At 71.3% G+C, this 56,504-nt stretch carries 50 protein-coding genes, 1 tRNA gene and 1 pseudogene (3 of these 52 only partly in view); 24 read left to right on the forward strand and 28 right to left on the reverse strand.

The window, feature by feature from the left end; all coding sequences use genetic code 11:
- On the reverse strand, positions 1-572 hold the start of the coding sequence (locus ABD366_RS09605; RefSeq protein WP_324768718.1) for an FGGY family carbohydrate kinase. Its footprint begins 868 nt before the window's first position; only the first 572 of its 1,440 coding nucleotides appear in the window; its start codon is at positions 570-572; its stop codon lies beyond the left edge, outside the window.
- 166 nt (positions 573-738) lie between these two features.
- Here ABD366_RS09605 and ABD366_RS09610 point away from each other — a divergent pair, with 166 nt between their 5' ends.
- Positions 739-2,247 (forward strand): amino acid permease, encoded by a 1,509-nt coding sequence (locus ABD366_RS09610; RefSeq protein ID WP_324768713.1) that lies wholly within the window; start codon positions 739-741, stop codon positions 2,245-2,247.
- Here the strand turns inward: ABD366_RS09610 and ABD366_RS09615 are convergent.
- On the reverse strand, positions 2,197-3,057 hold the full coding sequence (locus ABD366_RS09615) for a GNAT family N-acetyltransferase (protein ID WP_324768714.1): 861 nt from the start codon (positions 3,055-3,057) through the stop codon (positions 2,197-2,199). The genes ABD366_RS09610 and ABD366_RS09615 overlap by 51 nt on opposite strands.
- Before the next feature lie 154 nt (positions 3,058-3,211).
- Between ABD366_RS09615 and ABD366_RS09620 the strand changes: the two genes are divergently transcribed.
- Together ABD366_RS09620 and ABD366_RS09625 are read left to right on the forward strand one after the other, a co-directional pair.
- Complete coding sequence (locus tag ABD366_RS09620; protein WP_324768715.1) at positions 3,212-4,021, forward strand: SAM-dependent methyltransferase; 810 nt, start codon at positions 3,212-3,214, stop codon at positions 4,019-4,021.
- Positions 4,022-4,112: 91 nt separating this feature from the next.
- Entirely contained in the window at positions 4,113-4,289 is a 177-nt protein-coding gene (locus ABD366_RS09625; protein WP_324768717.1) for a hypothetical protein, read from the forward strand.
- Between the two features lie 5 nt (positions 4,290-4,294).
- Here ABD366_RS09625 and ABD366_RS43730 read toward each other — a convergent pair whose 3' ends face one another.
- From ABD366_RS43730 to ABD366_RS09635, 3 genes are all read right to left on the reverse strand, one after another.
- On the reverse strand, positions 4,295-4,441 hold the full coding sequence (locus ABD366_RS43730; protein WP_486388815.1) for a hypothetical protein: 147 nt from the start codon (positions 4,439-4,441) through the stop codon (positions 4,295-4,297).
- A 67-nt stretch (positions 4,442-4,508) separates the two neighbouring features.
- Positions 4,509-5,084 carry a putative immunity protein gene (locus ABD366_RS09630; protein ID WP_344441479.1) on the reverse strand — a complete coding sequence of 192 codons (576 nt, stop codon included), beginning with the start codon at positions 5,082-5,084 and terminating at the stop codon, positions 4,509-4,511.
- Positions 5,085-5,128: 44 nt separating this feature from the next.
- Complete coding sequence (locus ABD366_RS09635) at positions 5,129-6,040, reverse strand: YceI family protein (RefSeq protein WP_324766579.1); 912 nt, start codon at positions 6,038-6,040, stop codon at positions 5,129-5,131.
- A 293-nt stretch (positions 6,041-6,333) separates the two neighbouring features.
- Here ABD366_RS09635 and ABD366_RS09640 point away from each other — a divergent pair, with 293 nt between their 5' ends.
- The 3 genes from ABD366_RS09640 to ABD366_RS09650 all read left to right on the forward strand — a co-directional run bounded on the left by ABD366_RS09640 (position 6,334) and on the right by ABD366_RS09650 (position 10,172).
- Complete coding sequence (locus ABD366_RS09640) at positions 6,334-7,545, forward strand: L,D-transpeptidase (RefSeq protein WP_324766580.1); 1,212 nt, start codon at positions 6,334-6,336, stop codon at positions 7,543-7,545.
- Positions 7,546-7,782: 237 nt separating this feature from the next.
- Positions 7,783-8,985: a hypothetical protein gene (locus ABD366_RS09645; RefSeq protein WP_324766581.1), complete on the forward strand. Its 1,203-nt coding sequence runs from the start codon at positions 7,783-7,785 to the stop codon at positions 8,983-8,985.
- Entirely contained in the window at positions 8,982-10,172 is a 1,191-nt protein-coding gene (locus ABD366_RS09650) for a hypothetical protein (RefSeq protein ID WP_324766582.1), read from the forward strand. Before ABD366_RS09645 ends, ABD366_RS09650 begins: the two co-directional genes overlap by 4 nt.
- A 44-nt stretch (positions 10,173-10,216) precedes the next feature.
- On the opposite strand, the gene ABD366_RS09655 is transcribed toward ABD366_RS09650, so the two are convergent.
- Positions 10,217-11,680, reverse strand: coding sequence for an NAD-dependent succinate-semialdehyde dehydrogenase (locus ABD366_RS09655; RefSeq protein ID WP_411293628.1), 1,464 nt, complete (start codon positions 11,678-11,680; stop codon positions 10,217-10,219).
- A gap of 226 nt (positions 11,681-11,906) precedes the next feature.
- Positions 11,907-13,160 carry an aspartate aminotransferase family protein gene (locus tag ABD366_RS09660; RefSeq protein WP_324766583.1) on the reverse strand — a complete coding sequence of 418 codons (1,254 nt, stop codon included), beginning with the start codon at positions 13,158-13,160 and terminating at the stop codon, positions 11,907-11,909.
- Between the two features lie 208 nt (positions 13,161-13,368).
- On the opposite strand from ABD366_RS09660, the gene ABD366_RS09665 reads away from it, so the two are divergent.
- The 7 genes from ABD366_RS09665 (at position 13,369) to ABD366_RS09695 (ending at position 21,004) form a co-directional block, all read left to right on the forward strand.
- Positions 13,369-14,523 carry an ROK family transcriptional regulator gene (locus tag ABD366_RS09665; protein WP_324766584.1) on the forward strand — a complete coding sequence of 385 codons (1,155 nt, stop codon included), beginning with the start codon at positions 13,369-13,371 and terminating at the stop codon, positions 14,521-14,523.
- 36 nt (positions 14,524-14,559) lie between these two features.
- Complete coding sequence (locus ABD366_RS09670; RefSeq protein ID WP_324766585.1) at positions 14,560-15,825, forward strand: ABC transporter substrate-binding protein; 1,266 nt, start codon at positions 14,560-14,562, stop codon at positions 15,823-15,825.
- The gene (locus ABD366_RS09675) at positions 15,825-16,793 is read left to right on the forward strand and encodes a carbohydrate ABC transporter permease (protein ID WP_324766586.1); all 969 of its coding nucleotides are present in this window, start codon (positions 15,825-15,827) and stop codon (positions 16,791-16,793) included. Before ABD366_RS09670 ends, ABD366_RS09675 begins: the two co-directional genes overlap by 1 nt.
- Entirely contained in the window at positions 16,786-17,622 is an 837-nt protein-coding gene (locus ABD366_RS09680; protein ID WP_324766587.1) for a carbohydrate ABC transporter permease, read from the forward strand. Before ABD366_RS09675 ends, ABD366_RS09680 begins: the two co-directional genes overlap by 8 nt.
- A 46-nt stretch (positions 17,623-17,668) precedes the next feature.
- Positions 17,669-18,685, forward strand: coding sequence for a Gfo/Idh/MocA family protein (locus ABD366_RS09685; RefSeq protein WP_324766588.1), 1,017 nt, complete (start codon positions 17,669-17,671; stop codon positions 18,683-18,685).
- 5 nt (positions 18,686-18,690) lie between these two features.
- A complete protein-coding gene (locus tag ABD366_RS09690; protein WP_324766600.1) occupies positions 18,691-19,710 on the forward strand; it encodes a Gfo/Idh/MocA family protein in 1,020 nt (339 codons plus the stop codon).
- A gap of 193 nt (positions 19,711-19,903) precedes the next feature.
- Entirely contained in the window at positions 19,904-21,004 is a 1,101-nt protein-coding gene (locus ABD366_RS09695) for a mechanosensitive ion channel family protein (protein ID WP_324766589.1), read from the forward strand.
- On the opposite strand, the gene ABD366_RS09700 is transcribed toward ABD366_RS09695, so the two are convergent.
- The 3 genes from ABD366_RS09700 to ABD366_RS09710 all read right to left on the reverse strand — a co-directional run bounded on the left by ABD366_RS09700 (position 21,001) and on the right by ABD366_RS09710 (position 23,760).
- Positions 21,001-21,936: an aminoglycoside phosphotransferase family protein gene (locus ABD366_RS09700; RefSeq protein WP_324766590.1), complete on the reverse strand. Its 936-nt coding sequence runs from the start codon at positions 21,934-21,936 to the stop codon at positions 21,001-21,003. The two genes, ABD366_RS09695 and ABD366_RS09700, sit on opposite strands and share 4 nt — an antisense overlap.
- A 64-nt stretch (positions 21,937-22,000) precedes the next feature.
- Positions 22,001-23,410, reverse strand: a complete 1,410-nt coding sequence (locus tag ABD366_RS09705; RefSeq protein WP_324766591.1) for an MFS transporter — start codon at positions 23,408-23,410, stop codon at positions 22,001-22,003.
- Positions 23,411-23,686: 276 nt separating this feature from the next.
- Positions 23,687-23,760 (reverse strand) — tRNA-Pro (locus tag ABD366_RS09710).
- A 119-nt stretch (positions 23,761-23,879) separates the two neighbouring features.
- Here ABD366_RS09710 and ABD366_RS09715 point away from each other — a divergent pair.
- On the forward strand, positions 23,880-24,374 hold the full coding sequence (locus ABD366_RS09715; RefSeq protein ID WP_324766592.1) for a DUF309 domain-containing protein: 495 nt from the start codon (positions 23,880-23,882) through the stop codon (positions 24,372-24,374).
- Between the two features lie 136 nt (positions 24,375-24,510).
- The gene (locus tag ABD366_RS09720; protein WP_324766593.1) at positions 24,511-26,577 is read left to right on the forward strand and encodes an MDR family MFS transporter; all 2,067 of its coding nucleotides are present in this window, start codon (positions 24,511-24,513) and stop codon (positions 26,575-26,577) included.
- Positions 26,578-26,586: 9 nt separating this feature from the next.
- On the opposite strand, the gene ABD366_RS09725 is transcribed toward ABD366_RS09720, so the two are convergent.
- The 5 genes from ABD366_RS09725 to ABD366_RS09745 form a co-directional block, all read right to left on the reverse strand.
- Positions 26,587-27,351 (reverse strand): sulfite exporter TauE/SafE family protein, encoded by a 765-nt coding sequence (locus tag ABD366_RS09725; protein ID WP_324766594.1) that lies wholly within the window; start codon positions 27,349-27,351, stop codon positions 26,587-26,589.
- A gap of 73 nt (positions 27,352-27,424) precedes the next feature.
- A complete protein-coding gene (locus ABD366_RS09730; RefSeq protein ID WP_324766595.1) occupies positions 27,425-28,942 on the reverse strand; it encodes a long-chain-fatty-acid--CoA ligase in 1,518 nt (505 codons plus the stop codon).
- 28 nt (positions 28,943-28,970) lie between these two features.
- Entirely contained in the window at positions 28,971-30,158 is a 1,188-nt protein-coding gene (locus ABD366_RS09735) for a thiolase family protein (protein ID WP_324766596.1), read from the reverse strand.
- A gap of 331 nt (positions 30,159-30,489) precedes the next feature.
- On the reverse strand, positions 30,490-31,134 hold the full coding sequence (locus ABD366_RS09740) for a response regulator transcription factor (protein ID WP_324766597.1): 645 nt from the start codon (positions 31,132-31,134) through the stop codon (positions 30,490-30,492).
- On the reverse strand, positions 31,125-32,879 hold the full coding sequence (locus ABD366_RS09745) for a sensor histidine kinase (protein ID WP_344441486.1): 1,755 nt from the start codon (positions 32,877-32,879) through the stop codon (positions 31,125-31,127). Before ABD366_RS09745 ends, ABD366_RS09740 begins: the two co-directional genes overlap by 10 nt.
- A 104-nt stretch (positions 32,880-32,983) precedes the next feature.
- Between ABD366_RS09745 and ABD366_RS09750 the strand changes: the two genes are divergently transcribed.
- Positions 32,984-36,058 (forward strand): NACHT domain-containing protein, encoded by a 3,075-nt coding sequence (locus tag ABD366_RS09750; RefSeq protein WP_324775670.1) that lies wholly within the window; start codon positions 32,984-32,986, stop codon positions 36,056-36,058.
- Here ABD366_RS09750 and ABD366_RS09755 read toward each other — a convergent pair.
- From ABD366_RS09755 to ABD366_RS09770, 4 genes are read right to left on the reverse strand one after another with little or no spacing between them, the layout of a single operon-like run.
- Complete coding sequence (locus ABD366_RS09755; protein WP_324775672.1) at positions 36,034-36,831, reverse strand: ABC transporter ATP-binding protein; 798 nt, start codon at positions 36,829-36,831, stop codon at positions 36,034-36,036. The genes ABD366_RS09750 and ABD366_RS09755 overlap by 25 nt on opposite strands.
- Positions 36,824-37,615 (reverse strand): ABC transporter permease, encoded by a 792-nt coding sequence (locus ABD366_RS09760; protein WP_324775674.1) that lies wholly within the window; start codon positions 37,613-37,615, stop codon positions 36,824-36,826. Before ABD366_RS09760 ends, ABD366_RS09755 begins: the two co-directional genes overlap by 8 nt.
- Entirely contained in the window at positions 37,612-38,367 is a 756-nt protein-coding gene (locus ABD366_RS09765; RefSeq protein ID WP_324775717.1) for an ABC transporter permease, read from the reverse strand. Before ABD366_RS09765 ends, ABD366_RS09760 begins: the two co-directional genes overlap by 4 nt.
- Positions 38,367-39,353 (reverse strand): ABC transporter substrate-binding protein, encoded by a 987-nt coding sequence (locus tag ABD366_RS09770; RefSeq protein WP_324775676.1) that lies wholly within the window; start codon positions 39,351-39,353, stop codon positions 38,367-38,369. Before ABD366_RS09770 ends, ABD366_RS09765 begins: the two co-directional genes overlap by 1 nt.
- A gap of 264 nt (positions 39,354-39,617) precedes the next feature.
- Here ABD366_RS09770 and ABD366_RS09775 point away from each other — a divergent pair, with 264 nt between their 5' ends.
- The 4 genes from ABD366_RS09775 to ABD366_RS09790 all read left to right on the forward strand — a co-directional run bounded on the left by ABD366_RS09775 (position 39,618) and on the right by ABD366_RS09790 (position 42,928).
- Positions 39,618-40,472, forward strand: a complete 855-nt coding sequence (locus ABD366_RS09775) for a TetR/AcrR family transcriptional regulator (protein ID WP_324775678.1) — start codon at positions 39,618-39,620, stop codon at positions 40,470-40,472.
- A 106-nt stretch (positions 40,473-40,578) separates the two neighbouring features.
- Complete coding sequence (locus ABD366_RS09780) at positions 40,579-41,481, forward strand: beta-keto acid cleavage family enzyme (protein WP_324775680.1); 903 nt, start codon at positions 40,579-40,581, stop codon at positions 41,479-41,481.
- The gene (locus tag ABD366_RS09785) at positions 41,481-42,443 is read left to right on the forward strand and encodes a 3-hydroxyacyl-CoA dehydrogenase NAD-binding domain-containing protein (RefSeq protein ID WP_324775682.1); all 963 of its coding nucleotides are present in this window, start codon (positions 41,481-41,483) and stop codon (positions 42,441-42,443) included. Before ABD366_RS09780 ends, ABD366_RS09785 begins: the two co-directional genes overlap by 1 nt.
- Positions 42,440-42,928: a thioesterase family protein gene (locus tag ABD366_RS09790; protein ID WP_324775684.1), complete on the forward strand. Its 489-nt coding sequence runs from the start codon at positions 42,440-42,442 to the stop codon at positions 42,926-42,928. The genes ABD366_RS09785 and ABD366_RS09790 overlap by 4 nt, the downstream gene beginning before the upstream one ends.
- A 23-nt stretch (positions 42,929-42,951) precedes the next feature.
- On the opposite strand, the gene ABD366_RS09795 is transcribed toward ABD366_RS09790, so the two are convergent.
- The 4 genes from ABD366_RS09795 to ABD366_RS09810 all read right to left on the reverse strand — a co-directional run bounded on the left by ABD366_RS09795 (position 42,952) and on the right by ABD366_RS09810 (position 47,545).
- Positions 42,952-43,920 (reverse strand): TauD/TfdA dioxygenase family protein, encoded by a 969-nt coding sequence (locus ABD366_RS09795; RefSeq protein WP_324775686.1) that lies wholly within the window; start codon positions 43,918-43,920, stop codon positions 42,952-42,954.
- A gap of 318 nt (positions 43,921-44,238) precedes the next feature.
- The gene (locus ABD366_RS09800; protein ID WP_324775688.1) at positions 44,239-45,690 is read right to left on the reverse strand and encodes a glyceraldehyde-3-phosphate dehydrogenase; all 1,452 of its coding nucleotides are present in this window, start codon (positions 45,688-45,690) and stop codon (positions 44,239-44,241) included.
- Between the two features lie 72 nt (positions 45,691-45,762).
- On the reverse strand, positions 45,763-46,941 hold the full coding sequence (locus tag ABD366_RS09805; RefSeq protein ID WP_324775690.1) for a GDSL-type esterase/lipase family protein: 1,179 nt from the start codon (positions 46,939-46,941) through the stop codon (positions 45,763-45,765).
- A 13-nt stretch (positions 46,942-46,954) separates the two neighbouring features.
- Positions 46,955-47,545: a TetR/AcrR family transcriptional regulator gene (locus ABD366_RS09810; RefSeq protein ID WP_324775692.1), complete on the reverse strand. Its 591-nt coding sequence runs from the start codon at positions 47,543-47,545 to the stop codon at positions 46,955-46,957.
- A gap of 76 nt (positions 47,546-47,621) precedes the next feature.
- Here ABD366_RS09810 and ABD366_RS09815 point away from each other — a divergent pair, with 76 nt between their 5' ends.
- Positions 47,622-48,113 (forward strand): FBP domain-containing protein, encoded by a 492-nt coding sequence (locus ABD366_RS09815; RefSeq protein ID WP_324775694.1) that lies wholly within the window; start codon positions 47,622-47,624, stop codon positions 48,111-48,113.
- Between the two features lie 137 nt (positions 48,114-48,250).
- Positions 48,251-49,366 (forward strand): annotated as a pseudogene (locus ABD366_RS09820) (pectate lyase family protein); the annotation flags it as partial.
- Between the two features lie 13 nt (positions 49,367-49,379).
- Here the strand turns inward: ABD366_RS09820 and ABD366_RS09825 are convergent.
- The 3 genes from ABD366_RS09825 to ABD366_RS09835 all read right to left on the reverse strand — a co-directional run bounded on the left by ABD366_RS09825 (position 49,380) and on the right by ABD366_RS09835 (position 53,029).
- Positions 49,380-50,171 carry a DeoR/GlpR family DNA-binding transcription regulator gene (locus tag ABD366_RS09825; protein WP_324775696.1) on the reverse strand — a complete coding sequence of 264 codons (792 nt, stop codon included), beginning with the start codon at positions 50,169-50,171 and terminating at the stop codon, positions 49,380-49,382.
- Positions 50,172-50,282: 111 nt separating this feature from the next.
- Complete coding sequence (locus tag ABD366_RS09830) at positions 50,283-51,641, reverse strand: GntT/GntP/DsdX family permease (protein ID WP_324775698.1); 1,359 nt, start codon at positions 51,639-51,641, stop codon at positions 50,283-50,285.
- Positions 51,638-53,029, reverse strand: coding sequence for a homoserine dehydrogenase (locus ABD366_RS09835; RefSeq protein ID WP_324775700.1), 1,392 nt, complete (start codon positions 53,027-53,029; stop codon positions 51,638-51,640). Before ABD366_RS09835 ends, ABD366_RS09830 begins: the two co-directional genes overlap by 4 nt.
- Positions 53,030-53,200: 171 nt before the next feature.
- Between ABD366_RS09835 and otnK the strand changes: the two genes are divergently transcribed.
- Together otnK and ABD366_RS09845 are read left to right on the forward strand one after the other, a co-directional pair.
- A complete protein-coding gene (gene otnK / locus ABD366_RS09840; RefSeq protein WP_324775702.1) occupies positions 53,201-54,487 on the forward strand; it encodes a 3-oxo-tetronate kinase in 1,287 nt (428 codons plus the stop codon).
- The gene (locus ABD366_RS09845) at positions 54,484-55,137 is read left to right on the forward strand and encodes a class II aldolase/adducin family protein (protein WP_324775704.1); all 654 of its coding nucleotides are present in this window, start codon (positions 54,484-54,486) and stop codon (positions 55,135-55,137) included. Before otnK ends, ABD366_RS09845 begins: the two co-directional genes overlap by 4 nt.
- Positions 55,138-55,192: 55 nt before the next feature.
- Here the strand turns inward: ABD366_RS09845 and ABD366_RS09850 are convergent, their stop codons facing one another.
- Positions 55,193-56,504, reverse strand: partial view of a M1 family metallopeptidase gene (locus tag ABD366_RS09850; RefSeq protein WP_324775706.1) — the 3' portion only. Its footprint extends 5 nt past the window's final position; the window shows 1,312 of its 1,317 coding nt (coding positions 6-1,317); its start codon lies beyond the right edge, outside the window — the gene reads right to left on this strand; its stop codon occupies positions 55,193-55,195.
- On the reverse strand, positions 56,472-56,504 hold the final stretch of the coding sequence (locus ABD366_RS09855; protein WP_324775707.1) for a Pls/PosA family non-ribosomal peptide synthetase. It continues 3,927 nt past the right edge of the window; only the last 33 of its 3,960 coding nucleotides appear in the window; its start codon lies beyond the right edge, outside the window — the gene reads right to left on this strand; it ends in the stop codon at positions 56,472-56,474. Before ABD366_RS09855 ends, ABD366_RS09850 begins: the two co-directional genes overlap by 38 nt.

Genomic DNA, 56,504 nt, shown 5'->3' on the forward strand with positions numbered 1-56,504 from the left:
TACAGTCCGACGGCCCGGGGCGACCAGTCGGCGGTGTCGAGGTCGAGCAGCTGGGTGCGGCTCGCGGTGGCGGCGTCGGTGACGAACGCGCCGGTCAGCCGGTGAATTAGCCAGGCGTCGCTGGTGGTGACCACGCCGTCGCGGGTGAGGTGACGGCGGATCCAGGCCATCTTCGGGGCGGCGAAGTACGGGTCGAGCGGCAGCCCGGTCAGCGACGACAACTCTGCACCGTGGGCGTCCAGTTCGCGACAGATCGTCTCCGCGCGCCGGTCCTGCCAGACGATCGCGTCCGTGAGCGGGTCGCCCGTCGCCGGGTCCCAGGCGAGGACGGTCTCGCCCTGGTTGGCGAGGCCCGCGGCGACGACCGGTTCACCGGCCTCGGCGAGCGCGCGGGCCCCGGCGTCGAGGACCGAGCCGAGCAGTTCCGCCGGGTCCACCTCCACGCGGCCGCCGGGCAGATACCGGGGCCGCACGGGCGCTGTCGCGGCCCCGAGCACACCACGCTCCGGGCAGACGACGAGCGCCTTGGTACCGGAAGTGCCCTGGTCGACGGCGAGTACGGGACCGCTCACCATGCCGTCCCCTCCCCCCGGTCCGCCTCTTGATCGCCGTCGGCCAGCCTGCGGTACGGCCACGATCCGCGTCAAGGACACCAACTTCGCTGCGCCCTCTGGCCGTTGCGGCACTGCGCATGGATCATGGGCGGCCGCACCCCCGCCCCCCACCAAAGGAGACACCGTGTCGAGCGCCCCGCCCGACGAGGAGCAGCGCCTGCGTGCCCTCGGCTACCGGCCCGTCCTGGCCCGCCGTATGAACGGCTTCGGCAACTTCGCCATCAGTTTCTCCGTGATCTCCGTCCTGTCCGGCTGTATGACCCTGTACGGCTTCGGGCTCGGCACCGGTGGGCCCGCCGTCATGCTGTGGGGCTGGGCGGGCGTCGGCCTGTTCGTGCTGTTCGTGGGCCTCGCGCTGGCGGAGGTGACGAGCGCCTACCCCACGTCGGGCGCTCTCTACTACATGGCGGACCGGCTCGGCGGGCGCCGCTGGGGCTGGTACACGGGCTGGCTGAATCTGCTCGGTCTGCTGGGCGCGATCGCCGGGATCGACTACGGCGCGGCCCTGTTCACGGGCGCGTTCCTGAACCTCCAGTGGGGTTTCACCCCGACGCCGGGCAAGACGATGCTGATCTTCGTGGTGATCCTGCTTCTGCATGCCGTCCTGAACCTCTTCGGCGTACGCCTCGTCAGCATCCTCAACTCCATCAGCGTGTGGTGGCATCTGGCGGGCGTCGGAGCCATCGTCGGCGCGCTCGCGTTCGTGCCGGACCACCATCAGTCGCCGTCGTTCGTCTTCACGCACTTCGTCAACGACACCGGCTGGCACAACCCGATCTACGTCGCCGCGATCGGGCTGCTGCTCGCGCAGTACACGTTCAGCGGCTATGACGCCTCCGCCCACCTTTCCGAGGAGACGTCCGGGGCGTCGGTGGCGGCGGCGCGCGGCATCGTGCGGGCGATCTGGGCGTCGTGGATCGCCGGGTTCGCGCTGCTCGCGGGGCTGACCTTCGCCATCCAGGACTACGCGGGGACGCGGGAGAGCGGGACGGGGGTGCCGCCCGCGCAGATCCTCCTCGACGCGCTCGGCTCGGGCGGCGCCACCGCGCTGCTGCTCGTGGTGATCGTGGCCCAGCTCTTCTGCGGCAACGCGGAGGTCGCCGCGGCGAGCCGGATGGTGTTCGCGTTCAGCCGGGACGGGGCGCTGCCGGGTTCGCGGCTGTGGCGCCGGGTGAGCACCCGTACCCGTACGCCGGTCGCGGCGGTGTGGCTGTCCGTGGGGGCCGCATGCGTGCTGGCGCTGCCGTCGCTGTGGTCGGCGACCGCGTACGGCGCGGTGACCGCGATCAACGTCATCGGCATCACGCCCGCGTACGCGATCCCCGTGCTGCTGCGGCTGCGCGCGGGCGACCGGTTCGAGCGCGGCCCGTGGCATCTGGGCCGCTGGAGCCGGCCGATCGGCTGGGTCGCGGTGGTGTGGGTGGCGTGCGTGACCGTGCTGTTCTGTCTGCCGCAGGCCTCGCCGGTCACCGTGAGCTCGATGAACTACGCGGTCGTGGCGCTCGCGGTGGTGCTCCTGCTCGCGACGGCGTGGTGGTACGCGGCGAAGGACAGCTACGCCACGCCGCAACGCCCGGCCGAGTCAGCCGAGTTCGAGCGTCGTCACTCCGAAGACGCGGTCCTGGGCGAATGACCGGACGGGACCGGTGTACATCCGGGCCGTCTCGAACCCGGCCGTCAGGCCGCGCGATCCGACGAGCGCGACGGCCTCGGCGTTCGTCTCCGGTACGTCGATGCCGACCGGGCCGCTGCCGGGTGCGAGGGCGTCGAACAGGGCGCGCGCGTCGTCGGCGCTGTCCGCGAAGAGCGGCCCGATCCGCCGCGCGTCCTGCGCGGGGCGCACCACGCCGTACCCGGTGACACGGCCGCCGACGAAGCGGGCGAGCGCCGTGTGGCCGTCCGTCGTGAGCCAGGACGTCAGGAAGCGGGGCCGGTCGGCGGGGTAGCAGGCGCTGTCGTAGGCGAGGACGGGCGCGAGGTCGTCACCGATCGGCACGATCCCGTCGGCGGCCATGGCCGCCGCGTCCGGGGCCTCGGTCGGGACGGTCCCGGTGAAGCGGACGGTGCGGTGGGCCGGTGCGAAGCCGGACTTCCGGTAGTTGTGCTGCTGGGCGACGACGCCGTCGAGGCCGATGGTGCGCCGCCCCGCGTGCGTGAGGCCGGCTCGCCAGGTGGCGAGGCCGTGGCCCAGGCCGCGCAGGTCGGGTCGGACGAGGTAACAGCCCAGGAAGGCGTACGCGGGCCCGTAGTTGACGACGGAGACCGCCGAGACGGGTTCCCCGTCGAGCCGCCCGAGGAAGAACCCCTCGGGGTCCTGCGCGAAGAAGCTGTCTCCGTCCAGGAGCCCGGGGTTCCATCCTTCGTCGGCGGCCCAGCCGCGGATCACCGGCCAGTCGGCGAGAGCGGCCCGGGAGATGTCGAGCCGCTGGGGGACGTCACTCATGCGTACCGCTCCTGTTCGCGTACGGCTCCCTCGGCCGCCCGGCACGGTCCGAGGCAGCGGCCATCCTCCCCGATTACGCCCCACGCGTCACACCCGTACGGCAGGATGACCGGACGTACGCTCGAACAGGTCGCGCAGATCCCGGAGTTGACCCATGACGGACCCGTCCCTCGCCCCGCCCGCCATCGACACCAGCAAGCCGCACCCGGCCCGGGTGTACGACTGGTACCTCGGCGGCAAGGACAACTACCCGGTGGACGAGGCACTCGCGCGCCAGATCACGACGATGGAGCCGTCGGCCAGGTACGGGGCGCGGCACAACCGCTGGTTCATGCATCGCGCGACGCGGATGCTCGCGGCTCGGCTCGGGGTCCGCCAGTTCCTCGACATCGGCACGGGCATACCGACGGAGCCGAACCTGCACCGCGTCGCACAGACCGCGGCGCCCGAGACGAGCGTCGTCTACGTCGACAACGACCCGATCGTGCTGGCCCACGCGGCGGCGCTGCTGCGCGGCACCCCGGAGGGCGTGACGCGCTACCTCCAGGCCGATGCCCGCGAGCCGCGGAAGATCCTCGAACTGGCCGGGACCATTCTGGATTTCGACCGCCCGGTCGCGGTCTCGCTCATCGCCCTGCTGCATTTCATCCCGGACGAGCAGGGGGCGTACGACATCATCCGTACGCTCGTGGACGCGCTGCCGTCGGGCAGCTACCTGGTGCTGTCCCAACTCGCGTCGGACTACGACCCCGAACGCACGAAGCAGGCCGTCGACATGTACGCGGCCGGCGGGGTCACGCTCGTGCCGCGCTCGCGCGAGGAGATGACGAAGTTCTTCGCGGGACTGGAGCTTCTCGACCCGGGCGTGGTCTGGTTGCCGGACTGGCATCCGGAGCTGGCCGTCGACGAGGAGCGGGACGGGACCGCCGTGCCGCTGTACGCGGGGGTGGCACGTAAGCCGTGAGGGGTTGCCTCGAATGGCGAACATCACACATGGCGATGCCCACGTGACAGATCGGAGCGCATAGCCGTACCGATCCCCTACCCTCGTTCACATGTCCTCCACTCCCATCCCGCGCTCCGCGCGCACCGCCGACGTGGTCAACCAGCAGATCCGTGATCTGTGGGCGCGTACGGGTGGTCAGTTGACCGCGGAGGACCGGGCGGAGTACGAGGCTCTTGTCACGGAATGGGCGACCGTGGCCGGTGAAGGACTCGTGCAGAGGGCGTGACACCTTCAGGACTGCGGCCTGCTGCCGTGGTTCGCGGCGTGCTTGCGACGGGCCTTCTTCTTACGGCGGCGCTTCGAGGACATGACGCCTCCTAAGGGCATAAATGGGCGGTTCATCGCCCCGGCCCACCCATACAGGGCGTGACGGGACATTTACCCCACCCACCATTCCACAGGGCCCGGGGCGCCGCATTCCGGCGCCGGGCCCTGAGGAACACCGTCAGCGCAGAGCGGCGTCGAGAGCACGTATGAGCTCGCCCACACGGCCCCCGCCGGGCGGCGCCGCGGGCAGGCGGCGCAGCACCGCGGTGACGGCGTCGGGCCTGTGCCGACGGGCCCACTCCAGCGTCCCCACGGTGATCCCCGGCTCCGCTTCGGACGCCAGCTCCTCGGCGCGTGCGGCATGCGCCGCCGCACCGAGAACGTGCTTCACCTGGTGCGCGCTCGCCTTCGGATGCAGGAACGCGGCCGCGGCCGCATGGCTCGCCGCCCGCGCGGCGTCGACGGCGGCGGGCGTACCAGTCTCCTGGGCCTCCTGGGCCGCTTTGTACGCCGCCCACGCCGCCTGCCGCAGCGCGCTCGTGCGACGGCCGCCCGCGGCGAAGGCCTCCGCCGCTTCCACGGCCGCGCGTGGGCGCGCATCCGGGACACCGGCCGCATCGGACGTGGCCGGCGCGCCTACGGGCAGTCCTCGCTCGTAGAGCGGCAGCACCCTGCGCGCACACTGCGCCGCGTAGCCCGCGATCTCGCGGAGTTCGTGTTCGCCCAGTTCGATGGAGTCCGCGTCGTTCGGCACGGCACGATCCTCCCACCGGGCGGCTGCCGGGAGCGGGGGCGGGTCTACTCCGGCGGCGTCGGGGTGTCGTGGCTGCGGTACATCGCCTGTACGTCGAGTTCGAGCTTGACCGTGGGGCCGACCACCGCGATGCCGCGGGCCAGCATGGTCCGCCAGTTGAGGGTGTAGTCCTCGCGGTGGAGTTCCGCCGTGGCGAGGGCGGCGCAGCGCAGTTCCTCCGCGTAGCCGCCGTTGACGACGCCGAGATAGTTCGTGTCGAGGTCGACCGTGCGGCTGACGCCGTGCATCGTCAGGGCGCCCTGAAGGGTCCACTTGGAGCCGCCCCGGTAGAGGAACCGGTCGGAGGAGAAGTGGACGTAGGGGTAGCGCTCGACGTCCAGGAAGTCGGCCGAACGCAGGTGGTTGTCGCGGGTGTTGTTGCCCGTGTCGATCGACGCCGCGTCGATACGGACCTCGACGCGGGAGTCCGCCATGTCGGGCGCGACGTGGATGCCGCCCTCGAAGCGGGTGAAACGGCCGTGCACATGGGCCATGCCGACGTGCTTGGCGATGAACCGGATCGCGGTGTGCGGCGGGTCGAAGAGCCAGGTACCGGGGCCCGGGAGCTCCGGGGGGCGGCCCGGGTGGAGCTGGACCGAGGTGAGCGGGGAGGTCGCGTCGGCGAGCACCTCGATCGTCTGCTGGTGCGGCTGGAGCCCCTCCGCCGCGATCAGCACGCCGTAGCGGCCGGGCTGCAAGGTGAGGAAGACGAGGCCGTACGGGTCGGTCGTGGCCTTCGCCGCCACCCGCCCGGTGTCGGTGGTCGTCAAAGTCACCTCGGCGCCCGGCATCGACTGCCCGAACGGGTCGGTGACCTGGCAGTGGAAGGCGCCCGCGCCGGACGGCACAGGATGCGCGAGTCCGGCTCCCCGCGCTGCGGAACCGGCCCGCTTCCGGCGGAACAGGGCGAGAGGCATGAGGACGAACCTTTCCGACGCAATTGACGATCCGTGATCACCTTGCCATGGGCCCCACCGGCGCAATTGCGGTGGAATCCCGTATTCCGTTCCCCACCGCCCCGGCGTTTCACAAGATCCACACGTCCGGATCCACATGTCCGGATCCACACGTACGGGCAGCACGCGGCCCGAGGGGAAGATTGCGACCCTCAAAGGAAGATTTAAGACAAGCGCGCCCTTTTCCAAGGATTCACCCAGGTCGCCCGGGCACCATTCGACACCGCAAGGGCCATGGATCAGGAAGGCGCGGTGTGGGTGACTCTCGAGTTCGGGCGGCGGACGGAACGGACCGCTGGTCGCGGCGCGGGGTGCTCGCCGCGCTGGGCGTGGCCTCGGTGGCGACGGTCGCGGGGTGCGGCGGTGAGGCGGGGGCGAACGGCACGGCCGGGGGGTCCGCCGACAGCGCGAAGGTCAGTGTCACCCCGGCCGACGGGACACGGCAGGCCGGCTTCGGCGCTCCGGTCACCGTCGCGGTCTCCGGCGGAACCCTGAGCGCGGTCGCGGTCGCGGCGGCCGACGGAACCCGTCTGCAAGGGACGTACAACGACGGGCGGACCAAGTGGACCTCGTCCGCCCACCCCGCCTCCGGAACCGAGTACACGGTGAAGACCACGGTCGACGGCGGCGGCTCCGCGCACATCACCCGTTTCACCACGAAGAAGCCGGGCGCCACCTTCGTCGGCTACTTCACCCCGGAGGACGGCTCGACGTCCGGTGTCGGCATGCCCGTCTCGATCACCTTCACCAAGGCCGTGACCGACCGGGCCGCGGTGCAGAAGGCCATCACCGTGACCGCGGACCCGGACGTGGCGACAGCCGGGCACTGGTTCAGCGACACCCGGCTCGACTTCCGCCCGCAGGCGTACTGGAAGGCCGGCACGAAGATCACGCTGAGTCTGCGGCTGAAGGACGTCGAGGGCGCCGACGGGGTGTTCGGCACACAGGACAAGGACGTCACGTTCCACATAGGTCGCGAACAGATCAGCGTCGTCGACCTCAAGGCCAAGTCGATGACCGTGCGGCGCGACGGCAAGGAGATCGCCACGTACGACGTCAGCGGCGGCGACGCCGAACACCCCACGTGGGCGGGGAAGATGGTGATCTCCGAGCGGTTCGAGGAGACCCGGATGGACTCGACGACGGTGGGCCTCGGCGACGAGTACGACATCGACGACGTGCCCCACGCCCAGCGGCTCACCACGTCGGGCACGTTCATCCACGGCAACTACTGGGGTTCGCCGTCCCTCTTCGGCACGAGCAACACCAGCCACGGCTGCGTCGGGCTGCGGGACACCCAGGGCGCGGACGATCCGTCGACACCGGGCGCGAAGTTCTACAAGAGCTCGATCGTCGGCGACGTGGTGGAGGTACGGCGCTCGGGCGAGGAGACCGTCAATCCGGCGAACGGGCTCAACGGCTGGAACATGTCGTGGGCCGACTGGCAGGCGGGCAGCGCGGTCTGAGCGCCCCGGGGCGGGAGTACGGCGGAGGGATGGGAGCGGTGCGGTGCTGCGCGGTGCGGTGGAATGGGATGGGATCGCAGCTGTGGGGCAGCAGTACACCAGCGGGACAGGGAACGCGTTCCGCGCCGGATGTGCACAGGTTGTCCGTGCGGCGTTGACGGCGCCGGAATGCCTCTGGCAGGGTCGCCGGGCCCGTCACGCCGCCCCGGACGAGGGACCGAGGAGATCCCAGCGCCGATGAACCGCGACTGCGAACCGTCCTCCGCGCCCGCCCGGACCACCGACGCATGGCGGCACTTCGCGGAGAAGTACTGGGCGAGAGAGCCGGTGGTCGTGCCGGACGCGCCGCGGCCCGGCCTGGACGCGGCGGGGGCCCACCGCCTTCTGGTGGCCGCGGCCGGCGCCCCGCGGCCGACACGGATGCGGCTCGCCGTGGCCGACGGTGTGCTGCACGATCCCGGGCCGCTGCTGCCCTCCCTCGAGGACCGGGACACCGCCGCCTACGCCGCCCGCCTGTCCGGACCCGGCCAACTCGGCCGCTGTGGCTGGCTGTTGACGGCCAATCACGCGCTGAGGCTCGACTTCGCCCTCTGGTCGCAGGTCCGGGACGCCGTGGCGGGACTGTGGCGGCACGTCGGCCGGCCCCCGCTGCCCGTCACCGCCGAACTGGCCGTCGGCACCCGGCACCAGGCCACCGAGGAGTTCGGGGCGCGCCCCGACGCGGCCGCGCTCACCTGGGTCCTCGACGGCTCCCTGACGATGCGGGTACGGCCCGAGCACACCGGCACCGAGTTCGAACTGCACGCCGCAGCGGGTGACTTGGTGCACTGGCCGGCGGGCAGCACCCATCTGGAGGACCGTACGCGGCCGTGCACGACCCTGCGCCTGACCGTGCCGGCCCGCACCACCGCGGCCCTCCCCTACGTCGGCGAGGTGGTCCGGGAGGTCCTGCGGCGCCACCCGCTGCCCGGCGACGAGCAGCCCACGACACCGCACCCCGTGCCCGCCGCCCCCGACGGGCGGCTCACGCCCGCCGACCGCTTCACCGAGCCCGCCGAGCGCTACGCCGCGGCGCTCGCCCGTGACGAACCCGAGCAGGCGCTGCTGCTGCGCTGGGCCGGACTGCACTCCGCGGCGGGCCTCGACCCGGCGCCGCCGCCCAGAGCGGGCGTCGCGCTCACCCCGTACCACCGATTACGACGCACCACCGAGATCCTGCGCCTGCGGGCCGGTGCCGGCACGTTGATCTGGGCCGCCCATGGACACGCGCGCCGTAGCACCTCCCCGGTGGTCCGCCGGGTGCTCGCGCGCCTCGGCACTGTCTCGCGGATCAGTGTCGCCTCGCTCGCCCAGGCTTGTGACCTACGCCCCGAAAGCCCCGAACTCGCATCTCTTGTCGATGAGTTGTACCGCGTACGTGCCCTGGAGCTGGAGTCGTGAGTCCTGTCCCCGCAGCTTCGGTCGATGTCCTGGAGTCGCTCGACTGGGACACGTTCGTCGACGCGTACTGGGATCGCGGGCCCGTGCTGATCAGGGGCGCCGCGCTCGGGGTCGCCCCGTTCGACGCGCACGAGGTCTTCGAGAGTGCCGTCACCGCGGCGCGGCGTCCCTCGGCGGGGCCGGTGAGCTTCGCCCTCGGACCGCGCCGCCTGGCCGACCCCGGGGATCTGCTGCCGCAGCCGGAGGACGGCTCGTTCGCCCGGTACGGCCGTCGCCTGCTCCGGCAGTCGGGGCGCGAGCCGTTCCATCTCGTCGTGCGCGGCCTGCACGCCTTCCACCACCCGGTCTGGCTCAGGGCGCGGAACTTCCTCGCCGGACTGTGGGACCGCACGGGGCAGCCGCTGCTCGGGGCGAGTACCACGCTGCACCACGGCACATGCGGCTCCGAACGGCTGTCGCGCACCCCGGGTGCCACGTTCCTCTACACCCTGCTCGGACGGCCACGGTTGCGTCTGGCGCGGGCCGGCCGATGGCTCGCCGCCCGGCCGGCGCCCGGCGACCTGCTCTACTGGCCCGCCGGTCAGCGCTACGTCACCGAATCCAGCAGGTCGCCCGCGGGCCTGGTGCACCTGGGTGTCCCGCGGACCGCGCCCGGGCCCGGCCACGGACTGCGCTCACTGCTCGCGCCCGGCCCCAACCCGGCCTATCCGCAGGCACGTTGGGGCGGTGACGACATCCTCGTACAGGAAGACGCGGAGGGTGTGCTCGACGCGGGTGAGGCGGACCGCGCGGCTTCGGAGCTGCTTCCGCCGGTACTTGTCGACGCGCTCGCGCACTATCGAGAGGCCGCGCGGCCGACGGCGATGCGGCGGAGGCTGGCGCGCGAGGCGCTGCTGCATGCGACGGACGGCGGGCTGCGGCCCGTACCGCCGCCCGCCCGGCCCGGCCGTTTCACCGACGACGACGCGGTGCGGGCCGTCGAGCGGGTGGTGTGGGCGGAGACCGCGGGCCGTCGGCTCGTGGCCGCGTGCGGGCACGTTCTGGAGACCGATCTGACCGGGGCCGAACTGTCCGCGATCGTCGGACTGCTGAACGCGGGCGAGGAGGTGCCGGTGGCGGAACTCGCGCCGTCCGCGCGGGCGTTGATGTCCCGGCTTGCCGGGTTCCGGGCGGTGGAGCGGTTGTGAGCGGGGCGATGTGGGCGGGGTGGGTGCGAGCCGCTGTCGCGCGGCTATGAGCCTGTGGGGACGGCCAGGTACTTGTACTCCAGGAACTCCTCGATGCCCACCCGGCCGCCTTCCCGGCCGAGGCCCGACTGTTTGACGCCGCCGAAGGGGGCCGCCGGGTTCGACACAAGCCCGGTGTTGAGGCCGACCATGCCGGTCTCCAGGCGTTCGCCGACGCGCAGCGCACGGTCCAGGTCGCGCGTGAAGACGTAGCTCACGAGGCCCCATTCTGTGTCGTTCGCGGCCTGTACGACGTCCTCCTCGTCGTCGAACGTGAACAGCGCGGCCACGGGGCCGAAGATCTCGGTGCCGGTGAGTGCGGCGTCGCGCGGAACCTCGGTGAGGACGGTCGGCGGGTAGAAGTTGCCGTCTCCGGCGGGGAGTTCGCCGCCGGTCAGGATCTTGGCGCCGCGGTCCACGGCGTCCCGCACCAGCGCGTCCACCTTGGCGCGGCCCGCCGCGTCGATGAGCGGCCCGACGTCGGTGCCGGGCGCGGTGCCGTCCCCGACGGTCAGGGCCGACATTCGCGCGGTCAGCCGGCTCGCGAACTCCCCGGCGACCGAGCTGTGCACGTAGATGCGGTTCGCGGCGGTGCACGCCTCCCCCATGTTGCGCATCTTGGCGACCATCGCGCCGTCCACGGCCGCCCCGATGTCTGCGTCGTCGAAGACGATGAACGGGGCGTTGCCGCCGAGTTCGAGCGAGGTGCGCACCACCGTGTCGGCGCACTGGGCGAGCAGGATCCGGCCCACCTGCGTGGAACCGGTGAAGGACAGTTTGCGGATGCCGCCGCCCCGCAGCAGGGGTTCGACGAGGCCGCCCGCGTCGCTCGTCGTGACCGTGTTCAGGACGCCGGGCGGCAGGCCCGCCTCGGTCAGGATCCCGGTCAGCGCGAGGGACGACAGCGGGGTCTGCGGGGCGGGCTTGAGGATCATGGTGCAGCCCGCGGCGACGGCGGGGCCGATCTTGCGGGTGCCCATGGCGAGCGGGAAGTTCCAGGGCGTGATGAGCAGGCAGGGGCCCACCGGCTGGCGCAGGACGAGGTGGCGGTTGCGGCCGTCGGGGCTGGTGGCGTAGCCGCCGTCGATCCGGACAGCCTCCTCGGCGAACCAGCGGAAGAACTCGGCGGCGTACGTGACTTCGCCGCGGGCCTCCGCCAGGGGTTTGCCCATCTCCAGGGTCATGAGGAGGGCGAGGTCCTCGGTGCGGTCGAGGATGATCTCGTGGGCGCGGCGCAGGATCTCCGAGCGGGTGCGGGGGGCTGTGGCCGCCCAGGCCTTCTGTGCCGCTTGTGCCGCGTTCAGGGCGGCCCGGCCGTCCTCGGGGCCTGCGTCGGCGACTTCGCAGAGGGTGGTGCCGGTGGCGGGGTTGTCCACGGGCATCGTGCGGGGCGCTGCCGCGTTCTGCCAGGTGCCGGCTATGTGGAGTTGCTTCGGGACGGCTTGGATGACGGGGGGTGGAGTGGTCAAGGTCGGCTCCAGGTGCTGCCGGGGGGCGTCCGCCGGGTGCGGGTTTCGTCGAGGTTGCTCGCGCAGTTCCCCGCGCCCCTCGAAGGGGCGTGTGTGCGGCGTCGGTCGCTGCGTGCGGGTTCGTCGTGGTTGCTCGCGCCGTTCCCCGCGCCCCTGGCGGGCACGGGTTCGTCGTCGTTGTAAACGCCGGTCTCCGCGCCCCTGGCGGGGTACGGGCTCGTCGCGTTCAGGATGTTGCCGTCGCCACCGCTGAGCGCCAGATGCGTAGGGCCTCGTCCACCTGGGGTTCTGTGACCACCAGTGCCGGGATCATGCGGACCACGTTGCCCCACGGGCCGCAGGTGAGGAGGAGCAGGCCCTCGTCCGCCGCCGCCTGTTGGGCCCGCAGGGCGGTCGCCGGGTCGGGGTCGCCGTCCGGGGTCGTGAACTCGCTCGCCAGCATCAGGCCGAGGCCGCGCACGTCGCCGATGGCCGGGGTCTTCGCCGCGAGGTCCGCCAGGCCCGAGCGCAGCCGGGCGCCCATCGCCGCGGCGTTGGCGACGAGGCCCTCCTCGGCGATGACGTCGAGCGTGGCGCAGGCCGCCGCGCAGGCGACCGCGTTGCCGCCGTACGTGCCGCCCTGCGAGCCGGGCCTGGCCCTGTGCATCAGGTCGGCCGGTGCCGCGATGCCCGACAGGGGGAAGCCGCTGGCCAGGCCCTTCGCGGTGATCAGGACGTCGGGCCTGACGTCGAAGTGGTCGTGGCCCCAGAAGCGGCCGGTACGGCCGACGCCGGTCTGGATCTCGTCGAGGACGAGGAGGATGCCGTGCCGGTCGGCCCGTTCGCGCAGGCCCTGGAGGAAGGCCGTGTTCGCGGGGACGTAGCCGCCCTCGCCGAGGACCGGTTCGACGAGGATCGCCGCGGTGTCGTCGGGGTCGGTGACCGTCTGCAACAGGTGGTCGAACTCGCGCAGCGCGAACCGCGTGGCCGTCTCCTCGTCCCAGCCGTAGTGGAAGGCGTTGGGGAAGGGGGTGATGGCCACCCCCGCCATGAGGGGGCCGAACCCGGTACGGATCTTGGTGCCGGAGGTGGTGAGCGAGGCCGCCGCCACGGTCCGGCCGTGGAAACCGCCGTGCGCGACCACGATGTTCGGCTTCCCCGTGGCCTGCCGGGCGAGGCGCATCGCCGCCTCGACGGCCTCGCTCCCCGAGTTCACGAAGAACAGGCTGTCGAGGCCCGCGGGCAGTACGGAGCCGAGCTTCTCGACGAGGCGTTGCAGCGGCTGGTGCAGGACGGTCGTGTACTGGCCGTGGATGAGGGTGGCGACCTGCTCCTGCGCGGCGGCGACGACGCGGGGATGGCAGTGGCCGGTACTGGTGACCCCGATCCCGGCGGTGAAGTCCAGATAGCGGCGGCCGTCGATGCCGTAGAGGTGGACGCCTTCCCCGCGCTGCGCGACGACGGGGGTGGCCTGGCGCAGATGCTCGGACAGTTGGGTCATGCCCTCCACCCTCGGCGCCGGGCCGAACGGGCGTCAATGGGGCATGTGTGACGATCTCCGGCCACCTCCGTCGCGGTCCGGCCGGGCGCGGCTCCTTCAATTCACAGGAGTTCTGCGTAATTTCGGTACGGGCAGGCTTCCCAAGCCATGTGAGTTATGCAACAGTCCTGCACAACCCGTCCGATTGGTGCTCGGAGGATTTCAGGCCATGGCGGTGCACGACAGGGCGCGTGGGCACGACCTCGCGGCGTTGCGCGGTCTCAACACCGCGGTGGTGCTGCGGGCGTTGCGGCAGGAGAGCCCGCAGACCGTCAGCGGCCTCGCCACCTCGACGGGGCTGTCCCGGCCGACGGTCGAGGCGCTCGTGGAGGAGCTGGCCGCGCAGGGCTGGATCGCGGAGACCGACGCCCCGGCGGCCGGGCGGGCACCGGGACGGCCCGCGCGCCGGGTCCGGTTCCGTGCCGAGGCAGGGCACGTGGTCGGCGTCGACATCGGGCTCAAGAAGCTCGTACTGCTGCTAGCGCGGCTCGACGGGCAGGTCGTCGCGCGGCAACGGGAGGACTTTCCGGCGGAGTTGACGGGCGCCGAGCGCATAGAGCTGTTGCGCGGCCGGCTGCGCCGCTTCCTCGCCGATCAGGGTGTGGGGCCCGGTGACGTGTGGTCGATGGGCGTGGGCGTGCCGGGCATGGTCGACGACACGGGGCGGATCGTCTCGGTGGTCGTGCCGGAGTGGACCGACCTGGATCTCGCGCGCCGGCTCGCGGACGACATCCCCTGCCGCGTCTTCGTGGAGAACGACGTGAACCTGGCCGTGCTGGCCGAGCACTGGCGCGGCGCGGCGGTCCTCGCGGACGACGTGGCGTGCGTGCTCGTGGGCCGGCGCATCTCGTGCGGCCTGATGATCGACGGCCGGCTGCACCGGGGGCGCAGAGGCGGCGCGGGCGAACTGGGCATCCTGCCCCAACTGGGCCTGGACGAGGCCGGAAAAGCCCTCGACCTGGACGGGCGCCCCGGCGAGTCCGGGACGGACGCCCTCGCGCGCGCCGTACGGGCAGGGGACGCGGAGGCTCTCGATGTCCTCGACCGGTATCTCGCCGGAGTCGCTCCCGGCATCGCGGCGCTCGTCCTCGCCCTCGACCCCGAACTGCTGGTGCTTTCGGGAGCGTTGGCGCCCGTCGGCGATCCGCTCGTCCCGCTCCTCACCGGACATCTGCGCCCTCTGACCCTGCACGTGCCGCGCATCGTGGTCAGCACGCTCGGCCGCGAGGGCGTGGCCCTGGGCGCGGTGCGCCGCGCCCTGGACGCCGTGGAAGCCGAACTCCCGCGTATCGCGGGCCCGTTACGACCGACCGCTCCGCTCTGACCCGTTCCGACCCCCTCCTATCGATGGGAGACGCGTATGCGCAGGAGAACGCTGATCGGTGGTGCGCTCGCGGCGGCGGCCCCGCTCGCCGCCGGCTGTAGCGGCGGCGGAGCTTCCGACACCGCCTCGGCGCGCGGCCGCACCACCCTCTCGTACGGCATCTGGGACGTCGCGCAGGCGCCCGTGCTCCAGCAGGTCATCGACGCTTTCGAGCGCGAGAATCCCGGGATCTCCGTGGAGATCCAGCTCACCCCCTGGTCGTCGTACTGGACGACGCTGCGCACGTCGATGCGGGGCGGCACCGCGCCCGACGTGTTCTGGATGAACGCGGTGAACATCCAGCTGTACGCGGCGAACGGCGCCCTCGAGCCACTGAGCGAGCACATCGCCCGGGACCGCACCCCGGTCGGCAAGCACCCCGAGGCGCTCATCGACATCTACGCGTACCAGGGCAAGCAGTACGGGCTTCCGAAGGACTTCGACACCATCGGGCTCTGGTACAACAGGGCGCTCTTCGACAGGGCGGGCGTCAAGTACCCGGACGAGACATGGACTTGGGACGATCTGCGGGACGCCGCACGTGAACTGACGAATCCCAGGAAGCGGGTCTACGGTATCGCCGCCGAGATGGACCGGCAGGCCAAGTTCTACCCGACGATGTTCGGCGCCGGCGGCTACGTGCTGCGCGACGGGCGCTCCGGGTTCGCCGATCCGCGGTCCATCGAGGGGCTGCGGTTCTGGACGGACCTCGTGGACCGGGGCTGGTCGCCGCCGCAGAGCGCCATGTCGGAGGTGCGGGCCCGCAATCTGTTCCTGTCGGAGCAGGTGGCGATGAACTACGACCTCTCCGCGATGGCGTCGCTCATGTACGCCGGTCCGGAGATCAAGGACCACGGCGGTGTCGCCGTGCTGCCCAAGGGCCGCGAGCGGGCCACCGTCATCCACGGTCTCGCCAATGTGGTCAGCGCCAAGTCCCGTAGAAAGCAGGCGGCTTGGAAGTTCGTGGACTTCATGGCGCGGCGCGAGGCGGCACAGATCCAGGCCAAGGGCGGCATCACCATCTCCTCGTACGAGGGGACGCAGGACGCCTGGCTGAAGTCGATGCCGGAGTTCGATCTGCGCTGCTTCATCGACATGCTCGACTACGCGGTTCCGTACCCGAGTTCACGCAACACGGCCGTCTGGGAGGACCAGGAGTACCTGCTGCTCGGTGCTCCGTTCAGCGGCAAGGGCGGCGTGGAGCAGGCGGCACGGACGCTGGCGAAGCAGATGGACCGGGCGCTCGACGAGGAGGGCAAGTGATGGCCGTGTTCCCGTCGACGGCCGCCGCGGAGGCGGACGGCCGGATCAGGAAGCCCCGCTCGAAGCCCGGCCCGGACGGCGGCAGCAGAGGGCCCAACTCCCGTACGCAGAGAGCCGCTTACCTGTTCATCGCGCCGATCGGCGTCGGCTTCCTGGTGTTCTACATCTGGCCGATGATCCAGACGTTCGGCTTCAGCTTCACCCACTTCGGCCCGTTCGGCGGCCACTCCTGGACCGGCGGCGACAACTACGCCCGGGTCGTCCAGGACGTCACCGTGTGGCGCGCCGTCGGCAACACGCTGCTGTACGGGGCGATCGGCCTGATCACGCTGCCACTGTCGGTCGCGGTGGCGGCGCTCCTGAACCGGCGCGGGCTGCGCGGTGTGGGGATCTACCGCGCCCTGTACTTCATCCCGTTCGTCACGCTGCCGGTCGCGGTCGGCCTGGTCTGGAACTGGCTGTACAACGGCAACTTCGGTCTCCTGAACGAGATGCTGTCGTGGTTCGGCGTCTCACGGCACTACTGGGCCTCGGACCCGTCGACCGCGCTGTGGGCGATCGGTGTCGTCTCCGTATGGCAGAGCGTCGGCTACTACCTGATCATCTTCATCGCCGGGATCAAGGGCATTCCGCAGGACTACTACGAGGCGGCCGAGCTGGACGGCGCGGGCCCGGTGCGGCGCTTCTTCACGATCACGCTGCCGCTGCTCACCCCGAGCATCTTCTTCGCGGCGGTCATCTGCGTGATCAACTCACTGCAGATGTTCGACCTGATCTACGTGATGATGAGCCCGACCAATCCGGCGCTCGGCTCCACGCAGTCCGTGGTGAGCCTCTTCTACCAATGGGCGTTCCAGCAGAACAACCAGGGTGCGGCGGCCGCGCTCGCGTTCCTCCTGATGCTGCTGACCGCGGCGCTGACCTTCCTGCAGTTCCGCCTCCAGAAGAAGTGGGTGCACTATGCGTGACCGCCTGCGCCGCGTGGACGGCGGCGCCGTCGCCACGCACCTCCTGTTGTCGCTCGGCGCGCTCGTGATGGTCTTCCCGTTCCTGTGGCAGCTCCTCACCGCGCTGAAGACGCTGCCGGAAGCCGTGCACGTACCGACGACGTTCCTTCCCGAGCGGTGGAACTGGGCCGCGTTCCAGGACGTGTTCACCGCGCTGCCCTACGGGGAGATGCTCGGCAACAGCGTCATCAACACGGTTGGCCGGACCCTCGGCCAGCTCGTGTTCTGCTCGCTCGCCGCGTACGCCTTCGCCCGGATGCGCTTCCGCGGCAAGAACGTGCTGTTCGCCCTGTTCCTGTCCGTGCTGCTCGTCCCGTCGTCGCTGCTGATCCTGCCCCAGTACGACATCATCCAGCGGCTCGGCCTGCTGAACTCACCGCCCGCACTGTTCCTGCCGGGCATGTTCAGCGCGTTCGGCACGTTCATGCTGCGCCAGTTCTTCCTGTCCCTGCCACGGGAGTTGGAGGAAGCGGCCCGGATCGACGGCGCGGGCCCGTTCCGCATCTTCTGGTCGATCATGCTGCCGCTGATCCGGCCCGCCCTGGCCGCACTCGCGGTGATCACGGCGATGTGGTCCTGGAACGACCTGCTGTGGCCGCTGGTCGTGAACACCGATCCGGCGAAGATGCCGATCAGCGCCGGACTGACCTCCCTCGAGGGGCAGTTCGAGACCAACTACCCGGTGATGATGGCCGGTTCGCTGATCGCCAGCCTGCCGATGATCCTCCTCTACCTCTTCCTCCAGCGGCACTTCGTGCAGGGCATCGCCCAGAGCGGCACGAAGGGCTGACCTTCCTCTCGAACACCTCGATGAACCCCTGCTGGAAAGGACCTACATGGCACGCCTCGACGTGGGCCTGATCGGTGCCGGCGGCATCGCCCGCGCCCATCTGCCCGCCTGGACGGAGCTGGGCGCACGCGTCACGATCCTGTCCACCGACGGTCACGCGGAACAACTGGCTGCTCAGTACGCCGAGTTCGGTGTGACGGCCGTGCACAGCCTCGCCGAGCTGCTGGAGCGCAGCACCGTCGTGGACGTGTGCACCCCGACGTTCACCCACCGCCACCTCGTGCTCGACGCGATCGCCGCGGGCAAGCACGTCGTCTGCGAGAAGCCGCTCGCGCTGAGCGTCGACGAGGCGCAGGAGATGGTGGACGCGGCCGAGGCCGCGGGAGTGCTGCTGTTCCCGGCGCACGTCGTGCGCTACTTCCCGGCGTACGCGGCGCTCGCGCAGTCCGTCGTGGCGGGCCGCATCGGTGTCCCCGCCGTCCTGCGGTTCACCCGCTCCGGCTGCTACCCGGTCTGGGCGCCGTGGTTCTCCGACCCGGCCCTGTCCGGCGGGATCCTGATGGACCAGATGATCCACGACCTCGACTTCGCCCGCCTCCTGGCAGGCGAGGTGGTCCGCGTCCACGCGCAGGTCCGCGGCCGCCAGGAACCGGGCGCGACCGCCGGGGACGTGGCGACGGGCACGGCCGTGCTCACACACGCCTCCGGCGCGGTCAGCCATGTCCTCGGTGTGTGGGGCCTGCCGGACCTTCCGTTCCGCACCACGTACCGGGTGGCCGGGTCCGGCGGGATCCTGGAGCACGACTCGACCGCCCACACCGGGTTCCGGGTGCTGGCCCAGGGCGCACGCGCGGCCGGCGAGGGCATCCCCGGCAGCCCCATGACGGAGAGCCCCTATCTGACGGAGTTGCGGGACTTCGCGGCCGCCGTCACGGGCGGGGCCGTGCCCCGGGTCTTGGCGCGCGACGGCGTCGAGGCGGTCCGGATCGCGGCCGCGGCCGCCGAGTCCGCCCGCACCGGAGAACCCGTCGAACTGAAGCCGACCGAGGAGGCCGGGCTGTGAAGGGCATGAAAGTCGGGGTGCTGTCGTTCGCCCACGTCCACGCGGGCGGCTTCGCGCGCCTGCTCGCCACGATGGACGGGGTGGAGGTCCTGGCGGCCGACCCCGAGACGGATCTGGCGGCGCCGGGGGAGGTCCGCGGCAAGGACTTCGCGGCCCAGCTCGGCGTGGACTACGTGGACACGTATGAGGAGTTGTTCGCCTGGGGGCCCGACAAGGTGGTGATCTGCTCCGAGAACGTCCGGCACCGCCCCTTGGTCGAACTCGCCGCCGCGCACGGCGTGGACGTGCTCTGCGAGAAGCCCCTCGCGACCACGCCCGAGGACGGCGCGGCCATGGTCGAGGCCTGCCGGGCGGCCGGGGTGCGGCTCGCGGTGGCGCACCCGGTGCGGTTCAGCCCCGCCTACCTCGCGGTGCGGGACGCGGTCCGCGCGGGCACGGCCGGTGAGGTGCTCGCGGTGTCCGGCGCGAACAACGGCTATATGCCCGGAGAGCGGCGCCGCTGGTTCGTCGACCCCGAACTCGCGGGCGGCGGCGCCCTGATGGACCACACGGTGCACATCGCCGACCTTCTCGACGACCTCTTCGGCGGCATCCCCGCGACCTCCGTGTACGCGCAGACCAACAACGTCCTGTACGAAAGCGAGGGCCACGTCCCCGTCGAGACGGCGGGCCTGCTCACCCTCACGTACGCGAACGGCGCCGTGGCCACGATCGACTGCAGCTGGAGCCAGCCGCAGCACCATCCGGCATGGGGCGGCCTGTCGATGCAGGTCATCGGCGACCGGGCCACCCTGGAGATGGACGCCTTCGACCAGAAGGTGCACGGCTTCAGCGAGACGTCGCGCTCCGGGATCGAACTCCCCTACGGCGTCGACCTGGACGCGCTGATGCTGCGCGCGTTCCTCCACGGGGACGACACCGGACCGATCGGGGTGACGGACGGCGAGGCCGGACTGCGGGCCCTGCGGATCGTGGCAGCCGCGTACGAGTCGGCACGGGCGAGGCGCACGGTGGCCGTGAGGTAACGGGGGCGGTCAGGCGGGAGCCGATGGCCGGTGTGACGCCCATGTGGTCACGGAGTGGGGTCCGTGTGCGGCAGGATGGCCCGGCGTGCGGCGCTTCGGCGTCCGCGCCGGCCCCATTCCCTACCGAGCAGGTGCACGTGACCAGACATCACATACCCGGCCCCGTCGCAGCGTTGTGTCCGGGAGGCGTCCGATGACGCGCGGACTCGACCTCCACGACCTGATCATCGCGGGCGTCGCCCTCCTCGCGGGGCTCCTGGCCGGTCTGCTCCTGCGGATCCTGCTGCGCTGGCTCGGCGAGCGGGCCAGCCGCACCCGCTGGAGCGGCGACGATCTGCTCGTCGACGCGCTGCGCACCCTCGTGCCGTGGGCCGCCGTCGCCGCGGGCGCGGCGGTGGCGGCCGAGGCGCTGCCCCTGACCGCCCGCACGGGGCGCAACGTGAACATGGCGCTGACCGCGTTCGTCATCGTCGCGGCGACGCTCACCGCCGCCCGGATCGTCACCGGGCTCGTCCGGGCGGTGGCCCAGTCCCGGGCGGCCGTGGCCGGTTCGGCGACGATCTTCGTGAACATCACGCGGGTCGTGGTCCTCGCGATGGGCTTCCTGATCGTCCTGCAGACGCTCGGCATCTCCATCGCGCCGCTGCTCACCGCCCTCGGCGTGGGCGGTCTCGCGGTGGCGCTCGCCCTCCAGGACACGCTCGCCAACCTCTTCGCGGGCGTGCACATCCTCGCGTCGAAGACGGTGCAGCCCGGCGACTACATCCGGCTCAGCAGCGGTGAGGAGGGCTACGTCGTCGACATCAACTGGCGCAACACGGTCGTGCGGCAGCTCTCCAACAACCTCGTGATCATCCCGAACACGCAGCTCTCGGGTACGAACATGACCAATTTCAGCCGTCCCGAGCAGGAGATGACGCTGCTCGTACAGGCGGGGGTCGGTTACGACAGCGACCTGGAGCACGTCGAGCGCGTGACCATCGAGGTCGTCGCGGAGGTCATGAAGGACGTCGAAGGTGCGATGCCGGAGCACGAACCGGCCGTGCGCTTCCACACGTTCGGCGATTCGCGGATCAGCTTCACGGTGATCCTCGGCGTCGGCGAGTTCAGCGACCAGTACCGGATCAAGCACGAGTTCATCAAGCGGCTGCACCGGCGCTTCCACGAGGAGGGCATCCGCATCCCGGCGCCGACCCGCACGGTGGCGCTGGCGCAGGGCAGCGCGCCCGTCGTCATCCCGCACCAGCGGGACGCGTCCCAGGCCGCCGACTCCTCGATCACGCCGGTGATCTAGTCAGTGGTTCCAGCCGGTGATCCAAGGGGCGGTCTCTCCCCGCCTTCGGCCAGTACCTCGCCGATGACGCGCGCGGCCGTCCGCGCCATGAACGGGTTCGACTCCCGGTAGTAGGCGAGTTCGTGGGCCGCGACGGTCAGGGCCCAGCCCCTGCCGCGGGCCCAGGTGTCCGCGTCGGTCCTTCCCAGGGACTCGCGGAAGACGCGGCGCGCTCCGGCGTCGAGGACGTACCAGGCGACGATGAGGTCGACCGCCGGGTCGCCCGTCCCCATGCACTCGAAGTCGATGACGGCGCTGAGCCGGCCGTCGTCGACGAGGAGATTGCCGGGCTGCAGATCGGAGTGCAGCCAGACATCGGGCAACGGGCCGCGCGGGGCGCGCACCGCGGCGTCCCAGACGGCGAGGGCGGTGTCCGCGTCGATCGTGTCGGCAAGGCGGCCCAGCACGTCGCGGGTGTCGCTGTCCCGCTCGGCGAGCGGGCGGCGGCCACGGTAGGCCCCCGGGGCGCCCGCGGTGTCGATCCGGCGCAGGGCGTCGACGAACGCGGCCAGGTCCTCGGCCAGCGCCTCCGGCTTCTCCAGGCGCCCGATGTCCGGGATCGCGCCGGGCAGCCAGCGGTGCACGGCCCAGGGGTACGGGAATCCGTGTCCGGGCCGCCCTTCCGCGACGGGTTCGGGCACGGCGACCGGCAGCCGCGCGGCCAGGAGCGGCATCCACCGGCGCTCGCTCGCGAAGTCCGGCACGGATCCGCTGCGGCGCGGCAGCCGGATCACGTACGCGTCGCCGAGCCGGAACAGGACGTTGGACGTGCCGTGCGAGTCGACGTGCCGCAGCGCCAGGCCCGCCCAGCGTGGGAACTGCTCGTCGACCAGCGCCCGGACGAGGGTCTCGTCGATGTCGGCCTCGTCGGAGTGCAGCTTGTGAACGCCCATGGTCACCTTCCGCGGCGGGATCAACGCCGCGTGATCCTAACCGGCACCGGCGCCGTGAGGCGCCTCATTTTCGGACGACGCTCTCCAGCGCCCGCCCCGTCGTTCGCGGCCCGAGCACCGCCACGTCGAGGCAGAGCAGCGCCATCAGGACGGCGCACCCGGCGAACATGCCCGTCGCGCCGAACTCGTCCAGGACGGCGAGGCCGACGAACGGCAGGACGCCGCCGGTGAGCCGGGACAGCGAGTACGCGATCCCGACGGCGCTGCCCCGTATCGCGGTGGGGAAGAGTTCGGCCTGGTAGACGTGGAAGGCGTTGGAGAAGATGTTCTGCGTGAGCGTCATGAGGATGCCCGCCGTGACGATCGCGGCCGAGGACTCGGCGGTGCCGAAGGCGAGGCCGAACACGGCGATCGCCGCGGCCGCCGCGATGACCAGCGTCTTGCGTTCGATCCGCTCGATGAACAGGATCGAGACGGCGGAGCCGATCGGATAGCCGAGGAAGCTCAGTGCCGTGTACGTCAGCGAGTGCACCACGTCGTGGCCCTTGGCCATCAGGACGAGGGGCGCGAGGGAGCCGAAGCCGTAGTAGCCGACGGTCTGCAGCACCTGGAAGATCCAGAGCATCACGGTGCTACGGAGATGGGGCGGCCGGAAGAGTTCCCGCAGGGGAGCCGCGCTCTCGGCCGACTCCGGTACGGACTCGGGCAGTTGACCGGCCTCCACCGGGGCGAGTCCGGCGCCGCGTTCCACGTCGGCGACGATCCGGTCCGCCTCGGCGTGCCGGCCCTGGGCGCTCAGCCAGCGCGGCGACTCGGGCAAAGAACGCCGCAGCACCCAGACGAACGCCGCGCCGACCCCGCCGAAGACCAGCAGCCACCGCCAGCCGTCGATCAGCAGATCCCGTTCGGCGACGAGCTGCCCGCCCAGCAGCGCGGCGACAGGCGCACCGCAGAAGCCGAGGGTGTACGCGATGGCGACGAACCGTCCGCGGACCGCGCCGGGCAGCAGTTCACTGACGTAGGTGTCGACGAGCGGGAGTTCGGCGCCGAGGAAGAGACCGGCGACGACGCGCAGCACGATCAGCGACGTCAGATCGGGAGCGAAGGCGGCGAGCAGTGAACTGACGCTGTAGCCCGCGAGGTTGAGCATGAACAGCGGGCGCCGCCCGAAGCGGTCCGCGGCCCGGCCCAGCAGCACCGCGCCCGCGAACATGCCGAAGAAGGGGGCGCCGACGAGGAGCGCCTTGCCGTTCGAGTCCAGGTGCCACTGCTCGGTCAGGACGCTGCCGAGCACACCGCCGAGGAACACCTCGTAGAGGTCGAAGAAGGTGGCGAGCCCGGCGAGCAGGGTGATCCGCCAGTGCCAGGCGCCGACCGGTACGGCGTCCAGGCGCGCCGCGACGGTGAGCCGGGGTCCGTCCGCGCTCGCGGCCGTGCCGTCATCAGGTGTCGTCTCCACCGCGCCGCCGGACATGCCCGTTCCCGCCCCTCCGCTTTAACTGTTGCCTACACGCATGTTGCCACGGAGGCGGCCACACACCCGTGACCTCCACGATCTCTCCTCGGGACTGACGTATCACCGACGTCATGTGCCGGCTCCGCGCTGCGGGCGCTGAAGAGAACTGGACGCCCCGCTGCCCGAGTCGGCGGCCTGGCGGGCGACGCACCCGCGGTGAGACGTCCTCGGCAACGACTGCGGGGCCGTTTCAGATCTCTCTGAAACGGCCCCGCAACCTGCGACTTCTCACAGTCGGGACGACAGGATTTGAACCTGCGACCCCTTGACCCCCAGTCAAGTGCGCTACCAAGCTGCGCCACGTCCCGATGTCGGCTGCCTTCGGAAAGTCCCGTCCGGCGGCGACAGACAGAACAATACCCCAAGCTCACGGGTGGTTTGAAACCGATTCCGCGGCTGTCGGGAACCATGCGCGAGAATCGGACGCATGAGCACTTCGCACAGCGGTGACCGGGACCGGGACGAGGAGGGCCGGGCGCGCAACGCCCGCCCTCGCGACGGTCTCGGCCGCCCCCTCCCCTACGGCGCCGCCGGCGTCGACCGCCAGCCCGAGGGCGTCGTGCGCACCCCGGACCGGACCGTCGCCGAGGCCCAGGACCTGCTCGACGCGGGCCGCCCGTTCCACGCGCACGAGGTCTTCGAGGACGCCTGGAAGTCGGGCCCGGAGTCCGAGCGTGACCTGTGGCGGGCGCTGGCCCAGACGGCGGTGGGCCTCACCCACGCGGCCCGCGGCAACACCAAGGGCGGCGCCCGCCTCCTGCGCCGCGGGGCGGACGGCCTGGCGGCCTGGACGGGCGAGCCCCCGGGCGGCCTGGACACGGAGGGCATCGTCCACTGGGCACGCGCCCTGGCGACCCAGGTGGACCGGGGCACCCCCGTTACAGCAGCGACCTCGGCACCCCGGCTCAGGCAAGCCCCGTAAGGGGCGCGGGGAACTGCGCGAGCGACCACGGTCGAGCGGCACACGCCACCCGGAAATCACTCCCACGGCGCCAGCGCGTCACCGGTCCGGCCGCAACAGACATGCGCACCGTCCTGCCCCGGCGGACCCTGCAAACGTGACAGCCACCCCAGAAAACCCGGGCCCCCCATACTTGGACAAGCGCCGCCGCAACGTCGTCTTCGTCACGATCATGCTGGGCATGCTGCTGGCCGCGCTCGACCAGACGATCGTCGGCACGGCCCTGCCGACGATCGTCTCGGACCTGGGCGGCGCGGCGCACATGTCGTGGGTGGTGACGGCGTACCTGCTGGCGGAGACGGTCGCCACGGTGCTGGTCGGTAAATTCGGTGACCTGTTCGGGCGCAAGGTCGTCTTCCAGGTCTCGGCGATCGTCTTCATCACCGGTTCCTTCCTGTGCGGCCTCGCGGGCGACATGACGCTGCTGATCGCCTGGCGGGCGATGCAGGGCATCGGCGCGGGCGGCCTGATGGTGACGGCGATGGCGCTGATCGCGGACGTCATCCCGCTGCGCGAGCGCGGCAAGTACCAGGGTGCGATCGGTGCCGTGTTCGGTGTGGCCACGGTCATCGGGCCGCTGCTCGGCGGTCTGTTCACGGACCACCTGACCTGGCGCTGGGCCTTCTACGTCAACGTACCGATCGCGATCATCGTGGTGATCGCCGCGGCCCGCACCATCCCGGTGGTGAAGTCGGCGACGCGGCCGGTCATCGACTATCTGGGCATCGCGCTGGTCGCGGTCGGCGCGAGCGCCCTGATCCTCGCGACGAGCTGGGGCGGCAACCAGTACGCGTGGGGCTCCGGCGTCATCATCGGCCTGTTCGTCGGGGGCCTCGTCGCGCTCGGCCTGTTCTGCTGGGTGGAGTCACGCGCGGCCGAGCCGATGCTGCCGATGCGGCTCTTCGCCAACCCCGTCTTCACGGTCTGCTCGATCCTCAGCTTCATCGTGGGCTTCGCGATGCTGGGCGCGATGACGTTCCTGCCGACGTATCTGCAGTACGTCGACGGGGACTCGGCCACGATCTCGGGCGTGCGGACGCTGCCCATGGTGATCGGTCTGCTGATCGCGTCGATCTTCTCCGGCAACGTGGTCAGCAAGACCGGCAAGTACCGGATCTTCCCGATCGTCGGCTCCCTCGTCATGGCGCTCGGCCTGTATCTCCTCTCCCTTATGGGAAGCGATTCGGGGGTCTGGCTGGAGTCGCTGTACATGTTCGTGCTCGGTGTCGGCATCGGGCTGTGCATGCAGGTCCTGACGATCGCCGTGCAGAACACGGTCGACTACGCGGATCTGGGCACGGCCACGTCGGGCGTCACGTTCTTCCGTACGCTCGGCAGCTCCTTCGGGACGGCCGTGTTCGGCACGATCTACGCCAACACGCTGAAGCCGAATCTGTCGGACGGGGTGGCGCAGGCGGCCCGGGCCGGCACCGGGATCGACCCGGCGACTCTCTCGAAGGCCGCGCAGAACCCGGAGGGCCTGCACGCGCTGCCGCCCGCCGCCCGGGGCCCGATCGTCGAGGCGTACGCGGACTCGCTGCACACGGTGTTCCTGTGGACGGTGCCGGTGGCGGTGATCGGGTTCCTCGTGGCGCTCTTCCTCAAGCAGGTGCAGCTGCGGGACAGCGCGCGGATGGGCTCCTCCGACATGGGCGAGGGCTTCGCGCAGCCGACCACGGGGGATCCGTCGCATCTGCTGCAACGGGCCGTCGGCAACATCGTGAAGACGACGGATCTGCAGACCGCGCGGCGGATCCTCAACGCCTCCGACACCCGGCTCGACATCGCGGGCGCCTGGGCGGTCATGCAGGTGGAGTTCTTCACGCGGATGGTCGGGCACGCGAGCCTCGGCATGATCGCGGCGCGCCGCATGCTGCCGCCGGAGGTCCTGGTGCCGGTGTTCCAGCGCATGGTCGACGAGGGTTATCTGTCGCGTACCGGTACGTACTTCTCGCACACGGAGGCGGGGCGCCGGGAGGCCGGGGTCATCAACGAGGCGTGGGGCGAGTGGCTGGCCGAGCGGGTCGAGGCGGATCTGGGCCGGCCGCCCGGCGAGGATCTGCGGGCCGCTGTCGACACGATCGCGAAGCGGCTGCTCGCGGAGGACCTGGAGCAGGGGCTGCCGCACCAGCCGGGCTCCGACCGCACGCTCAGCCCTACGTAGGCCGCCGGTTCACCGCAGCAGGAGCTGGAGACCGCCCAGGATGGTGGCCGCGATGACCAGCCGCTCGAACAGGCGCTGGTTGATGCGGTTCACGGCCCATTTGCCGATCAGTGCGCCCGGCACGACGAAGGCGACGAGCGCCGCGTCGAGGAGCAGGGAGCGGCCGTCGATGAGGCCGAGGCCCACGCTGAACGGCACCTTCGCGGAGTTCACGATGAGGAAGAACCAGGCGGAGGTGCCGAGGAAGCCCAGCTTCCGGAAGCCCGCGGAGAGCAGGTACATCGACATCACGGGGCCGCCCGCGTTGGCGACCATGGTGGTGAAGCCGCCGAGCACCCCGTACGAGCCCGCCTTGGCGCGGGCGGCGCGGGTCGCTGTCTCCTCACTCCCCGGGGCTTCGGCCTTGCGGCGCCGCCACAGGGTGACGCCGGCCATCAGCAGCAGGATCGCGCCGATGGAGGAGCGCACGGCCCCGTCCCCGGCGAAGGCGAGGAAGACCGTGCCGAGCACCACTCCCCCGGCGACCGCGGGGAACAGCCGCCACAGGGTGGGCCAGTGCGCGTGCCGCCGGTAGGTGAGGACGGCGAGGATGTCACCGAAGATGAGGATCGGCAGCAGGACGCCGGTGGACTCGCGGGCGGGCAGGATCGCGGCGAAGACGGCGAGGCTGACCGTGTTGGCGCCGCTGACGGCGGTCTTGGAGAAGCCCACCAGCAGCGCCGCGGCGGCCAGCGCGGTGAACCCCCACGGGGTGATCCCGAATATGTCGTGCATGGCGGGCCGATGGTAGACCCACCTATTCGCCGCGCGTCAGGGGCGCCACATCGTGATACGCGTGACCTGGTGTCTACGACTTCGTGTACGTGGCCCGCAGTTCGCGCTTGAGGATCTTCATGCTGGGGCCGAGGGGCAGCTGGTCCGTGAACTCGACGCGGCGCGGGTATTTGTGCTTGCCGAGGTGCTCCTTGGACCAGGCGGTGAGTCCGGCCGCGTCCAGGCCGGCGCCGGGCTTCGGGACGATCACCGCGCACACCTCCTCGCCGTGGACGTCGTCGGGCAGGCCGATGACCGCGGCGTTCTCGATGCCGGGGTGGCGCATGAGGACCTCCTCGACCTCGCGCGGGTACACGTTGTAGCCGCCGCGGATGATGATGTCCTTCTTGCGGTCGACGATGCGCAGATAGCCGTCCGCGTCCTTGGTGCCGAGGTCGCCGGTGCGGAACCAGCCGTCGACCAGGGCCTCGGCCGTCGCCTCGGGGCGGCCCAGGTAGCCGGTGAAGACGCAGTGGCCGCGGACGACGACCTCGCCGAGCTCGCCCGCGGGCAGCAGGTCGACCCGGTCCTCGGTCTCGGCGCGCGCGATCTCCACGTCGACGCCCCACAGGGGCTGTCCGATGGTGCCGGGGCGGGCGCCGAACACGGGCTGGTTCGCGGCGGCGGCCGGGGAGGTCTCCGAAAGGCCGTAGCCCTCGTAGACGGTGGCGCCGAAGGCCTGCTCGAAGCCTTCCAGGACCGCGACGGGGAGCGAGGCGCCGCCCGAGACACAGAGACTGAGCTGCGGAAGCTTCTCGGCCTCCGGCGCTGCCGCCAGCAGGTTCACGTACATGGTCGGGACGCCGTGGAAGGTGTTGACGTTCTCGGCGACCATGAGGTCGATCGCGCGGGCCGCGTGGAAGCGGGGCAGCAGGACGAGGGTCGCGCCCGCGCGCCAGGTCGCGTTCATCGAGACGGTCTGGCCGAACGCGTGGAAGAGCGGCAGGGCGCCGAGCGCGACGTCGTCGACGTGCACGTCGTTGGCGTCGAAGGCGCTGACCGTCGCGTTCATCACGAGGTTGAAGTGGCTCAGCTCGGCGCCCTTGGGGACGCCGGTGGTGCCGCTGGTGTAGAAGATGACGGCCGGGTCGTCGGCCTCGCGGGTGACGTAGGACGCCAACGGCTCGGCGGCCGCTGTCAGTTGCTCCAGTTCACCGACCGCGGAGAGCTGCACCATCCGTACGCCCGTCGCCTCCGCGGCGGCCACGCCGACGGCGGCCTGCGCCGGGTGGCACAGGAGCAGCGTCGCCCCGCTGTCCCTGAGGACGTGCTGGACCTCTTCCGCCGACAGCAGCAGGTGTACGGGCACGACGACCGCGCCCGCCGCCAGCGCCGCGTAGTAGGCGCGCGGGAACTCGGCCGTGTTGGGTGCCATCAGGGCGACCCTGTCCCCCGGACGGACGCCGAGGCCGATCAGGGCCGCGGCCTGCTTGCGCGCCTGGAGCCACAACTCGGCGAAGGTGTAGCGCAGTTCGCCTTCCACGAGCCCGATCTTGTCGGGGCGGCGACGGGCGGACTCGGCGAGGATCGCGGCGAGGGAGAGGGTTGCCATGCTCGACTTCCTTACGTGTTACGTGTGTTCAGGCGCGCTCGACGAGTACGGCGCTGCCCTGGCCGACGCCGACGCACATGGTCGCGAGGCCGCGGGCGGCGCCGGTGCGGCGCAGCCGGTGCAGCAGGGTGGTGAGGATGCGGGCGCCGGAACAGCCGAGGGGGTGGCCGAGGGCGATGGCGCCGCCGGACGGGTTGACGAGCTCGGGGTCGATGCCGAGCCGGTCCACGCACGCGAGGGCCTGCGCGGCGAACGCCTCGTTGAACTCGGCCTCCTCGATGGAGTCGAGGGACCAGCCGACGCGGCCGAGCGCCTTCTGCGTGGCGGACACCGGGCCGATGCCCATGACGTCGGGGTGCACCCCGGCCGAGGCTCCGGCGACGTAGCGCCCGAGGGACTCCAGGCCGAGGTCGCGCAGGGCTTCCTCGGAGACGAGGAGCAGGCCCGCGGCGCCGTCGTTCATCGGTGACGCGTTGCCCGCGGTGACCGAACCGCCCTTGCGGAACACGGGCTTGAGGCCGCCGAGCTTCTCCAGGGACGTGTCCGGGCGGATGCACTCGTCGGCGTCGACGACGACCCCGTCGGGCCGCGTGACGGGAAGGATCTCCGCGTCGAAGTGGCCGTCCTTGCGGGCGGCGGCGGCCCGCTGGTGGCTGCGCAGCGCGAACGCGTCCTGCTGCTCGCGCGAGACGGCGTACCGGTCGGCCACCTCCTCGGCGGTCTCGCCCATCGCGAGGACGCCGTGCAGCTGCTTCATCTCGGGGTTGACCAGCCGCCAGCCCAGGCGCGTGTCGTACGTCTGCATCGTGTGCGGCAGCGCTTCGTCGGGCCGTGGCAGTACGAAGGGGGCGCGGCTCATGGACTCGGAGCCGCCCGCGAGGACGATGTCGGCCTCGCCGGCGGCGATGGTGCGCGCGGCGGTGGTGACGGCTTCCAGGCCGGAGGCGCAGAGCCGGTTCACGGTCGCGCCCGGTACCGACTCGGGCAGGCCGGCGAGGAGGGCGGCCATCCGCGCGACGTTGCGGTTGTCCTCGCCCGCCTGGTTGGCGGCGCCCCAGTAGATGTCGTCGATCCGGGCCGGGTCGAGCGCGGGCAGGTCCGCGAGCAGGCCCCGCATCACGGTCGCCGCGAGGTCGTCGGGGCGGATGCCTGACAGGGCGCCGCGCAGCTTCCCGATCGGGGTGCGGCGGGCGGCGGCGAAGTGGACGGGACGCACGGTCAACTCCAAGGACAGCGGTTAATTAGCACTGCTAGTTTTGGACTATAGACCTGTGTGCCGACGGCTGTGAAGGGGTACCCGGGGGAAGCGCCCGATGATCACCTGGTGACCAAATGGGGACATGCGGTGATCAAAGAGGTGGGTGCCGTTCCACATCTCAGGGCTGGCCCTGATGTATGGCCCACCCGCCCCGCCTACATTGGAGGTCCGGCACCGCTCCGCAGACGATGTACGGGGGACCACGGGGGAAAACGGGGGACGACGTCGTCTCCGGAGCGGACAGCCGGAACCTCTTGCACGACAGTGCGCGAGCTGCGAAGACGGGCTCTCAGCCGCGCAGATACGTGAGTACGGCCATGACGCGCCGGTGCTCGAGCAGGTCGGGCTCGAGGCGCAGCTTGCCGAAGATGTTGCGGACGTGCGTCTCGACGGTCTTGCCGCCGATGACGAGCTGCTGGGCGATGGCCTCGTTCGAGCGGCCCTGCGCCATCAGCGTCAGCACGTCGCGCTCCCGCCCGGTCAGCTCGCCCAGCGGGCCCGCCGCACGCGGTGCGTCCATCAGCCGGGCCACCACCAGCGGATCGAGCACGGTCTCCCCCGCCGCCACCCGCTTCAGCGCGCCGTGCAGTTCGTCGATGTCGGCGACGCGTTCCTTGAGGAGATAACCGAACCCCTCCGGCTGTTCGGCCAGCGCCTGCACCGTGGACGTCGTCTCCACGTACTGGGACAGCAGCAGGACACCGGTGCCCGGGTGGGCGGCGCGGATCGCGGCCGCCGCGACCAGGCCCTCGTCGGTGTGGGTGGGCGGCATCCGGATGTCGAGCAGTACGGCGTCCGGCGCGTACTCGGCGACGAGCGCGAGCAGGGGCCCGGTGTCCGCACACTCGGCGGCCACCTCCACCCCCTCGTCGGTGAGCAGCCGCACGATCCCCTGCCGAAGGAGCGCCGAGTCCTCGGCCACGATCACCCGCACGGAAGCTCCGCCCTGATCCGGGTCCCGCCACCGGCGGGACTGTGTATGTGCAGTACGCCGTCGACGGCGGCGAGCCGGTCGGCGAGGCCGCGCAGGCCCGTGCCGCGCGCGGTGTCGACGCCGCCGATCCCGTCGTCGACGGTCTCGATCACGAGCCGGCCGTCCTGGTGGCGGGCCGAGACGCTGACGGCGCGGGCCCCGGCGTGCTTGGCCGCGTTGGAGAGCGCCTCGCAGACGGTGAAGTAGGCGGTGGTCTCGACGAGGGAGTCGTAGCGCCGGGTCTCGGCCGCGACGACGACGGGCAGCGTGGCCTCCTTCGCGAGCGCGGTGAGCGCGGGCCCGAGCCCCTCGCGGGTGAGCACGGCCGGGTGGATGCCCTGGGCGATGCCGCGCAGTTCCTCGATGGCCAGACGCAGGCTCGACTCGGCCTCGCCCGCCGCCGCGCGCAGCCCCGCGTCGGAGTGGTCGGCGAGGCCCCGCTGCACACGCCGGACGGCCATCAGCGCGAAGACGAGGCGGGCTTGCGCCCCGTCGTGCAGGTCCCTCTCGAGCCGGCCGCGTTCGGCGTCCGCGGCCTGGACGATGCGGGTGGCGACGTCCTTGGCGCGGGTGCGCAGCCAGACGTTCTCCAGCGCGAGCCGCAGCGCCGCGGCGACGGACTCCAGCAGCTCGGGGTCCTCGTGCAGCGCCGGGTCGTGGTGCAGCAGGGCCAGCGGCCGGCCGTCGGCGGCGCGCACCCGGGTACGCCCCGGCCCGTCGGGGCCGACCTCGCGGCCGGCGCTGTCGACGTACGCGCCACGCTCCTCGCGCCACAGGCCGAGCCGCAGCGTCGGGTCGCCGAGGACGCGCACGAGGGCCTCGCGGACCTTGGCCGGGTCGGGGTCCGTGCCGACGTCGATGACGAGGCCGCTGACCTCGGCCCGCTGCAGATGCATGCGCAGCAGACCGGCGAGGAAGGCGAACGGGACGGCGACCTGGGCGAGGTCGGAGAGCAGGTAGACGGCCTGTTCGGCGACGGAGCCGACCTCGCCGAACCACGGGACGACGTAGAACAGCATGTCCCACATCAGGAACACGACGGCGATGCCGATGCCGATCCAGGCGGGGAGCAGCGCTCGCCTGCGCGCGGCCGACGCGTGCCGCCAGCGCAGCACGATCGCGACGACGGCGACCACCGAGAGCGCCCAGCCCGCCGCGTGGTAGACGGCGTCGAAGGTCTCGAACATGCCGTGCCAGGACGGTACGAAGATGAGGTTGGGGCCGCATTCGCGGCAGTCCAGATAGGTCGCGCCGGTGTCCGTCGCCGGGTCGAACATGAGCGTGCGCAGCAGACCGCCGACGGCGACGAGCCCGTAGGCGAACTGCACCAGGCGGCGGGTGAGGACCGTGGTGAGGCGTCCCTCGGGGAAGGAGAGGATGAGGTGCAGGAGCACGGCCATGTTCAGCGCCTCCCACCAGGCGCCGAACGCGAACAGGGCGGGTATCGCGGTCCCTTGGAGATTCCCGAGGAACCAGGTGATGCCCTCGAGCACCATGAGCCGGCCGGTGTTGTTGGCGGGCCTGCGCCGCCACGCCATCATTCCGGCGACCACGAACGCCCAGCCGACCGCGAGATCGCGCACCAGGTCGCCCGCTGACGCGCCCGCCCGCGCGTACGCCCATGAGCCCGCCACGCCCGATATCCCGGCGACGACGGCGGCCCCGGTCAGGCGCAGCCGAACCGCCCGCTTCCCCTGACTGTCCACCCGCCACACCGTAAGCCATTCGGGATTCTGCGGGTACGCCGGTCGGGGACCGTGTACTTCTGTACTGTCGGAACGCGTACAGGCCAAGGCCGACGGGGGGCTGGATGGCATCGCGGAGGTTGCTGTCGTTCGCGGACGCGCTGGAGTTGCTGGGGATCGACTCCCCCCGGATCGCCGCGCTGGACCGGGCGCTCGGCGGGGCGCTGAATCTGGCCACGGGCGGGGCGAGCGGGACCTTGGTCGGCGTGCTGTCCGAGCGCGGCCGGATCGTGGGTCTCGGCCGGGACGCGGTGCGGAGCGCCGGGCGGCGGCTCGGCCGGGCCGAGAGCCGCGCGGAGCGGACCGAGGTGCTGCGGGCGGCGCACGCGGCGATCGTCGTGGTGGCGTGGTTCGAGGCGCTGGACGAGGCTGACCTGCCGTTCTCGCTGAACGATGTGGAGCTGTCCTGGCAGGAGCAGCGGGCGATCGTGGGCGCCACCGCCGAAGCCGGTCTGGTGCGCACCCTGCTCACCACGAGCGTGCCGTATCCGGCGCCGCACGAGGACTTCCTCAAGGAGCTGGCCGTCTGGTACGACCTGCTCGCCCTGCGGTTCATCGAGTTCGTGAGCGGTCTCGCGCAGTGGGAGCGGATCACGGAGACCCAGCGGCAGGCGTTCCGTTCCACCCTGACCAGGGCGCTGACGCCCGACGCCGTGGCGCAGTACCAAGCGCTCTATGCTCAACTGGCCCTGGCCGCGCCGGAGTTCGCCTTCTGGGTCGCCGGGAACGAACACCGGGCGACCCGCGCCGAGGTCCGGCTCGCCCTCGACGGCATCGGCGCCCTTCTCACCGCCACCGCCCGCGGCCTCACCGCACCCGTCGATGCCGCGGCCGCTCTCGCCCGCTCCTACGAAGCCGCACTCGACCACGCGGTGCTCGACACCGCGACCGCTCCCGAGGGCATCACCGTCCCCTCGCTGCGGGCCATGTACCTCGACCCGGACTTCCGCGTCGCGTCGCCGCACGGCCAGTCGGGGCCCGCGGAGGAGTCCTGGTGGGAACAGATCGACGTACGGCAGGACCTGACGCGCTACCTCGCCGGGGCGCTGACGAGTGCGGCGTCGGCCGAGGCGCCGCTCCTCGTCCTCGGCCAGCCCGGCGCCGGCAAGTCCGTGCTCACCCGGGTGCTGGCCGCGCGGCTGCCGGCCGCCGGGTTCCTGCCCGTCCGGGTACCCCTGCGGGACGTGCGCGCGGAGGACGAGTTGCAGGACCAGATCGAGCAGGCGATCCGGACGGCGACCGGCGAGCGCACGACCTGGCCGGAGCTGGTGCGCGCGGCGCGCGGCAGCACTCCCGTGCTCCTCCTCGACGGGTTCGACGAGCTGCTCCAGACCACCGGCGTCCATCACACCGACTTCCTGGAGCGCGTCGCCCGTTTCCAGCAGCGCGAGGCCGAACAGGGCCGCCCCGTACTGGCGTTGGTGACGAGCCGCACCACGGTCGCCGACCGGGCCCGTTATCCGGACGGCATGGTGACCCTGCGCCTCGAACCGTTCCGGCCCGAGCAGATCCGGCGCTGGCTCACCATCTGGAACGACGCCAACGCCCCGACCTTGCGTCCGCTCGCCTGGGAGACGGTCTCCCGGCACGCCGAACTCGCCTCGCAGCCGCTCCTGTTGACGATGCTCGCGCTGTACGACGCCACGGAGGGCGGTCTCGACCGGGGCGACGGAGAACCCCTCGCGGTCACGGAGCTGTACGAGGAGCTGCTGTCGTCGTTCGCGCGGCGCGAGGTCGGCAAGACCACTCGGGGCGGCGTCCCGGACCACGAGACCGGTGAGCGGGTCGAGCGGGAGTTGCAGCGACTGTCCCTCGTCGCGTTCGCCATGGTCAACCGGCGGCGCCAGTGGGTGTCGGCGAGCGAGCTGACCGATGACCTGACGGCGCTCCTCGGCAGGCAGGCGGCCGGCACCTCCGGTTTTAGGACACCGATGGACCCCGGGGAGGTGGCGCTCGGCCGGTTCTTCTTCGTGCAGCGGGCCCAGTCCATCCGGGACGGCCAGACCTTGTCGACGTACGAGTTCCTGCACGCGACGTTCGGCGAGTACCTGGTCATCCGCCTCGCGCTGCGGCTGCTCACCGACACCCTTACACCGCGACCGTCCCTCTCCCTCGGCGAGAGCCGCATCGACGACGATCTGGCGTACGCGCTGCTGTCGTACGCGTCGCTGGCCACCCGCCAGATGCTGCGGTTCGCGCGCGGACTCGTCCGCCCGATGGACGCCACGGAGCGCGAGCGGCTCGCGGCCCGGCTGGTCCGTGTCCTGCACGAGCACGAGTCCCGGACCGCCGATCAGCACCTGGCGTACTGCCCCAAGGCCATCCGGACGGCATCGCGGCACGGCATCTACGGCTCGAACCTGGTGCTCATGATCGTGGTGCTCACCGGCAGGACGACCGCGGCGGAGCTGTTCCCGGAGCGGGCTGACCCCGTGGGTTCCTGGCACCGTCGCTGCATGCTGTGGCGTTCCTCCATGGACGAACAGCACTGGACGGACTTTGCCCTCGCCCTGGCACCACGGCGCCACTGGGACCCCGACGGCGACCGGGCATTGGAGATCTCGCTGCGCGAAGGGGAGGTCCTGGCCCCCGACCCGGTCGACCTGAACTGGCTGTACCGCTATCCGGAGGGGTACGGCGGGGACGGCTGGCAGCGTGCCTACTGGGACGAGGTGTGGCACAAGATGTCCCTGGCGGGGTCGACGAACGACTCGGTCGTACGGCACGCGCTGGATCCGGTGTTCCGCAACCTGGGCCCGGCGGTGACCACGTTCGTGACGGAGAGCGGGGCGCCCGCTACCTCCTCGGCCCATGACCTCCTGCGGTTGCTCCTGGAGGACATCTCCATGCTCCCCGACGCGGAGCTCGCCGCCCTGTACGACCGTGTGGTCCTCGGCGTCGGCAGGCTCCCCTTCCGCTTCCCCCGGCTCGACCGGGCCGTGGACGTGCTGCTCACCGCGCGCGACCGTGACCGGGGACGGCTGCCCGCGGCCGTCCTCGGGCGCATCGACCGGCTCGTGGAGCACAATCTGTTGGGGACCCTCCTCGCCCATGATGACTCCGAAGACTCCTCCATGGATCACCTGACACGGCTCAGGTGGGTTATCGAGCGCCACTACCCGGGGCTCTCGTCCACCTGACCGGCATCCCTCGTGCCACCCCTGATCAGCTCAAGAACCCGGCTCCGCAACCCCACGAACCGCTCGTCCGCCCGGGTGGCCAACTGGTCCCGCTGCAAAGGCAGTTCGACCACGACTTCGTCCCGCACCACCGTCGGCGAAGCACTGAGCACCAGCACCCGTTCCCCCAGATACACCGCCTCATCGATGTCATGCGTGACGAAGAGCACCGTCATGCCGCGCTCCCGCCACAGCCCCCGCACCAGGTCCTCAAGATCCGCTCGCGTCTGCGCGTCCACCGCCGCGAACGGCTCGTCCATCAGCAGGACTTCGGGTTCGCAGGCCAACGCCCGTGCGATGGCGACCCGTTGCTGCATGCCGCCGGAGAGTTCCCAGGGGTAGGCGCGGCCGACATCGCCGAGCCCGACCGCCTCCAGCGCGTCGGCGACCCGCTTCCCGCGTTCGGCCCGCGGGATCGACTTGCGTTGCCTGAGCGGCAGTTCGACGTTCTCGACGACCCGCATCCAGGGGAAGAGGCTGCGCCCGTACTCCTGGAAGACCACCGCGAGGCCGGAGCGTGGACCGGTCACCGGAGCGTCGTCCAGGAGCACCTGGCCCGCGGTCGGGCGCAACAGTCCTGCCACGCACTTCAGCAGGGTCGTCTTGCCGCAGCCGGACGGGCCCACGACGCAGACGAGCTCCCCCGCGTCGAGCGTGAACGTCAGATCCCGCAGCGCCTCCACCTGCCTGCCCGAACCTTCGTAGACCTTGCGCAGGCCCTTGACCTCAAGCACCGCCGCCCCCTGCTTTCCGTCGTGCGCCCCGCGAGCCGTGGTACCAGGCGAGCGCTCGTCGTTCGACCAGGCCGAAGAGCAGCGCCAGGACGACGCCGAGCAGGCCCAGGACGAGGATGCCGGTCCACATCTCCGGTATGGCGAAGCTTCGTTGGAACTGGACGACGGCGTAGCCGAGTCCGTTGCTCGCGGCGAACATCTCGCTGATCACCATGAGGATGACGCCGATGGACAGGGCCTGGCGCAGCCCGGCGAAGATCTGCGGGCTCGCCGAGGGCAGGACCAGGTACCGGAAGCGGGCGGCGCCCGTGATCCCGTACGAGCGGGCCGTCTCCGTGGCGACCGGGTCGACCGCCCGCACGCCGGCCACCGTGTTGAGCAGGACGGGCCAGACGCAGCCGGAGGCGATCACGACGATCTTCATCGTGGAGCCGATGCCGGCGAAGAGCATGATGACCGGGACGAGGACCGGCGGGGGCACGGCGCGCAGGAACTCCAGGGCCGGTTCGCACAGGGCGCGGGCCGTGCGGGACGTGCCGATGCCGACACCGAGGGCGATGCCCGCGACGGCCGCGGCGCCGTAGCCGGCGGCGAGGCGCAGCAGGCTGGGCACGACGTCGGCGCTGAGCCGGTCGGCCGTCCATACATTGTCGAAGCGGGACAGGATCGTGCGCAGCGGCGGCGCGTAGACGCTCGTACTGGAGTCGGAGGCCAGCCACCAGATTCCGACGAGGAGGCAGGGCAGGGCGAGTGCGAAGAGGGCGGTGCGCAGGGTCCGGATCATGCGGGGGCCTCCGCGCGGACCGACTGGTGCCAGGCGAGGGCGTGGTGTTCCACGAGGCGGGCGCCGGTGTTGATCAGTACGCCGAGGCAGCCGGCGACGACGATCAGCGCGTACATCTCGGGGACCGCCTGGGACGTCTGGGCGACGGCGATGCGTGCGCCCAACCCCGGTGCTCCGATGACGAGTTCGGCGGTGATGGCGAGGATGAGGGCGACGGCGGCGGCGAGCCGGACGCCGGTCATGACGTACGGCAGGGCGGTGGGCCAGACGAGGTGCCGGACGCGGGCCCAGGGGCCGAGGCCGAAGGCGCGGGCCGTGCCCTCGGCGACCGGGTCGACGTCCCGTACCCCGTACAGGACCTGCACGAGGACCTGCCAGAACGAGGCGTAGACGACGAGGAGCAGTACCGAGCGCAGTTCCGTGCCGAACATCAGGACGGCCAGCGGGATGAGCGCCACCGACGGGATGGGACGCAGGAACTCGACGGTCGAGGCCGTGACCTCGCGCAGGTACGGGACCGTGGCGACGAGGACGCCGACGAGGATTCCGGCGGCCGTCGCTACGGCGAGGCCGACGCCCCAGCCGGTGAGGGTGAACCCGAGGGCCGACCAGAAGGTGGCGTCGGTCAGCTCGTCACCGAGGGCCCTCATCGTGGTGGTGAACGGCGGGAGGTAGGCGGAGTCGACGAGACCGGTGCGCGCCACCGCCTCCCACAGCGCCGCGCACACGAGCAGCCCCAGGGCGCCGAGGATCACGGGAGAAGCGCGTCGAGGTCGGGGGCTTTTCTGAACTGGCCGTCCTGCTCGCCGAGTTCGGCCAGCTTTTCGAGCGATGACCGGTCGGCCGTGGTGGGCCAGCGCGGCAGGACCAGCGAGTCGAGGGTCGCGGCGGGGATCTTGGTGTACGTGGTGAGGATCTGCCGGACCTCGTCGGGGTGCTGGTCGGCGTAGGCGAGGGACTCCTTCGTCGCCGCGGTGAACTTCTCGACGATGTCCGGGTGGTTCTTGGCGTAGGTGGCCGAGGTGAAGAACATCGCGACTGTCAGGTTCGGCGCGGTGTCCGTGAAGTTGGAGGCGATGACACGGCCGCCCTGTGCCTTGACGGTGGCGAGGGCGGGCTCGACGACCTGGGCCGCGTCGATCTGGCCGCCGGCGAGGGCGGCGGGCATCTGGTCGAAGGCCAGCTCGACGAAGTCGACCTCGGAGGGGTCGCCGCCCGCCTTGCGCACCGATTCGCGGACCGTGGTGTCGTTGATGTTCTTGAGCGTGTTGACCGCGACCTTCTTGCCCTCCAGGTCCTTGGCGGTCTTGAGGGAGCTGCCCTTCTTCACGACGACGGCGCCGAAGTCGGCGCCTGGTTTCCCCGTCGAGTTGACGCCGTTGACGACGCCCTCGACGGGGACGCCGTTGGACTGGGCGATCATCAGCGACATGGCGTTCGAGAAGCCGAACTGGAACTGGCCGCTGACGACGGCGGGCACGATCGCCGCGCCGCCCTGGGCCGTGGTCAGGGCGAGCCTGAGCCCGTGCTTCTGGTAGAAGCCCTTCTTCTGGCCGAGGTAGATCGGCGCGACGTCGAGGATCGGGATGACGCCGAGCTTGACGGTGGTCTCCCCCGCGGCGTTCGTGGGGGACCTCGATCCGCTGGTGCCGGAGTCCGAGCCGGAGCCGCAGGCCGCCGTGGCGGCGAGCAGGGCCACGGCGGCGAGCGCGGTGAAGGTGCGACGGGTGCGGGACATGGATCCCCCCTGTTGCTCAGCGGGAACTTAGAGCCCGCACCTTAAGGGGTCAATGCCGTTGCTGGATAGGGCAGTTGAAGCTTCTCGCAGCTCATGTACCGCAGTAGGGGTCGGCGATCCCGGCGGGGCCGGCCGGTGGTGTTCGGCGGGTCGGTGTTGCGATGCTGACTGATGAGCAAGTCAGGTGCGCAACAGCTATCTGATCACGGGCTTCATGGAACGCCGTGTTGAGTTCTTCTCAATACGTGGTTAGGGTCGGGCCCCGTGGAAACCGACGACGTCCCCGAAGGCGCCCCGAGCGCCGACACCGCCGCCCGCGTCCGCGAGGTCATCGCGGCGGCGGGTGTCAGCCAGCGCGAGTTTGCGCGCCGCATCGTCATGGATCCGTCGAAGCTGTCGCGATCGCTGAGCGGTACGCGCCGCTTCACGGCCGCCGAGCTGGCACGGATCGCCGACGAGGGGCAGGTCGACGCCGGCCGGCTGCTCGGGGCCCGGCCCCGGGAACAGGCCCCGGCCGCCGTGGCGCCCGTCGAGGGCGGGCGTCCGCTGCAGATCGTCCGCGAGACGGTCCGGCTGATCGCCGAGCACGGATTCCACGCGGTGCGGGTCGCCGACATCGCCCGCGCCTGCGCCACCAGCACGGCCGCGATCCACTACCACTTCCCCGGCCGCGCCGATCTGCTGGAGGCGGCCGTGCGCTGGTGCATGGACGAGGACACGGACCGCCGTGCCGCCCGTCTCGCCTCGGCTGACGACGCGGTCGCCGAGCTGGCCCAGCTCATCGAACTGCAGACGCCGCGCACCGCGCAGCAGCGCCGCCAGTGGGCGGTCTGGCTCGACCTGTGGGCCGAGGCCGCGCGCTCCACGGCGGTCGGCCGGCTGCACGCCGAGTACTACCGGCAGTGGCGGGAGACCGTCGCCGACGTCGTACGAAGGGGCGTCGCGCAAGGCGTGTTCCGCGCGACGGTGGACCCGCAGGCGGCAGCGCTGACGCTGACGGCGCTGATCGACGGGCTGGCCACGCAGGTGCTGGCTTCCGGAACGGTCGGTACCGGCCCGGACGCCATGCACACCGCATTGGAGACGCACGTGAGAACGGCGCTCCTGGTGGCCCCGTAAGGGGGCCCTCAGGGGCGCGGGGAACTGCGCGAGCAACCACCTACGACCCGCACCCGCGAACAACGCAAGAGCCCTACGGCGAGAAGGCCAAACGGGAGGCCCCCACATGCCCATCACCGAGAACGTCATCATCACGTGCGCCCTCACCGGCGCAGGTGACACCGTCCGCAAGAGCCCCCACGTCCCCGTCACCCCCGAACAGATAGCCCGGAGCGCGGTCCAGGCCGCCGAGGCCGGCGCGGCCGTCGTGCACATCCATGTCCGCGACCCCGAGAGTGGCGACCCGTCCCGCGACCCGAAGCTGTACCGCGAGGTCGTCGAGCGCATCAAGGAGACCGGCACCGACGTCGTCATCAACCTCACCGCCGGCATGGGCGGCGATCTCGTCATCGACCCGGACGAGCCCCTGACCCACCTCCCCGGCACCGATCTGGTCGGCGGCCTCGAACGCCTTCCGCACGTCGAGGACCTGCTCCCCGACATCTGCACGCTCGACTGCGGCTCCCTGAACTTCGGCGACGGATCGAACCTCTACGTCTCCACGCCCGACATGCTCCGCGCGGGCGCCCGCCGCATCCAGGAGCTGGGTGTACGGCCCGAGTTGGAGATCTTCGACACCGGCCAGCTCTGGTTCGCCAAGCAGCTGCTCGCGGAGGGCCTGCTCGACGACCCGACCGTCTTCCAGCTGTGCATGGGCATCCCGTGGGGCGCTCCGGCCGACCCCGGGGTTCTGCAGTCGATGGTCAACATGCTGCCCGACGGGGCCCGTTGGGCGAGTTTCTCGCTCGGACGGATGCAGATGCCGTGGGTGGCGCAGTCGATCCTGCTGGGCGGCCACGTGCGCGTGGGCCTGGAGGACAACCTCTACCTCGGCAAGGGCAACAAGGTGACGAACGCCCAGCTCGTCGAGCGGGCCGTGACCATCACCGAGTCGATCGGCAGCCGCGTCGCCACCCCGGACGAGGCCCGCGAGCTGCTCGGCCTCCATGCCCGGAAGGAGAACCGCTGATGACTCTCCCCACCCCTGAAGAGGTCCGCCGCGTCGCCTGCGTCGGTGCCGGTGTGATCGGTGGCGGCTGGGTCGCCCACTTCCTGGCCCGAGGCTACGACGTCACGGCGTGGGACCCGGCGCCCGACGCCGAGGCGAAGCTGCGCCGCCTGGTCGACGCGGCCTGGCCCGCCCTCACGCAGCTCGGTCTCGCCGAGGGCGCGTCCCGCGACCGCCTCACGGTGACACCGACACTCGAACTCGCGGTGGCGGAGGCCCAGTTCGTCCAGGAGAGCGCGCCCGAGAAGCTCGACCTCAAGCGTGATCTGCTGGCCCGCCTCGACGCGGCGACACCGGCCGGCGTCGTCATCGCCTCCTCGACGTCCGGCTACCCGATGACGGACATGCAGACGACGGCCGCGGACCCGTCGCGCCTGGTCGTCGGGCATCCGTTCAACCCGCCGTACCTGATCCCGCTCGTCGAGGTCGTCGGCGGCGAACACACCGAGGAGGCGGCCGTCTCGTGGGCCTCCCGCTTCTACGAGGTGGCGGGCAAGTCCGTCATCACCATGGACCGTGAAGTGCCCGGATTCATCGCGAACCGGCTGCAAGAGGCCCTGTGGCGCGAGGCGTTGCACATGGTCGCCAACGGAGAGGCGACGGTCCGGGACATCGACGCCTCCATCACCGAGGGCCCCGGACTGCGCTGGGCGGTCATGGGCCCGATGCTGACGTTCGCGCTCGCGGGCGGAGAGGGCGGCATGGCGCACATGCTGGACCACTTCGGCCCGTCCCTCAAAGCACCCTGGACCCGCCTCGAAGCGCCCGAACTCGACCGGGAGCTGTACGACGCGGTGGTCTCCGGATGCGACGTGGCGGCGGACGGCCGCACCATCGCCGAGCTGGTGGCCGAACGCGACCGGGGCGTCATCGACGTCCTGCGCGCGACCGGCCGCCTGGGCGGGAAGGCGGAGCCCCGATGAGCCAGTTCACTTCGATCCCCCTGCTGCACCGTACGGTCCGTCCCGAGTGGATCGACTACAACGGCCATATGAGCGAGGCCTTCTACGTCCTCGCCTTCGGCCATGCAACGGACGCCCTGATGATCGAGGCGGGTCTGCACTCCGGCTACCGCGAGTCGACCGGCTGCTCGCTCTACACGGTCGAGTCCCACATCCGCTATCTGCGTGACGTGCCCGAGGGTGCCCATCTGGCCATCCGTACGCGGGTGTTGGGCGCGGCCGCGAAGAAGGCCCGCTTCACGCACGAGATGTACGTGGTTCCGGACGCCTCGGCCGAGCCGGGCCCCGACGATGCGCCGGTGGCGACGACGGAGCTGCTGGCCGTGCACGTCGACCAGCAGGCGGGCCGGGCCGCCGCGTTCCCGGACGCGATCCGCGCCCGGTTCGGCGAGCTCACGGAAGCCGCGCCGGACTGGGCGGGCCGGTCGATCGCCGCGGTGGGCTGAGACCGGCCCTGTCGGAAGCGGGCTCAGTAGGGCCGGTCCCCCGCTATGGCGACGCGCTCCGCGACCCGGCGCGCGTCGCCGTAGTCCGCCACGGCGTAGTGCTGCGTGGCCCGGTTGTCCCAGAACGCAATGTCGCCGGCCTGCCAGCGGAAGCGGACCTGGAACTCGGGCACGTGCGCCTGCTGGAACAGCAACCGCAGCAGCCGGTCGCTCTCGGCCCGCTCCAGGCCGAGGATCCGGGTCGTGAATGAAGTGTTGACGAAGAGCATGCGCCGCCCGGTCTCGGGGTGACGGCGCACCACCGGGTGGGTCACGGGCGGGAGGTCGTCCTGCAAGTGGGCGAGCCGCTCCGGACCGTAGAACCGCCGGAAGCCGGGCAGGAAGTCGTGCTCGGCGACGGCGTCGTCGATCCGGGCCCGGACGTCGTGCGGCAGGTTGTCGTACGCGGCTGCCATGTCGGCCCACATGGTGTCGCCGCCAAAGGGCGGGACGTCGCGCAGTTGCAGTACGGCGCCCATGGCCGGGCGCTCGCGGAAGGTGACGTCGGTGTGCCACACGTTCTCGAAGCTCGGCGTGCCCCCGGCGCTCTTGTCGAACCGCACGACCTCGTCGCTGTCACCGCGTTCGAGGAGTGGGTTGGTCTCCAACTCCCCCCAGTTGCGTGCGAATTGACGCTGGTGCTCGCTGCTCAGGTGCTGTCCGCGGAAGAAGAGCACCTTCCACTCCAGCAGGGCCCGGTTCAGCTCCTCGCGCAGGGCGTCGGAGAGCGGCCGGGCCAGATCGATGCCGCGGATCTCGGCGCCGATGGTGGCGGCCTGGGGCACGACCTCGAACAGTTCGTACGGGCGCTCCTGCCAGCCGTCGGGCGTGCGACGCAGCAGTCGCCGCCCCTCATAGAGGCCGTCGTCGGGGATGCGGGCGGGACGCAGCAGGGCACTCGATGAGGTCTGGGCGTTCTGGGCGGTCGAGGGGGAAATTTCCGTCACGGACATGGGCACTCTCCGAAAGACGCGCGGTGGTCGCGAGGGCGAGGAACGCGAGGGGTGAGCCGTACGTGCGCGGCCCGGGACAGGGGCCTACGGGACGACGTACGGAGGAAAAGCGACGAGGGACCGGGGGTCCGCTACAAGCCGCTGCGCGCGCAGCCACATCGGTCCGGCGCGGTGGCCGATCCGAAAGCGTGGGCGCGATGCGTGAACATGCCCTCATCCTGCGCCGTGAGATATCGCCAGGTCAAGACGGTGTCCGTCTTCTGAAACGGTGGGGGCCGCCCTCACGCACCATGAGGGCGGCCCCGCACCGGACGCAACTCAGGCCACGGGGACCGGAACCGGGAAGGTCGGGTACTCCACCCCGGAGACGTGCTGGACGACGCGGATCACCTGGCACGAGTAGCCGAACTCGTTGTCGTACCAGAGGTAGAGGATCGCGTTGTCGCCGTCGACCTTGGTGGCGCCCGCGTCGACGATCGAGGCGTGCCGCGAGCCGATGAAGTCGCTGGATACGGCGTCGGGTGCGCTGATGAAGTCGATCTGCCGCTTGAGCGGCGAGGTCAGCGACACGTCGCGGAGGTAGTCCAGGACCTCCTCGCGGGTGGCCTCGCGGCCCAGGCGCAGGCTGAGGATCGCGATGGAGACGTCGGGGACGGGCACGCGGATCGAGCTGCCGGTGATCGGCGCGTCGAGGTCGGGCAGCGCCTTGGCGACGGCGGAGGCGGCGCCGGTCTCGGTGATGACCATGTTGAGCGGCGCGGAGCGGCCGCGGCGGTCGGCCTTGTGGTAATTGTCCAGCAGGTTCTGGTCGTTGGTGAACGAGTGGACCGTCTCGACGTGGCCGCGCAGCACCCCGTACTCGTCGGCCATCGCCTTCAGCGGCGGCACGATCGCGTTCGTGGTGCAGGAGGCGCAGGACAGGATCCGCTCGTCCGGCTTGATCATGTCGTGGTTGACGCCGTGCACGATGTTCGGCACGTCGCCCTTGCCGGGGGCGGTCAGGACGACCTTGTCGATACCGGGGCGCAGGTGCCCGGAGAGGCCCTCCCGGTCGCGCCACTTGCCGGTGTTGTCGATCAGGATGGCGTCGTTGATGCCGTACGCGGTGTAGTCGATCTCCGACGGGTCGTTCGCGTAGATCACCTTGATGGCGTTGCCGTTGGCGACGATGGTGCTGTTCGCCTCGTCGACGGTGATCGTGCCCTGGAACTGGCCGTGGATGGAGTCGCGCCGCAGCAGCGAGGCACGCTTGACGAGATCCTGTTCGCCGCCGCCGCGCACGACGACGGCGCGCAGCCGCAGGCCGTTGCCCGAGCCCGCCTTCTCGATGAGCAGCCGGGCGACGAGGCGGCCGATGCGGCCGAAGCCGTACAGGACGACGTCGCGTCCGGCGCCCCGCTCGACCTTGGCGGCGCCCGTCGCACCGGCGACGGCCTCGGCGGTGAACTCCTCTATACCGAGGCCGCGTTCGTCGCTCCGGTAGGTCGCGGCGAGCATGCCGATGTCGATCTGGGAGGGGCCGAGGTCGAGCCCGGCGAGGGCCCGCAGGAACGGCATCGTCTCGGTGACCGAGAGCTCGGCGCCGGCTATCTGCCGGGCGAATCGGTGGGTCTTGAGAATGCTGACCACCGACTTGTTCACCAAGGAGCGGCTGTGCAGCAGGACGTTGACGTCCCGCTCCCGGTGCAGCTTCCCGATGATCGGGATCATCGACTCCGCGGTCTCCTCGCGGTGCTTCCAATTGGTGAACGAGTCGTCATTGACAGTCACGTGCGTCTCTTTCGAGCTAGGCGGCGCTCATATGCTAACCCGCCCGCTCAGCGCCCCTCCGGCGCCCCCGGATCAGCGCTTTTCGAACGGTCCGCCGGAGCCGAAGGCGAGGTCCGCGAAGCGTTCGCCGATGCGGCGGTGGGCGGCCGCGTCCGGGTGGATGTCGTCGGGCAGCGGCAGCTCGTCGAAGTCGGCCTGCCCGTACAGCTCGCGGCCGTCGAGGTAGTGCAGCGCCGGGTCGTCGGCCGCGCGCTGCCGCACGATCCGGGCCAGCTCGTCGCGGATCACGTTCAACGTGAGCTTTCCGTAGGCGCGTTCGGCGGGATCACCCATGGCCCGGAACTTGAGCTGCCCGTCGGCGATCATGCTGAGGTCGGGCGCGCCGGGGCCCGGGGTGTCCTCGTGGATCGGGCACAGGATCGGCGAGACGACGAGCAGGGGCGTCGTCGGGTGCCCCTCCCGGATGGTGTCGAGGAAACCGTGCACGGCCGGACCGAGAACGCGCAGCCGCATGGCGTCGTAGTTGACGATGTTGATCCCGATCTTGACGCTGATCAGGTCGGCGGGGGTGTCCCGCATGGTGCGCGCGGTGAACGGGTCGAGCATGGCACTGCCGCCGAACCCGAGGTTGATCAGGTCGGCGTCGGCGAGCGCCGCGGCGCGCGCGGGCCAGATGGTGGTGGGGCTCGCGGCGTCGGAGCCGTGGCTGATGGAGCTGCCGTGGTGCAGCCACACCGGGCGGCCGCGGTCCGCGGCGGGCTCGACGGGTGCGTCGGTGCGCAGGGCGAGGAGTTCGGTTCTCTCGTCGTGCGGGAGCCAGATCTCGACGTCCTTCATGGCGTCGGGCAGATCGGCGAAGCGTACGGTGCCCGGCGCGCCAGGGGTGTGCTCGAAGGTGCCGGTGGCCATGTCGATGGTGAGGGTGTCGCCGCCGGTCACGCTGCCCTGCCGGACGAGCCGCCCGTCGACGAGAAGGTCGTACGTCCCGTCGGGCCTGGCCGGCACGCCTACGTAGGCACGCTTGGTCGGCAGGGTGTCCAGCTCGACGACGGTCGCCCGGGTGCGGAACGCGAGCCGTACGCCGGAGGGCTGGGCCTCGACCATGGCCAGCTGGCCGTCGGTGTTCTGGGCGCGGGCCCAGGCGGGCAGCCGGTGCGGCAGCAGACCGCGCTCGGTGCGCTCGATCTCGAGGGCGCCGCGCAGCAGCTCGGCGGTGAGCGGGGTGGTGGTCCAGGGGTGCTCGGCGTTCATGACCTCAATGCCTTTACTCAGGAGTCTGTTCAGGAGCTTGCTCGGGCCAGTTCCGCAGCAGCGCGTCCAGCGCGTCCAGCGTGCGGAGCCACGTCTCGTCCGAGTCGGGTGCGCTGTGGCTGAAGCCGCCGCCCATCTCCAGGCTCACGTAGCCGTGGAAGACGCTGCCGAGGAGCCGGACGGCGTGGGTCTGGTCCGGCTCGGTCAGGTCGTAGCCGCGCAGCAGGGCGCGCATCATCTGGGAGTGCCGCAGTCCCGCACTGGCGGCGGCCGCCTCGGGGTCGAGGCGGAACTGGGCGGAGGCGTAGCGGCCGGGGTGCTCGCGGGCGTAGTCCCGGTACACGTTCCCCAGCGCGCTCAGCGCGTCCTTGCCTGCGCGTCCCGCCAGCGCCTCGGCGGCCCGGACGGCCAGCTCCTCCAGAGCGATCATGGCGATCCGGGTCTTGAGGTCGTGCGAGTTCTTCACATGCGAGTACAGGCTCGCGACCTTGACGTCGAACCGCCGGGCGAGCGCCGAGACGGTGACGTGCTCGAAGCCGACCTCGTCGGCCAGCTCCGCGCCCGCCCTCGCCAGTCGCTCCGTGTTCAGTCCCACACGCACCATCACCGTCTGTCCTCTCACTCGATCCTCAACCATTATGCATTTGCCTAAAACCTTTAGGCAAATTAGCCTCGCTGTTATGAAGCCACTGACTGAACGGGAGATCCGTTCCGCATTCGTGAACTGCACCAAGGGCGAGGCGACGCGCATGAACATCCCGCGCGATCTGGCCGAGCGCCCCTGGGACGACCTGGACTTCTTCGGCTGGCGGGACCCGCAGGCCCCCGACCGCGCCTATCTCGTCGCCGAGATCGACGGCCGCCTGCAAGGGGTGGCGCTGCGGTCCTCGCACGCGGGGTCGTGGCAGAACCGGCGCAGCATGTGCTCGCTGTGCGTGACCACGCACACCGGCGGCGTCTCCCTGATGGTCGCGCCTAAGGCGGGCAAGGCCGGGAAGCAGGGGAACTCGGTGGGCGCGTACATGTGCAGCGATCTCGCCTGCTCGCTGTATGTGCGGGGCAAGAAGGACGCGGGCATGGGCGGGCGGCTGCACGAGACGCTGACGACCGAGGAGAAGGTCGAGCGGACCCTGGCGAACGTCGCCACGTTCGTCGCGAAGGTCACCGCGTGAACGAGGAGGGTTGAGAGCCTCTCCTTGAACCCCGTCCGCGCGGCGACGCCCCACCCGGCAACCCATCGCCCCGTCGCGACCACTAGGGGCTGAACCGGCACCCGCCGGTACGCGACGAGACGACCCGGGAGACCACGATGAGACGACCCCTGGCGACACGGCCCATGACGCTGCGACTCTCCGCGACGCTGTCCGCGGCGGCTCTCGCCGGCGGGGCCTGTGTGGCGCTGTCGATGCCGGAGGCGTCCGCGGCCGCCGCCGGCGCCACCGGCTACGCGAGCCAGAACGGCGGGACGACGGGCGGCGCGGGCGGGACGACCGTACGGGCCACCACGGGCACCCAGATCCACCAGGCCCTGTGCGGCCGCGCCGCCGACTCCACCCCGATCACCATCCAGGTCGAGGGCACGATCAACCACGGCAACACCAGCAAGGTCTCCGGCGACAGCTGTAACACCGCCGCCGACGTGATCGAGCTGAAGCAGATCAGCAACGTCACGATCGTCGGGGTCGGCGGCGGCGCCGTCTTCGACCAACTCGGCATCCACATCCGGGAGTCGAGCAACATCATCATCCAGAACGTGACGGTCAGGAACGTCAAGAAGTCCGGCTCCCCCACGTCCAACGGCGGCGACGCCATCGGCATGGAGAAGAACGTCCGCAACGTCTGGGTGGACCACGTCTCCCTGGCGGCGTCCGGCGGCGAGTCCGCGGGCTACGACGGCCTCTTCGACATGAAGAACAACACCCAGTACGTGACCCTGTCGTACTCCACGCTGCGCAACTCGGGCCGCGGCGGCCTGATCGGCTCCAGCGAGAGCGACCTGTCCAACGGCAACGTCACGTTCCACCACAACCTGTACGAGAACCTCGACTCGCGCGCGCCCCTGCTGCGCGGCGGCACGGCCCACATCTACAACAACTCGTACACGAGCCTGAACGAGTCCGGCATCAACTCGCGGGCCGGGGCCAAGGCCAAGGTGGAGAACAACTACTTCAAGAACTCCAAGGACGTCCTCGGCACCTTCTACACCGACGCCAAGGGCTACTGGCAGACCAGCGGCAACGTCCTGGACAACGTGACGTGGTCGGCGGCCGGGGACGAGAACAACCCGGCGGGACCGGACATGAAGTCCACGACCACCGTCTCGGTCCCGTACTCCTACACGCTCGACAAGGCGAGCTGCGTACCTAGCATCGTCAGCCGCACGGCGGGCGCGGGCAAGGGCCTGAAGGAGTCGGACGGCTCCTGCTAGCAGCGGCCGGTCACGGACGCGCCATGCACAGTTCCGCCCCGCCCGCGCGGACCCCCTCCGCCGAGGCCTCGGTCAGGGACGCGTCCGTGATCACCGTGGAGAACGCCGGCAGCGGAGCGACCCGGTACTTGCCGAACGTGCCGAACTTGGCGGAGCCCGCGACGAGGACCGACGTGCCCGCCGACTCCATCGCCGCCTGCTTGACCTCGACCTTGGGCTCCGAGGGGGTCGTCACGCCGCGCAGCAGGTCCCAGGAGCTGGTGCTGATGAAGGCGATGTCCAGGGCGAGCTGGCGCAGGGTCGCGGCGGCCAGCCGGCCCACGCTGGAGCGGTTGGCGATGTCGACCTGGCCGCCGATGTGCACGAGGTCCAGGTGGGGTGCGGTCATCAGCCGGTCGACGGTGGTGAAGTCGTTGGTCACCACCGTCAGGGAGTTCAGGCGGGCGAGCGCCGGGACCATCGCGAGCAGCGTGGTGCCCGCGTCGAGATAGACGGTCATGCCCTCCTGGACGAGTTCGGCGGCCCGCGCGGCCATGGCCTCCTTCTCGGGCTGGTCGACCAGGGACTTGTCCTGGAAACTGGGCTCGGTGTGGACGTGGCTGGCGATCCGGACGCCGCCGGGGACGGAGAAGACCAGTCCCTGGCGCTCCAGTTCGGCGATGTCCCGGCGGACCGTCATGTGGGAGACGCCGAAGAGCTGGGTGATCTGCGACACGCTCAGCACCCCTTCCCTGCGCAGGTGCCGCAGGAGTTGCTCGCGCCGCTGGTCCGGGATGAGCGGCAGGGGCTCCTGAGCGGTCATCGCCGCTCTCCTCTCTTTCGCATTTTTCGTACGCGACGTCTCGTTCGTACGCGACGGTAGCCGATGATCTTCTTTTCCGGCCCGGCGCGGTCCGGCGTCACCGGCCGTCCGTCAGCCGCCCACGAACGTGCTGAGCAGCAGGACTCCGCCGAGGCTCAGCAGCGACTGCAGGGACAGCATCAGCGTCCAGGTGCGGAACGTCTGGGAGACGGAGAGCTGGAAGTACTCCTTGAACAGCCAGAACCCGGAGTCGTTCACGTGCGAGAGCATCACGGCGCCGGACGCGGTCGCGAGCACCATCAGTTCCGGGGAGACACCGGGGTAGGCGGTGAGCAGCGGTGCGACGATGCCGGTCGCCGCGGCGGTGGCGACGGTGGCGGAGCCGAGGCAGATGCGCAGCAGCGCGGCGACGAGCCAGGCCAGGAGCAGCGGCGGTACGGACCAGTCGACGGCGTAGTCGGAGATGATCTTGTCTATGCCGGTCGCGGTGAGCATGGCCTTGAGGCCGCCGCCCGCGCCGAGGATCAGCACGATCGCGCCGACCGGGCCGAGGCCCTTGCCCGCCATCTTCTGGAGCTGTCCGAGGCCGAATCCGGAGCGCACGCCGAGCGCGAAGAAGGCGAAGACGACGGCCGCCAGCAGGGACAGGACCGAGGAGTCGCAGGCCTCGAAGAAGTAGTAGGGCAGCGTGCCCTCGGCGGTGTTGGAGGTGCCGAGCGTGCCGATGAGCATGAGGCCGGGCGGCAGGAGCACGGTGATGAGGGCGAGCGCGAAGGAGACGGGCCGCCGCTGGTTGTCGGGCGCCGGATCGGCCTGCGGCACGGGTCCGCGGTCCAGGTCGGGCGCGGGGCCGAACCACCGGGAGGCGAACTTGGTCAGCAGCGGTCCGGTGACGATGGCGAGCGGGATGCCGATGAGCAGCCCGTACATGATCGTCAGGCCGGTGTTGGCGTCGTACGCGGAGACGGCGAGCGTCGGCGAGGGGTGCGGGGGCAGCAGGCCGTGCGAGACGTACAGGCCCGCGGCCATCGGCAGGCCCACGTAGAGCAGGTGCGAGCCGGTGCGCTTGGCGACGGCGTAGACCAGCGGTACGAGCATGACGAAGCTGACGTCGAACAGGTGCGGCATGCCGATGAGGAGCGCCGCCGCGGTGATCGCGGTCGGGATCCACTTGACCGGGCGTGCGCCGATGAACACGGTCGCGATGCGGTCGGCGCCGCCCGAGCCGAGCAGGATGCCGCCGAGCAGTGTGCCGAGTCCGATGGTCGGTCCGCTGCTGGCGAGAGCGTCCCCGAAACCGTCCTGGAAGTGTTCGACGGTGGCGCCCGGCGCGATCCCGGCGGCGAGGCCGAGGCCGAGCGCGGAGAGCGTCAGGGCGAGGAACGGGTGGAGCTTGAACTTGGTGATGAGCACGACGAGCACGACGACGGCCGCCGCGCCGAGGAGCAGGTGCTGGACGTCGGTGCTCACGCCGTCACCGCCGGACGGGCGGTGCGGCCGGCCGCCCACGCCTGGGCGAGCCCGGCGTCGGCGTCGGCCAGGTCGTCGAGCCGGATGAGTTCACCGGCGGCCACCGGGCGGGCCAGCGTCGTGTGCGCGGCCAGATAGAGCGGGGCGATGTCCGCGGGCGTGTCCTCGTCGCGCAGCAGGACGGCCTGGACGCCGGTGACGTCGTGGTGGTGGCCGCCCATGTCGAGGACGGTTCCGGCGGGCAGGTCCCGGCGGGCACGGCCCGCGAGGACGGCGTGGCCGCGGGGGTCGGCGCCGCCGGAGGGGCGCTTGTGCAGCACCGCCGAGAGCAGGGAGACGGGCGTCTCCACGCCCATCAGGTGGTACGGGAGGTAGACGGCGGCGTACTTGCCGTCCTGGCTGACGACGTGGCCCTTGCCGCGCAGGGTCTCCCAGGTCTCCGGGTCGCCGGTGCGCACGACGACGAAGACGCCGCCGGCGAAGGAGGCCTCGCCGGGCAGGCGCAGCGCGCTGAACACGTCGACCGCGCCGGCCTTGTGCAGGACGCCGCCGTCCTCGCGCAGCCGGTAGATGTCGGCGAGTTCGGCGATGCGGGCGACCGGGTAGTGCAGCAGCTCGGTGTCGGGCATGAAGCCGGTGTTGGTGGCCACGACGGCCATCTCGCAGTAGTCGGCGGTCGCGCCGACGGGCAGCGCGGACACGGTCTCGGCCCGGGCGGCCAGGGTCGCGGGCACGCCGTCGCCGAGGTCGAGCAGGGCGGCGAGCCCCGGCGCCTCGACGGTGGTGTCGAGCTGGGTGACGGTCCCGCTCTCCGGGTCGAGGACGAGGTCGTACTCGCTGGACTTGCCGATCGCCACGATGTCGAGGCCGAGCACCTCGGCCCAGGTCACAAGGCCGATGAGGTTGGCGGGCTGGTCGCCGTCGGCGGTCGTGTAGACGAGGCCCGACTGCGCGGCGAGCTCGGCCAGGTGCAGACCGGCGACGGAGTCGACCTCCTTGCTGACCATGGCCACGTGCCGCCCCGCGAGCAGGGCGTCCTTGGCCATGGCGTAGCCGTGCACGGGGCTGCCGGTCGCCTCGACCAGGATGTCCCAGTCGGCCGCGCCGAGCAGTGCGCCGTCGGCCACGAGCGCGATGTGCCCGTCCCGCGCGGCGCGCCCGACCTCGGCGGCGTCCGCGCAGTCCGCGAGGCGCGTGGTGTCGTAACCGAGTTCGCCGAGCATCGCGCGCAGCCTGGGCAGGTCGCGGTCGCAGAGCACGGCCGGCCGCAGGGCCGGGATGCGCAGGGTCTGGGCAAGGAGGGTCCGGGCGAAGCCGCCGCCGGCGCCGGACAGTGCGTAGCGCACGCTCCCCGCTTCGGCAGTGGCGAACAGATGGTGCAGGTTCATGGGCCCTCCTCGATGAGCGCAATGACTGGAGTGCGGTGGCTGGAAACACTCCGCCGATTAACAACATGTATCAGGCATTCCCATACGAGTAAAGCTTGTTAACATAACTTCACAGACCCGGGTGATCGACGCACACGCCGACACCGCGCCAACCAGTAAGAGGGAGGTCAGATGCCGCTCCTCGGGGCCATCGCCGACGACTTCACCGGAGCCACCGATCTCGCCACCATGCTCGTCGCCCGCGGGTTCCGGACGGTGGTGGCCGTCGGCTCCGAGGGCCTGGCGGACGACGGGCCCGCCGCTCAGGAGGTACGCGCGGCCGACGCCGTGGTCATCGCGCTCAAATCACGCACCGCGCCGGTCGACGAAGCCGTCGGGACATCCCTTGCCGCGCTGCGCGCCCTGACCGACGCGGGCTGCGAGAGCTTCTACTTCAAGTACTGCTCCACCTTCGACTCCACACCGGTGGGCAACATCGGCCCGGTCACCGACGCCCTCCTGGACGCCCTCGGCGAGCAGGCGACCGTCGTCGTCCCGGCCTTCCCGGCCACCGGACGGACCGTGTACAAGGCGCGGCTGTTCGTCCACGACGACCTGCTCGAAGAGAGCCCCATGCGGGACCATCCGCTGACCCCGATGCGCGACTCCCACCTCGTACGGCTCCTGGCCCCGCAGACCCGGCGTCCGGTGCGGGTCGTCGGCCTGGACACCGTGCGGGCCGGGGTGCAGGCGCTCCGTTCCGCCCTCGCCTCGCCGGAGTACGCCGCCGCCCTCACCGTCGTCGACGCCACCGAGGACCAGGACCTGCGGACCATCTCCGCGGCGACCTCCTCGATGCGCCTGGTCACCGGCGCGGCAGGGCTCGCCGTCGGACTGACCGGGCCGCACGAGGGGACCGCACGGGCCGCCGCGGCCTCGCGCCCCGGTGACGTCGGCGCCGTCCTCGCCGGCAGCGCCTCGGCCGCCACCCGCGCCCAGGTCGCGCACGGCCGGGAGCACCTGCCGCACCGCAAGCTCGACCTGGCCGCGCTGCGGGCCGACCCCGAAGCCGCCGTCGCCGAACTCGTCGACTTCGCCCGCGCCTGCTGGCGGGCGGACCCCGAGCGGCCACCGCTCCTCTACGCCGTCGGCTCGCTCGACGACCTCGAACACCAGCCGCCCGAGGGTGCCGTCCCCGCCGCCGAACTGGTCGAGCGGGCGCTCGCCGAGTGCGCCGTCGGGCTGGTCCGGGCCGGAGCGCGCCGCCTCCTCGTCGCCGGCGGGGAGACCTCCGGCGCCGTCGTCACCGCCCTCGGCGCCCGGACGCTGGGCATCGGCGCGCAGATCGCCCCGGGTGTCGCCTGGGCCCGTACGCACACCGGTGTGGACGGCCGCGCCGAGAGCGTCGATCTGGCGCTGAAGTCCGGCAACTTCGGCGGCACCTCCATCTTCACCTCGGCCTGGGAGCACCTCGCATGAGCGCCGCCCGTCACGACCTCGCGGCCGCCGGCGCACACCTCGCGTCCCTGGGCCTGAGCCCCGGCTCGTCGGGGAACGTCAGCATCCGCGAGGACGACCGGATCCTGATCACGCCCACCGGGGCCGACCTCGCCGCGATAGACGCCGGGAACCTCACCGTCCTCGCCCTGGACGGCACCCACCTGGACGGCCCACGGCCGTCCAAGGAGTTCCCGCTGCACACGGCCTTCTACCGGCGCGACCCCGCCACCCGGGCCGTCATCCACCTGCACTCGCGCCACGCGGCCGCGCTCTCGTGCCGCCCCGCCTGGTCGGAGCGCAGCGCCCTGCCACCGCTGACGCCGTACTTCTTGATGCGCGTCGGCCAGACCCCGCTGCTCCCCTACGCACCGCCCGGCGACGTCCAACAGGCCGCGGATCTCGAGCAGTTGCCGTTCGCGTTCCGGGCCGCGCTGCTCCAGAACCACGGCCCGGTGGTCGCCGGACCGGCCCTGGCGACGGCCGTCGATGCCGCCGTCGAACTGGAGGAGACGGCAGCGCTGCTCCTCACCCTCGGCACCCTGCCCGCCCGCGTCCTCACGGAGGAGGAGGCGCGAGCGATGGCCGACAAGTACGGGATGCCGTGGTCCGGTCGAGAGCCTGTGTCATAGCTCCGACCGGGGTCATGACACAGGCTCCGAGGGAGCGGAGCCGGTCCGTGGCCGCTCACGCGGCAGCGGTGGGCAGCGCCGGCAGCCGCGTCCCGTACAGCCACGCCTCGAACAGCTCGTCGACGGGTTCGGGCGCGAACCTGTCGACGTGCGCGGTGAACATCGGTGTGCTGACCACGCCGTGCCGGTGGAGCACCGCCCACTCGCGCAGCATCCGGAAGAACGCGGCGTCGCCCAGTGCGCAGCGCACGGCGTGCACGGCCAGGCCGCCGCGTTCGTAGAGCCGGTCGTCGAACATCGACTTGCGGCCGGGGTCGGCCAGCGTGAGGTCCTGGGGCTGCGCGGCGAGCAACCGGTGGGCGCCCGCGGCCAGTTCCCGGGTGCCGCGGGCGCCCGAGCGCTCCGACCAGAGCCACTCCGCGTACTTGGCGAGGCCCTCGTTGAGCCAGATGTGCCGCCAGTCGGCGACGGTGACACTGTTGCCGAACCACTGGTGGGCGAGTTCGTGCGCGATCAGGTGTTCCGCACCGCGGGTGCCGTCCACGTGGTTGACGCCGAAGAGCGACAGGCCCTGCGCCTCGACGGGCACATCGAGTTCCTCGTCGACCACGACGACGGTGTACTCACCGAAGGGATAGGGGCCGAGCAGTTCTTCGTAGAGCGCCATCATCTGCGGCTGGCGCGCGAAGTCCCGGCTGAACTCGGCGAGCAGGTGGGCCGGGAAGTGTCCGGTCTGCGTCACTCGACTGAGCCCGGGATCGCCCAGCAGCGCCGCCTGGTACCGGCCGATGACCAGCCCGACCAGATAGCTGGACGTGGGCGCGCTCTGTTCGTAGAGCCAGGTGGTGGCGGCGGCTCTGGTGGTGCGGGTCAGCAGTCGTCCGCCGATCACCACCTGGTAGGCGGCGGGTGCGGTGAGCGAGATCTGGTACGAGGCCTTGTCCGCGGGCCGGTCGTTGCACGGGTACCAGGAAGGCGCCCCCACCGGCTGGCTGGCGACGAGCGCCCCGTCGGCCAGTTCCTCCCAGCCGAGCCCGCCCCAGGGGCTGCCGACCGGTTTGGGGCGGCCCGCGTAGTGCACCTCGACGGTGAACGGGGACCCGGCGGGCAGTGTCTTCGCCGGGCGCACCCGCAGCTTGCCGCCGCGCAGCGTGTGATGCGGGGTGCGGCCGTCGACGCGGATGCGGCCGATGCGGAAGTCGCCGAGATTGAGCTGGAGTTCGGTCAGCGGGGCCGGGCCGGCGATCGCGCTGATCCGGGCCGATCCTTCCAGCCGGTTGGGGCCCGGCCGGTAGTCGAGTTCCAGTTCGTAGCGGTGCACCCGGAAGCGGGAGTCACCGTTGCCCGGGAAGTAGGGGTCCGGCGCC

This window comes from Streptomyces kunmingensis (assembly GCF_039533535.1).
Classification (GTDB): Bacteria; Actinomycetota; Actinomycetes; order Streptomycetales; family Streptomycetaceae; genus Streptomyces; species Streptomyces kunmingensis.

What these genes read in the sequence shown, in the direction of transcription:
- ABD366_RS09825 (WP_324775696.1), bottom strand. Translation starts at nt 50,171, where the DNA reads ATGACCGCTCAGGAGCCCCTGCCGCTCATCCCGGACCAGCGGCGCGAG.
- ABD366_RS09635 (WP_324766579.1), bottom strand. Translation starts at nt 6,040, where the DNA reads ATGCCTCTCGCCCTGTTCCGCCGGAAGCGGGCCGGTTCCGCAGCGCGG.
- ABD366_RS09810 (WP_324775692.1), bottom strand. Translation starts at nt 47,545, where the DNA reads ATGGTGCGTGTGGGACTGAACACGGAGCGACTGGCGAGGGCGGGCGCG.
- ABD366_RS09685 (WP_324766588.1), top strand. Translation starts at nt 17,669, where the DNA reads ATGGCACGCCTCGACGTGGGCCTGATCGGTGCCGGCGGCATCGCCCGC.
- ABD366_RS09670 (WP_324766585.1), top strand. Translation starts at nt 14,560, where the DNA reads ATGCGCAGGAGAACGCTGATCGGTGGTGCGCTCGCGGCGGCGGCCCCG.
- otnK (WP_324775702.1), top strand. Translation starts at nt 53,201, where the DNA reads ATGCCGCTCCTCGGGGCCATCGCCGACGACTTCACCGGAGCCACCGAT.
- ABD366_RS09660 (WP_324766583.1), bottom strand. Translation starts at nt 13,160, where the DNA reads ATGACCCAACTGTCCGAGCATCTGCGCCAGGCCACCCCCGTCGTCGCG.
- ABD366_RS09815 (WP_324775694.1), top strand. Translation starts at nt 47,622, where the DNA reads ATGAAGCCACTGACTGAACGGGAGATCCGTTCCGCATTCGTGAACTGC.
- ABD366_RS43730 (WP_486388815.1), bottom strand. Translation starts at nt 4,441, where the DNA reads ATGTCCCGTCACGCCCTGTATGGGTGGGCCGGGGCGATGAACCGCCCA.
- ABD366_RS09615 (WP_324768714.1), bottom strand. Translation starts at nt 3,057, where the DNA reads ATGAGTGACGTCCCCCAGCGGCTCGACATCTCCCGGGCCGCTCTCGCC.
- ABD366_RS09730 (WP_324766595.1), bottom strand. Translation starts at nt 28,942, where the DNA reads ATGGCAACCCTCTCCCTCGCCGCGATCCTCGCCGAGTCCGCCCGTCGC.
- ABD366_RS09680 (WP_324766587.1), top strand. Translation starts at nt 16,786, where the DNA reads ATGCGTGACCGCCTGCGCCGCGTGGACGGCGGCGCCGTCGCCACGCAC.
- ABD366_RS09795 (WP_324775686.1), bottom strand. Translation starts at nt 43,920, where the DNA reads ATGTCCGTGACGGAAATTTCCCCCTCGACCGCCCAGAACGCCCAGACC.
- ABD366_RS09620 (WP_324768715.1), top strand. Translation starts at nt 3,212, where the DNA reads ATGACGGACCCGTCCCTCGCCCCGCCCGCCATCGACACCAGCAAGCCG.
- ABD366_RS09700 (WP_324766590.1), bottom strand. Translation starts at nt 21,936, where the DNA reads ATGGGCGTTCACAAGCTGCACTCCGACGAGGCCGACATCGACGAGACC.
- ABD366_RS09780 (WP_324775680.1), top strand. Translation starts at nt 40,579, where the DNA reads ATGCCCATCACCGAGAACGTCATCATCACGTGCGCCCTCACCGGCGCA.
- ABD366_RS09665 (WP_324766584.1), top strand. Translation starts at nt 13,369, where the DNA reads ATGGCGGTGCACGACAGGGCGCGTGGGCACGACCTCGCGGCGTTGCGC.
- ABD366_RS09705 (WP_324766591.1), bottom strand. Translation starts at nt 23,410, where the DNA reads ATGTCCGGCGGCGCGGTGGAGACGACACCTGATGACGGCACGGCCGCG.
- ABD366_RS09715 (WP_324766592.1), top strand. Translation starts at nt 23,880, where the DNA reads ATGAGCACTTCGCACAGCGGTGACCGGGACCGGGACGAGGAGGGCCGG.
- ABD366_RS09675 (WP_324766586.1), top strand. Translation starts at nt 15,825, where the DNA reads ATGGCCGTGTTCCCGTCGACGGCCGCCGCGGAGGCGGACGGCCGGATC.
- ABD366_RS09770 (WP_324775676.1), bottom strand. Translation starts at nt 39,353, where the DNA reads ATGTCCCGCACCCGTCGCACCTTCACCGCGCTCGCCGCCGTGGCCCTG.
- ABD366_RS09845 (WP_324775704.1), top strand. Translation starts at nt 54,484, where the DNA reads ATGAGCGCCGCCCGTCACGACCTCGCGGCCGCCGGCGCACACCTCGCG.
- ABD366_RS09835 (WP_324775700.1), bottom strand. Translation starts at nt 53,029, where the DNA reads ATGAACCTGCACCATCTGTTCGCCACTGCCGAAGCGGGGAGCGTGCGC.
- ABD366_RS09695 (WP_324766589.1), top strand. Translation starts at nt 19,904, where the DNA reads ATGACGCGCGGACTCGACCTCCACGACCTGATCATCGCGGGCGTCGCC.
- ABD366_RS09805 (WP_324775690.1), bottom strand. Translation starts at nt 46,941, where the DNA reads ATGAACGCCGAGCACCCCTGGACCACCACCCCGCTCACCGCCGAGCTG.
- ABD366_RS09750 (WP_324775670.1), top strand. Translation starts at nt 32,984, where the DNA reads ATGGCATCGCGGAGGTTGCTGTCGTTCGCGGACGCGCTGGAGTTGCTG.
- ABD366_RS09760 (WP_324775674.1), bottom strand. Translation starts at nt 37,615, where the DNA reads ATGATCCGGACCCTGCGCACCGCCCTCTTCGCACTCGCCCTGCCCTGC.
- ABD366_RS09645 (WP_324766581.1), top strand. Translation starts at nt 7,783, where the DNA reads ATGAACCGCGACTGCGAACCGTCCTCCGCGCCCGCCCGGACCACCGAC.
- ABD366_RS09725 (WP_324766594.1), bottom strand. Translation starts at nt 27,351, where the DNA reads ATGCACGACATATTCGGGATCACCCCGTGGGGGTTCACCGCGCTGGCC.
- ABD366_RS09790 (WP_324775684.1), top strand. Translation starts at nt 42,440, where the DNA reads ATGAGCCAGTTCACTTCGATCCCCCTGCTGCACCGTACGGTCCGTCCC.
- ABD366_RS09690 (WP_324766600.1), top strand. Translation starts at nt 18,691, where the DNA reads ATGAAAGTCGGGGTGCTGTCGTTCGCCCACGTCCACGCGGGCGGCTTC.
- ABD366_RS09625 (WP_324768717.1), top strand. Translation starts at nt 4,113, where the DNA reads ATGTCCTCCACTCCCATCCCGCGCTCCGCGCGCACCGCCGACGTGGTC.
- ABD366_RS09785 (WP_324775682.1), top strand. Translation starts at nt 41,481, where the DNA reads ATGACTCTCCCCACCCCTGAAGAGGTCCGCCGCGTCGCCTGCGTCGGT.